The following is a 45,480-nucleotide window of genomic DNA, read 5'->3' on the forward strand; positions in this document are numbered from 1 at the left end:
GACTAGCCTGTGAAGCCAGAAAACTAATTATTTACAGTAAGTATCATTTTAGCTTCCGTAACGAACTTCGTCAAGCATCTCTCTTGTTCTTTTCACATCAATTTTATTTTACAGCTGTTCCGCAGGTTCCATCAACGCTAGCAATGTACGCATTTAACAGCTGTTCCGTAACTTTCCCAGGTTTTCCTGTCCCTATAATATGATCATTCACTTTTACAACCGGCACGATTTCGGTCAACGAACCTGAAACAAAACATTCATCAGCAGCAAATAACTCTTCTTCAGAAACAGCTTCTTCTTTTACTGGAATATTCAATTCTTTAGCTATTTGTAGAATTTTCATTTTTGTAATTCCTGGTAAAATCAAGTTTCCATCTGGATGTGTATAAAGTGTTCCGTCTTTCACTACCCAAAAGTTCGCTGCTGAAGCTTCTGTTACTTTTCCGTCACGTATAAGCACCGCATCATCAAAACCTTTACGGCGAGCTTCGTCTAACGACAATATATTACCCATTAAACTCAATGATTTGATATCGCAATGCAACCACCGTGTATCAGGAACAATCGCTACGCTTATTCCTGCTTCCATTTTCGCTATAGGTCGTTCATACGGCCTAATATTAGCCGTTAAAACGCCTGTAACTTTTTCTGGATCAGGTAAAGCATGATTTCTTGGCGAATCGATCCCCCGTGTTACTTGAAAATAAAGCTTTCCTTCTTTGATTCCTTCTATTTCAACTAATTTTTTTAAATTAGCAGCCAATTCTTCTTTTGTAAACGGCATGTGCATTCTGATTTTTTCAGCACCGTTCCATAAGCGATTCAAATGTTCTTCCATCATATACAAATAGCCATTATACACACGAATTACTTCATAGAGACCGTCCCCATATTGATAACCGCGATCTTCGATATCGATTTTTACTTCTTCACGTTCAACAATTTGATCATTCCATAAAATATGCATCATTAAGCCTCCATTTTCTTCAAACGATATGGAACATAAAACTTAGCAAACAACATAACTTCAACAATCAACGCAGCTACAACCATTAATCCTTCTTTAAGATCAGGTAACGCAATTAAAACAAAGATACTGAACAGAGCTGCTGCCACAAGTAATAAAACCGTCACAAGCTTACTTACTGCCTGTTTCTTTTGTCCATCCGGTACTGGATATAAATGGGTCATCACCATATAATCAAACTGCGTATAAATCGGAATCAACTGAAATCCAATCAAATAAACAAATAAAACGGATACGCCCATTGAGATCCAAAATTCTTTTAAGAAAAATAAAATGATGCCCCCAACTAAGACCAAACGAAGAAATAAACCACTATACTCAGAACCTCTTAAAAAGCTACGAGCGTAAAGATACAAATAGGTATTTTGATTTTCTTTTTTGATTTTACTTAATAAAGGATCAAGAATTTTTCTACGTTTCACACTACTGGAGATTTCTGGTACATCTGTAAATAGATGAATAAATTGATAAATACGATGCATCCGATTTTTTTCTTTTTGAACCATCAATTCCCAATCTAACGATACAGCCTGCTCTTTTTTCTTCAATACCACATAGAATAAAATCGCCTGTACAAGCGCTGCAAGTAACCCTACCCACGGTAAAACATATAAACTAAGACCAATCGCTACCAAACTAGTAATCAACCACAAAGTAAACCATAGAAGACGTTCACTTGAAGAGATTTGATATAATTCATATTTCTGTAAGCGCAGATGGCTTGCTTTTAAAATTCCAAGCATGACAATAAAATAGAAAAATGTTGAAAAGGCCCAGCCAGTCGAAACAACAACTAATGGCATCGACATACCGCCCATCAAGAATAGTGCCACTAACGGTAACCAAAAAGAATAACGAATGGCCCGGTTTAAATACACATTCATCTCAGGTTCTTTCGGTAGAATAAAAACTTTATCCGCCTCTTGCGCTAATGTAGCAATACGGCCAATTTGCAGCAAAGCTAGCCAAAAAACTAAAATAATCGGTCGACCCCAAACAAAATTGACTGGCAACGTCTTTAATACTTGGGAATAATAAAAACCTAGTCCTCCTAATAAAAAGACACAAACCAAAATAAAATGGTCATTAAATACATAGCGCATATACTTCATCATTTTTTTCAAATGGCGAGCTAAACGAATGCCAAAGAATCCAGACATATTAACCCACCTTTTCTTCTTTTGTTAGTGCGATATAAATATCATCTAAGGAAGATCCCGGTAAACTGAATTCTTCACGCAACTCTTCCATCGAGCCAACTGCCCGAACTTCCCCGTCATGCAAGACGACAAAACGATCACAATAACGCTCAGCCGTTGCTAAAATATGCGTCGACATCAAAATTGCCGCACCTTGATTACGCATTTCATCCATTAATTCTAATAACGCGTGAATTGCCAACGGGTCCAAACCTAAAAACGGTTCATCAATGATATATAAACTTGGTTCAATCAAGAAAGCACATAAAACCATGACTTTTTGTTTCATTCCTTTAGAAAAATTAGCAGGGAACCAATCTAATTTATTTTCTAAACGAAATGTTTTTAACAATGCATCGGCACGCTTGAAGGCTTCTTCTATAGGAATATCATAAGCCATTGCTGTAATTTCGATATGTTCTCTTAACGTCAACTCTTCATATAATGACGGCGTTTCAGGAATATAGCCAATTTTCTTGCGATAGCTTTCCGGTTGTTGTTTCAATGTCTCTCCGTCAATGGAGATTTTCCCTTTTTGTGGTGTTAATAAACCGATCACGTTTTTGATTGTGGTACTCTTTCCTGCACCATTCAACCCAATCAAGCCAACCATTTCACCAGATTTCACTTCAAAATTAATATCTTTTAAAACAGGAATATGACCATAACCACCTGTTAAGTGCTCAATTACTAAACTCATTAATGTACCTCCAACTAATTTTATCGTACATCTATTATACCACGAACTTTTTGAAGGTTTCATGAACTTTTCCTCCCAAATAAAATTCAAGGTATGGTAAAGTAAAAGAAACAGTATAAAGAAAGAAGGGATACCATGTCCGATTGTATTTTTTGTAAAATCATCAATCAGGAAATTCCAAGTTATAAAGTTTATGAAGATGACAAAGTTTATGCCTTTTTAGATATCACTCAAGTGACAAAAGGTCATACATTACTTGTTCCCAAAGAACATGTAACCGACATTTTTGAGTATGATTCCGTTTTAGCTGGCGAAGTTTTTGCACGTGTTCCTAAAGTTGCACGCGCTTTGGAAAAAGCTTTTCCTGAGATGCAGGGATTGAATATTATCAATAATAATAAAGAATTAGCTTATCAATCTGTCTTCCATTCTCATATTCATTTGATTCCTCGTTATGGAAAAACAGATGATTTCTCCATTCACTTTGGAAATAATCAAGAAGCTTATTCTCCTGAAAAAATGCAAGAAATTGCGAAAAAAATTGCGAAGCAGGTGGAACAATAATGGGAAAATTTTCTAAAGGGATTTTATTTGGCGCAGTCGTTGGAGCTGCAAGTGGTCTACTCTTTGCGCCAAGAAGCGGCAAAGCGACTCGTCAAAAATTTGTAGACGAATTAGATGAATGGTCTGATTTAAAAGAGGATTTCACTGAAAAGTTAGATCACTTCAAAGAATCCGCAGCGGCATTCCAAGCAACGGCAGATATGTACATTGAACCATTTATTGAAGGTCTCAATCAAGATCTTGAAGACTTTAAGTTTCAAGCGGAGCCTAGATTGGATCAAATCCAAGAACAAGTAGAGAAAATCCAAGCTGAATTACCTGAAATGCCCGAATCAGACTAGAAAAACTTTCAAGTATGCGATAATTTTATTTTTATCGCATACTTGATGATTTTTATTTAAACAATTGATGTGAAATTTTTCATTTTTTTATTAAAAATACTGATTCCACCTATAATTTAATATCTATAATTGGTAATTACAGCCAGTTAAATACATATTTAGACGAATTTTCTTAAAATATCCATACTTATAGATGAAATTGTGTCCTAAATTCGAAAATTTCTTGAAACTATGCTTTGCTTATTTCTTTTATGAAACATAATGTGGTATAGTTATAACCGTGAGAATTAATTTCTACATAATAAAAAATAAAACAAACTTAGGAGTGCTAAAAGAATGAAGAAAAAATTAATCTTAGCTGCCGCAGGCGTATTTAGTATTTTTGCATTAGCTGCTTGTTCAGGCGGTTCACAAGACATCGCAACAATGAAAGGCGGAACACTTACAGTTGACGATTTTTACAACCAAACTAAAACAAGTCAACAAAGTCAACAACTTGTTCAAACAATGATTATTTACAAAGTATTCGATCAAAAATATGGCAAAGACGTTTCAGACAAAGAGGTTCAAGCTAAATATGACGAATCGAAGAAAAGTATTGAAGACCAAGGTGGGAACTTTGCTGATCAATTAAAACAATCTGGCCTTACAGAGAAAAGTTATAAAAAACAAATTAAACAAGGTTTAGCAGTTCAAGCTGGAATCAAATCACACATCAAAATTAAGGATGCAGATTTAAAAACAGCTTGGGAATCATTCCATCCAGAGGTAGAAGCACAAATGATTCAAGTTGCTACTGAAGATGAAGCAAAAGAAATTAAAAAACAATTGACTGACGGCGGCGACTTTACAAAAATCGCTAAAGAAAAATCAACTGATACTGCAACAAAAGAAAACGGTGGCAAATTGAAATTTGACTCTCAAACAGAAACTGTTGCTGAGGCTGTTAAAACAGCTGCCTTTAAATTAAAAGATAGCGAAATTTCTGAACCTATCCAAGCAACTGATGCTACTGGTTACCAATCAACATTCACTATCGTAAAAATGGTAAAAAACAAGGACAAAGGCAACGACATGGCTCCTTACAAAAAAGAATTGAAAAAAATTGCTGAAACAAATAAACTACAAGATCAAGAATTCGTCCAAAAAGTAACATCTGAAGTTTTAACTGAAGCAAACGTAAAAATCAAAGATGACGCCTTCAAAGATGTATTAGCTGGCTTAGTTGAAACAAAAGATTCAGCTAAATCAAGTGATTCTTCTAAGAAAGAAGAAAAAGATTCTAAATCAAGTGACTCTAAAAAATCTAAAGATTCTTCAAGTAAAACAGAAGAATCATCAAGCAAGACTGAAGAGTCTTCTAAATAAGCACAACAAAAAAAGAGATGAATGTCATCTCTTTTTTTGTGCTATTTTTGGAAAACCAATTCAAATACTTCATAAACAATCAACATATCTTCAGAAAAAGTTAGTCCATACTCTTCTAACGCTTGCTCGAAAAATGGTTGATGAACACGCCGCCAATAACTTAAGGTACGGTCACCTTCTCCTTCAAGATAAGCATGAACATCTGAGATTTGAGAATAGGGAAGTATATCTACCACTTTCGTACAGATAATCGCCTGTGCTTGATCAGCTCCATCTAAAAGCACACTATAGCTTCCAACTTCCGGTATTTGCTCATCTTCTAAACCTAGTTTATATAAAAGATGTAGTGAAGAGGTCCCCGTCTTTTCTCTCTTAAGAACATGAGCTAATAGTTCATCTACCATCCTTGCTGAATTGCCAAACGCCCAAGCTTCATAATGATCGTGTGTAATTGAATATTCATTTTTAAATTGTGACCACAAATCTATCGCTGATTGATTCATTTTTTTCTCCTGATTTTTACTCAAATATCTTTCGGTACATAAAAACTTCGATTGTCTAAGCCAAAGATTCTATCCGTATACTGTCCTGGATCTGTTTGACGGACTGAACCTAACATCATTTGGATCGATGCATCGATATTATCGATTTGGTGCAATACTTCTGCTTCCATAATACGTGGTCGAACTGGTGAACCATATTCTAATAAGCCATGATGAGCTAAAACCATGTGGCGTAACACGATCACATCTTCATCATTTTCATCGATTTTTAAGGCAATACATGCTTTTGTGATTTCTTCATCCACAAGTACTAAATGACCAATCAAATTTCCTGCTAAGGTATATTCAGTAGTCATCGCGCCAGAAAGTTCTTTGACTTTGCCCAAATCATGTAAAATAATCCCAGAATATAACAGAGCAGCATTTAATTCGTTGTATTCCTTGCAAATCGCTTTACCTAAACGAAGCATAGAAACCGTATGATAAGCTAAACCATTTGCAAACGCATGATGATTCCGTTTCGCTGCTGGATAATCAAAAAATTCTTTTTGATATTGTGTTAATAAATAACGAACGATTCGTTGCCAATGAGCATTCGTGATTTCAAAAACCGTTTGATTGATTTCTTCAACCATATCTTCTCGTTTTAACGGTGCTCGTTCCATATATAAAGCAGGTTCACTAGGTTCATCCGGACGTGCAACACGCATATGGATGATTTTCACTTGAGGATTACCTTGATACACTTCTCTTTTCCCATTTAAAAGAATCACATTTCCAGCTGTAAAGCGGCTGATTTCTTCCTCTGAAGCATCCCAGTATTTCCCGTCGATCGTGCCTGATGTATCTTGGAAAGTAAAGGCGATAAACTTTTTGCCATTTTTTGCCATACGCACATCAGCATTCTTGATCAAAAGGTATAGTTCAAAGGTTTCATCTACGGTTAGTTCACGGATTTTTTTCATACTTATGCTCCTTCTAATTCTATAATCGGTTGTTTTAATTCTTTATAATAGCTTACCATTTCTTTGTCTGAAGAAAAACAAATGACTTGCTGATGTTCGGAAAATACAGCAAATAATTGCGCTAACTGCTCTTTTCTTTGACTATCGTAATGCAGCCAGCCATCATCGATCATGATTGGACATAAGCTGCGTTGTTCTTGTAAATAGAGAAAAGCAAAACGGACAGCCATGATCACTTGATCTCTTGTTCCAGTAGAAAGCTCATGCAACATAAACCGTTGCTGATCCTCACGAATCACAATTAACTGTTCTTCTTGTAATTGAATGGCACGATAGGCTTTTTTCGTCAAAAGCTGAAAATAATCTGTCGCTTTTTTCAATAAATTAGGCAATTGCTGCTCTGATAGCTCTGTTAAAAGATCCATCAACAACTGACCAGCCAATTGATGACCTGACCAATCTAGCGCAAGTTCCTCGATCTCAGCTTTTAACATAGCCTGCTCTTGATAAAGTTCATCTAAAGTTCCATCTGATAACATTTGCTGACATTGATAAAGAATTTTTTGTTCTTTTTTTTGTAACTGCTGAATATCATCTGCTATCTCTTTAGCTGCTTGTGATAATTCTAACTGTTTTTCTGGCAATTGATTTGGATCGCTAGACTCAGGATACAAACCAGTCAGCATCGTCTGCAACTCTTGTTTGCGTTTATGATTTGCGGTAGCTTCTTGATAGCCTTTAACCTTGTTTGGGATCTCATTTATAGAAGCTATTTGGAAACGTCTTAACATCGGTTGTGCTTGATCGATCACCTGCTGTTGTTTTTCTTTGACTTCACGAATTGTTTGGCGCGTATATGCATCTGCCTGATATTCTTGGGCAAAACGAACTTTTTCCATCTTATCGGCAAAGTTACTGATTACCCGGATTCGCTCTGCTAAAGAAGTTCCAGCAATCGGTAATCGTGCGGTATATCGCTCTGTCTGTTCAGCTAATGCAGCAACCTGTCTGTGATCTTCATGCAACTGATGCTCTAGTTCTTGATTGGTATTGATCAAAATCAAGTAACGTGTAATATCTGTGCGATGAGTCAGCCAAAACTCAACTTGATCCATTCGTCCTAAATGATTTTCTTTGACCTTTTGAGCAATGAAACCTGCCATTTCACTTTCTTCTGCTTTGATTTTTTTGATTTCAGCCTTTAAATTAAGTAATTGATCGTTCAAATAATCCAATTGAGATAACTTTTCCTGCCATTGCCGTTTTTCATTTTCATAGGTATCTTTTGGTTGATAAAAAAGCGGTAATACGCCAGCAATCAAGCTGCCTATACTTAAAAGCCATGTAACATAGCGGATCGGTGCTGGTAAAAAGAAACTAAGAAGCAAAATAATCACTGCAAATCCACAAAAAAGAGGATTGATCGATTTGTTCTTTTGTTGGTGATTTTTCCTGAACATCTCTTTATTGATTGTTTCAAAAGTGCTTAGATTCTCTTCACGAGTCGCAATTTCTTCTTCCAGTAGCTGTAAATCAGTCTGAGTGTTTTGTAACTTGACTGTTCGCCCAACGATCTCTGCTCTCATCTCATTGACAACGTCTTCTTCAAAAGATAATTGCGGCGGTTGCTCTGAGTTCCAACCCCATTGTTTTTCTAGCAAAAGCATTTCTTGCTGATTTTGCTGTAAAGATTGTGTCATCCAATCGATTTCAGAAAGCAATTTATCAATAGCATACCGCTGATTGAGTATTTGTTGAATATGCTCTTCTTCTTCTAAATAAAACTGATAGTCTTGTATTTGATCTGCTGTCTCACTTTGTGCAGCAATGTTTTGATTTAACCGAGTCAATTCTTCACTCAAAAAGCGATACTGTTGATAAATTGAAAGTAAGGTTTCTTGGTCTTGCCCACTTAATACCGTAATTGATTTTGTTTGATCGATTGCTTGTAACTCTTCATACAAAGGTAAATTCATCACTTGCTTTTCTACTAGAACTAATTGCTGCTTTATTTCTTGAGCCGTTTGATGCTTTTCTTCGATCAGACGTTTTGTAGTTGCTAATTCCGTCACTAACTGCTGATATGGATACTCCTGCTGTTCTTTTTCGTTAATGCGTTGTTGTAGACTTTGATAGGCATTCAGCTTTTGATTTAATGGTGGTTGACTGCCTTTGCCCTTGTAGATCATCTGAGCGGCCTTAAAATACTCTTCTCTGCTCAATAATAACTGCTGACTTCCAGAAAGTCCTAAAGAGAGCAAAGATGTCTGCAGTTCTTCTTCAGTTAATTTTTCTAGTTGACTAAGTTGTTCTTGTTGAAAGGTAAAGACAGACTGAAATAACTCTTTAGTCAGCGGATGGATCATCTTTTCCAACAGCGCCTCATCACCGATTTGGTCATTGAAATAAACTTTCGCTTGGCCTTTATTTTGCCCTTTGAAACGTTCAACTTGCACTTCTCCATAAATCGGATGCGTAAACCACAAACGTCCACCATAAGCTGCGCCATTTTTTGGTTGATAATCTTTTTTTCGCTTGCCTTTTGCAGGAAATCCAAAAAGCATGGCTTGGATAAACTGATAAATCGTTGATTTTCCAATCTCATTTGGTCCAAACAACAATTGGTTCTTTGGTAGAAACTCAATCTTTTGTTGCTGCCATTTACCAAATCCAACAAGTTCTATCGCAATGAGTTTCATGACTGATCCTCCTGAATAACAAAATCTTCCTTGATCTTTTGATCAGCGTGCTCCACACTGCGTTCACGCCACTCTTCATTTATCTTTACAACAGAAGAAAATAACGGATTTTGAACTAGTTCTTGCAGTGTGTTGGAAAAAATCTCTGGCTGTATATAATTTAGTTCTAATTGCTTTAATAACTCTGGCGTTGCAGCGATCACGACTTTTTTATCAAGATCTTCTGACACTACTTTAACTTGAAATAAAAAGAGGGATTGATTACTTTGCTGCAGTAACGTGGTTTGAAGATAATAAAGCAGCTCGCCATTTTCATAGGATATTCGAAATTCTTCCCCTAATTGTTCTGTATCTGTTAACTGAATTTCTTTTAAAATAACCTGTCTTTGGTCTTTTACGCCCTTCATGAGCAGTTCTGTAAGGAGACTCAATGCTTCTTGCAAACTTCCAGCTTGACGCAATGAATATTTCTCCACTTGCCATGCAATTTGGGCTACAGGCTCGAAACGAACTGTTGCATGTCCTGATTCTACTGAAACAATTGCTACCCCTTGGACTGTTCGTTCTTTTTTTGTGTGTCCTTGCGGCGTTCCTGGATAGACAATCAAGGGATCTGCACTTACTACTTGTGGCTGGTGGATATGGCCCAATGCCCAGTAATCATAGCCTTTTGTTTTCATCTCGCTAAATGAAAACGGCGCATAATTCTGTTGTCCATTATTAGTCGTATCTCCATGATAAATACCGATATGAAGATCCGCCGATTGATCTTTTAATGGAAATGTAGAAAGCTTATTCGTATTGATCCAGGGATGTTCATAGCTAAATCCTGAGACTGCTACTTTTTCTTGATTTTTCGTCATAAAATAATGTGTCTCCACTTGTTCTTTCTGAAAAAGAAACATATTTTTTGGAAAATCAAACCAGTACCGCTCAGCTGCATAATAATCATGATTACCAAATGTTATAAACACAGGAATCTTTGCCTGCTCTAAGCGTTTCATCTCGTCGATAAAATACGCCTGCGTTCGAATCGATGTCCGACTTTGGTGAAAAGTATCTCCGGCAAATATAACTACGTCTACCAGATTTTTTATTGCTATATCAACAATTGCTGTAATTACTTCTTGATTGGCTTGCTGTAGCTTTTCAGCAAGTTGTTTTGGAATGTTTTTTAGGCCTTCAAAAGACCGATCCAGATGTAAATCTGCCGTGTGCAATACTTTCATTAGATCCTCCTATCCGTCCTCATGCATTTCCTTAATCATATCATTTTATTAAGAATCGGTCAGTAAAAACATACGAAAATTTGTTCGTTTTTCATTTTTTTAGTGATATAAAAATACAGAGATAGAAATCCCACTCAAAGAGTGCACTCTAACCTCTGTATAATGCTTTATTTTATTGTAATATCAATTTGGACGATTTCACTTTGCGTTCCGATCCGCATCGGTGGTCCCCACGTTCCAACCCCTGAGGAAACAATTACTTGAGGGCTGTTTTTATCTTTACGATAATAACCATAATCTACAGTAAAATACGCTTTTGTCACTAAACTAAACGGAAAAATTTGTCCTTGATGTGTATGTCCAGAAAGAATCAATTCATTCGAATGCTTGTATTCATCAATATTTGAAGGTTGATGATCTAAAATAATTTTTGGAAGTTGGTTGCCTACTTTTTCAAATTGTTCTTGAATGCTTTTCCGATCACCAGCTTGTGAACCGATTGGACGACTGTCTTTTCTACCAACAACTAAAATTTCTTCACCAACAACGGTCATTTCATCTTCTAGTAAAGTAATATTCGATGATTCAACAAGTTCTTTCATTTGATCAAAGGTTTCACCAGCGTCATGATTTCCCCAACACATGTACGTTCCGTAAGTCGAAGAAAGTCGTCTAAATTGCTTTTTCATTCCCTCTGTATCTTGCAATGCTTTAAAATTCCCATCAAATAGATCACCAGAAATAAAAATAATAGCTGGATTCATTTGATTGATTTTCGTTACGATTTTTTCCAGTTTTTTCACATCATTAACATAACCTAGATGCACATCACTGATCAGTACAGCTTTTAACTTTTTCTGTCTGTCATTTCCAGGGCGATCAATCGTTACTTGATAATTCATCGTTTTGATTTGCTGCGCATGCCATGAACCATAGCAAACCAAAATAACAATCAAAACCGCAGCAGTGATCCAAACAACGAGCTCGTTGTTTGACTGAATAGTTGTAATTTTTCTGGTAACTTTGAGAATCAATTCAGTTAATCCAAAAATAACTAAGGAAACGAACCAAAAAGATAACCAATAACTACCCATTTTACCGACCACTCCACCAACATTCATATCAAACAATAAAAGCGTCGCAATCGATGTAATAGAAAACAAGCTGATAACTCCCCATAAAATAAATGGGTGGTTAAAAAAATAAAAGTGTTCTAGTATTAAGAGAAGTTTTCTGCCGATATAAATATTTCCTAACAAAAATAACAGCGCAATAATCAAAAACGCCAATTTTTTCATAGCGTTCCTCCACGTTTCTGACCAACTACTTGACCAAATTTTACGATTGTTTCAAAATTATTTTCAGTGTTCGCCCATATTTCTGGATCGATCTTCACTTGATTTTTTTGAAATAACAAGATAACCGTTGAGCCACCGAATTCAAACCAGCCTTTTTTCTCAAAACGCTGACAACTTCCTGAATTTTTTACATTCTTGATTTTACCTACCATCAAAGCTCCAACTTCGATTTGGGCGATTTTCCCAAAATGCTTCGTCTCAATGACTGTCACTTCTCTTGAATTTCTTGAAAATACGGGTTCTGTGTGCGTCGCTATTGGTTGGACCGTATGAAAAATACCAGCTATTTTCTGATGCCCGGTAATGTTCCCTTCATCTATAAAATAATAATGATGATAATCATCTGGTGTTAAACGAAAAATAACAGCACAGCCACCTTGCCATTCATTCGTAAGATCTGTACTATCCAATAACTCTATAAGATTATATTCAGAATGTTTCACTTTGAATGTACTCTGTTTATCTATCGAATATACAGTCACCTTGCCATCACAAGGAGCCGCTAAGTCCGTTTCTTCCTGTGGTACTGGGCGTTTTTCGGGCTTGATTTCTCGCATAAAAAAATGATTGAACGACGTATACTTTGTAGGTAGATAGTCTGCCATTTGTAACTCATTTTTTTTAATAAAGGTGTTGATCATTCCCTTTGAAAAAAAGCTATTCAAATAAGCACCGGCAACTTTTGTAAGCGGTGGTTGAATCATGATTTTTAAAAGAAAACGCCCCAGTGGATTTTTATATAAAAAACGTAATGAGTAACTATCATTTTCAATGATAGCACTTGTTTTGAAACGTTTGTCCATGTCTTTACCCCTTTTGATTTAACGAATAATAAAGGCTAAAACTGCGCCTAAAAAAGCACCAAAAATCAATTTTCGCGGATCGATTTTTTTGATTTTCACTTTTGAAATAAACAGGAATCCAATAATCAATAATGCTGCTGGATAAACGAGGGAAATTGCGATATGCAAACGTCCTGCAATAAAGAATAACAACGGTATCAACGCCGCACTGCTCGTAACTGGCAAGCCTTCATAATATTCTCTGCAACCGCTAGATTGTTCTTTTCTTTCCATTTCCGTCACATTATAATGCGCTAAACGGATTAATGCAGCTAAAATATAAAAAACAAATAATGGCAAATAAATTCCTTGTGTCAAACCTGATGCATAGCCTAAAACTGTTGGAAAAACGCCAAAACTGATCAAATCAGCTAGTGAATCGATCTGAATGCCGTAGTTCATCTCACTTTTAGTACGTTCTTTAAGATTTGCAACAAAACCATCAAACATATCACAAATACCAGAAAGAACTAAACAAAAAATAGCCTCAACAACGTGCTGTGTAAGTGCTAGATACATACCAACAATAGAAAAAATAGCATTTCCATAAGTCAGTATTACTGTGTAATCATAAATACCAATCATACTTTTTGTTCCCCAATCATGTTTTCATTTAGTATTACTATATCATTAAAATAGAGGGAATTGGGATATTTTTTAAGATTTCGGGTGTTTTTTTTATGAAAGAAAAGTCTTATTTATTTCTCTTTAAGAGAGTAAATGAATTACTCACTTCCTTTTATTCGTTACCTGTTCGATAGTTTTAAACACGCTATTGTTGCTAGATTTGGAAAAGGACTTTGATTACTTGAGCATAAAAAAAGACCTGAACAAAACTTTGTTTAGTCTCGTTCAAGTCTCTATAATCTAAAATACGCTTTATATCTGAGTGCTATCGTTCGTTGTTTTATTTCTTATTAATCGTTATATAAATCGCGGATTGGAGTCATAATAATGCGGTTTAAGTCATTCACGATCAAACTAAATGCTTGTTCTTTCTCCATCAATTGGTTGATCACTTGCGCTTTTTGAACTTCAGTTGCTAACGCTTGTGCTTTTTCTGCGTCTTCTTCTGAGAATTCTTCACCACGCATTTGTTTTTCTTGTAATCCTTGTTGGAACGCTTGGAATTCTTTGAATAATTTGTATGCTTCTTCGTCCGCTTTTACATCCTCATATGCTTGCTCTAATGCTTTAAATTCTGCTAATTCGCGGATTTCGCGTTCTACTTGATTGGCTGTATCATAAATATTACTCATTCAATCTCCCTCGTTTCTATAGATTCTTCTCTTTGATTGTACCATTCTTTGATTCGTTTTCAAACCGATTATTCTCCAGTCAAACCACCAAAGAAATCTTTTAGACCATTTTTGGTGTTGTCCCAACCGTCTTTAATTTTGCCTCCGATATCTTTAGCGCCTTCTTTAACTTGTTCGCCGATATCTTTGGCCCCTTCTTTAACTTGTCCACCGATGTCCTTCACGCTATCTTTCCAAGCATCATTCGTTTCAGAAGGTGTTTGACCTGCTGCCATCATTTCACCGCCCGTTGCATACGCATCAGCTACTGTAAATGGCGTTTGAGCCGTATTGGCCATGATTCCTTGAGCTTGACTGCTAAAAACGGTTGAGGCATGTGTAGCACTGCTTCCTTGTAAATAATGACTTTCACTTGTTTGTTCAAAACCAAGCCATGTTGCAATAACAACGTCTGGTGTATAGCCGACAACCCATTGGTCATTGGTCTTATCAGTATCAAAGTTCGTTTCAGTTGTTCCAGTTTTTCCAGCCATAACATAGCCGGCTGGATCTGCGTTAACCCCTGTACCTGAGCTGAAAACACCTAAAAGCATGCTAGTCATTTGATCAGCTACATCTTTGGTAATGATTTGTTTGCTCTTAGCATTTGTATTGTCTTCAATCACAGCACCCGTTGAATCAACGATTTTGTTGATCAAATGTGCTTCTGATTGAGAACCTCCTGTAGCAAACGGGCTATAGGCATTGGCCATAGTCAACGGTGACACCCCTGTTTTCAAGCCACCTAAAGCCAAACCATAATACTTATCTTCTTTTGCTAAAGGAATCCCGAATTTTTGCGTTTTCTCAAAGCCTTTGTCCAACCCAATTTTATGCAATGTCCAAACTGCTGGTAAGTTCAAACTTTCGCCTAGTGCCTGATACATTGGTACTTCACCTGCATTTGTGCGGCTGTAGTTTTCGGCTGGATAATAATCTTGTGGCTTATCTTCTAAAATACTGCTTGCTTTCATCCCAGATTCTAAAGCAGGCGTATAAACCGAAATTGGTTTTAATGATGATCCTGGTGAACGTTTCGTTTGTGTGGCAAAGTTAAAGCCGCGATAAACGTGTTCCCCTCGCCCTCCAACAACACCTTGCACACCACCTGTTTTTGGATCAAGTGCAACGGAGCCACTTTGAACCATTGCCCCATCTTCGGCATTTGGCGGGAATAAAGCATCATTGGCGTAGGTTTGCTCCATCGATTTTTGATAGTTCTGATCTAATGCTGTATAGATTTTATAACCTTTATTCAGTAAATCTTCTTCTTTTAAGCCATATTTATTGACCGCTTCATCGATGACCGCATCAAAGTAGTATGGATATCTGTAATCTGAATTTTGGTCAGAGTAATTATCGGCCAACATGCTCCCCATATCTACACCCGCTTGCGCATCGGCTTCTCCTTGAGATAATTTGCCATTGTCTACCATCAACTGCAAAACTGTATTACGGCGATTCACTGCATTTTCAACATAGTCTATCGGGTTATAAATACCTGGGCCTTTCAACATTCCAACTAAAGTTGCTGCTTGCCCGACTGAAAGTTCACTTGCACTAACAGCAAAATATTTATGTGATGCGTCTTCGATTCCCCAAACTCCGTTACCAAAATATGAATTATTGAGATACATTTCTAGAATCTGTTGTTTGTCATATTTTTTCTCGATCTCGATCGCTAAAAATAACTCTCTTGCTTTTCGAGTCATGGTTTGCTCTTGTGTCAGATACGCGTTTTTGGCTAGTTGCTGAGTGATCGTACTACCGCCACCACCGCCGCCAATTTTTCCAAAACTCAATTTTCCGACAACAGCACGAAGTAAACCTTTGATGTCATAACCATGATGCGTCTCAAAGTTTCGATCCTCCGTTGAGATCAAGGCATCTTTCACATAAGGAGAAATTTGATCAATAGTGACAACTGTTCCTTTTTGCCCAAACAGCTTTCCTGCTTCATCTCCATTTTTATCATAAATAACAGTGGATTCTTCCAGCCCTTTTTTCAGAGCGCCGACATTCGCTGATTTAGCTAATGTGAATAGATAAATACTAGTTACTAAAACAACAACTAGACCTAAAAGTAAAATTATTTTGTTGATTTGATATTTTTTCCAAATTCGCTTTCTCCAATGATGAAACCGAATAAGATATGGTTTGATCCAAGTCCAAAAGCTTTTAAATCCAGCTTTTATTTTTCCCATAATTGTTTTAAAGTCCATAGTACTCCCTCTTTATATAAAAGTTTCTAAGCTATTTTAACACAGTTACCTACTACTATTCATACGGCTTTAGCATGAATAGTACACATAAATTATGTTTTGCCTATTTTATCATGCTTTTCTTTTGTTTTTATGTAGAAAAGCTTAAGAATCTGTCAAGAAATCGCTGGTTTCATCTATAACAACAACTATTTAAAGTATAAATTCTTACTTTCATTGAAAAAAAGTGCTATTTTAACATAAATTTGATCATAAAAAATTCATATCTTGCCTTTATTATATAAGTATACCAACAAACAACCCTAACAAAACACTTTTTCATTTTTTAACTCCTTTTCCCACTCTTCCCCAAAGAGTGGGTCTCTTTTTTATTCTGAGAAAATTTTCAAGTACGGCTACATGATATGAAACTTCTACCTAGATCTCAAGTCCAAACATTTCTAACTTTTATTATAGATTTCTTTATGCTACACTTCTTTTGAAATGTAACCGTTTTACAAAAAATAGCAGAGGAGAATTTTTATGTCTAAAAAGCTAACATTTTTACTTATTCCGATTTTCTTTTTACTAAGTTTTAGTTTACTGCCTAGTCAATCAGATGCTACGCAAACAAATTCGAAAGATCCAATCATGATGGCTTATTATCGCACTTGGCGAGATGTTACCATGCCTCATGATGCAAATTCAACACTGCCTGATCAAAACGTTACTGCCATGACAGATATTCCTGAAGGTGTAGATATTGTTTCTGTTTTTCATTATGTCAATCCAGGAACCAATCAACAGAAGTTTTGGGATACGTTGAAAAACACTTATGTTCCGACATTGCATGCTAGAGGAACTCGCGTGATTCGGACGATTGATATCAGAGAGGTTTGGAATGTCCCACATGTAGGCACTACTCCAACAACTGCTGAATATGAAAAATACGCGCAACAATTAATTGACACTTATCTAACACCATGGAATTTAGACGGGCTGGATATTGACATGGAATCTAGTTTGACTGCTAAGCAAGAAGAAATGGCTGTTGGTACGTTCAAAGCATTATCTAAAAAATTAGGTCCTAATTCTAATACTGGAAAATTGTTGATTTATGATACAAATGCAGATAACCATTCCTTATTCAAAAAAGTCGCTACTTACGTTGACTATCTATTTATCCAGGCTTACGGTCGCTCAGCTAGTTCCTTAGATACTACATGGAATACGTACAAAACTTCAGTTACTCCGCAACAGTTTCTCCCTGGCATCTCTTTCCCAGAAGAACTGGATCATAATCGTTGGAATGATACTGTAGAACCTTATGAAACAAGCCGTGCTTATGCTTATGCAAAATGGAATCCAAAAGACGGACAAAAAGGCGGTATGTTTGTCTATGCGATCGATCGGGATGGCAAACAATTTGGTAATGATACAATCACAAAAACAGACTTTAATTGGACAAAACGCTTGATCAATACGATGAAAGAGAATTAGTAATTGGACGTTTGTGTAAAACTTAAATACTTCTTTAGAAAAAATTTACAATTTTGGATAATTTAATACACAAAAAATTCACATTTAGTTTGTATTATATATGTATACCAACAAACAACCCTAACAAAACACTTTTTCATTTTTAACTCCTTTCCCGTCCTTCCCCAAAGGACGGGTATTTTGTTGTGTATCACTGTGATTGTCTACGCCAGAACAGATGATGAACACTACTTGGCGACTGCTGAGAGAGAAGTCTCCTTACTTGTGAATCACCAATCACCTACGACTAAAAAACATTGGATAACGCTAAAAAAACAAAGTGAGGAAACTTTCCTTACTTCTAAATTTCTATGAATTGCGAAAAAATTCAACTAGACAATAGACAGTACAAATTAACTATTAGGAACGTGGTTTCCCTCTGCTAGCCCCTCTAAAAAACGTAACTTCATCCTTACATCCAACTTAATTCTACCCAACCACTTGAACTTATCCTTCCTTTTGTTAAACTAAGAGAGAACATTATTGAAAAGGTGGAAAACAAATGGAATTATCCATCCAGTTACCTAAAAATTTTAAAAAGCAAACTGTTCGAGAATTACTTGAACAAGAATGGCTTGTTCCTCGCAAAGTACGACACTTTTTACGCACTCGAAAAAATGTTTCAATCAATGGAGAGCCAGCTTTATTCCATTTTTTTGTAAAAAGTGGCGATGTTATTACTTTACAGTTTGAACCAGAAGATTATCCAACACCTACAATTCTTTTAGGGAACGAGTCTAACGTTAATGTATTATTTGAAGATGAACATGTGATTATTTTAAATAAACCGATTGGGATGAAAACTCACCCTAATCAACCAGATGAAAATGATACCCTACTTAACCATTTAGCCGCTTACTTAGCGCCTAAAAACCAAATACCATATGTTGTTCATCGGTTAGATAAAGAAACAAGTGGTGCAATTTTATTTGCTAAAAATCCTTTTGTGTTGCCGATTTTAGGACGCTTACTGGAAAGTAAACAAATCTATCGGCGCTATCAAGCGGTTGTTTCAGGGCATCTAAAAGAGTCTTTGATCATTCGGAAAAAAATTGGGCGTGATCGACATGACCGCCGAAAACGTGTGGTTGATGAGCGTCGTGGAGATATGGCTGTGACTCATGTTGACGTTGACTCTTATGTGAAAAAATCAAATCAAACAACCGTTTACTGTGTGTTGGAAACGGGTCGGACACATCAGATTCGCGTCCATTTAAAAAGCATTGGACATCCAATCATTGGTGATCCTTTGTATCATCCAAAGCCTATCGGGCGCTTGATGCTTCATGCTTATGAGCTACATCTGACGCATCCATTTACTAGAGAATCGATTGTGGCAATTGCTGAACCTGGTTTATGGTAAGTTAAAGAAGCTAGGAGAGAACGTTTTGTTCTTTCCTAGCTTTTATTATTCACTCAATACTTCATTTAATTTCGTCAAATCCAACTGTTTATATCCTTCAAAGAAACCTGCTAATTCTTCTAAAACCTTTTGATTCATTCCAGTTTGATCATTCTCTACTTGCAACACTAACAATGGTTCATGCAAACTCATGCGTAGTAAAAACCAGCCACTGCCATAGTCATCAGAAACATTTACTCGAATTCCTTCATGATTTTCAGGATCGATTTTCATCCCTCGTTGACTTGTAACAAAACCACTTAAATCTCGAATCACTTGTTCACCATAATCACGAACGTGACTGTCTAAAATTTCAAACCGTAATTCTTGAGTTTCTGCTGGTTGTTTTAATGAACTAATCAATTCACCCAATGTAGAGCCTTCTTTTTTTAATTTAGGCAGCAGCATCAGGATTTTAGCAATAACGTAGGCACCATCATCTAAATAATAGTTTTCTTTAAAAGCTGCGTGTCCGCTTGTTTCGATTGCTAATTGTGTATCGATTCCTTCATCGTTGAGTTCGATCATTTTATTGATTACATTGCGGTAACCAGAAATATAACGCACTTGTTTGCCGCCAATGGATTCGATAAACGCTTTCAAATGGCTTGAAGTTGGTGAGTTTGTCACAATATTGCTGCCTGAATATTCAGCTAAAACGATCGTCGCTAAGACAGCGATCAAGTTATTTCGGTTGATGACTTCACCTGATGCATCCACCACTGCTGAGCGGTCCACATCTGTATCAAAAATCACCCCTAAATCAGCTTTGTTTTTTAACACAGCTTGTTGAATGCTGTTCATCGCTTCTTTATTATCTGGATTTGGAATATGATTAGGGAACATGCCGTCAGGTTCTAAGAATTGTGAACCTGTGATATCCGCGCCAAGTTTCGCTAGGACTTTTTCCGCAAAGAAACCGCCGGCTCCATTCCCAGCATCTACTATAATATGAAAACCAGATAAAGGTTTTGCTTCTGTTGTTTTCATGCCTTTACGAATTTTCTCCGTTAAATCAGCGGAATAATCATCTAAAATCGAGGTTTTGGTTACTGAACCTTTTGCTACAAGTGTAGGTTCGTCTGCGTGTTCTAAAATATAGGTAATATCCGCTTTTTCTGCTCCGCCAGATTTCGTGAATAACTTCAATCCATTAAAATAATAAGGCAAATGACTCGCTGTAATCATAATCGCTGCATCACAATCATATTGCGGAAATTGCGTGGTCATAAACATGGCTGGCGTTGTGGCCAAACCAAAATCTAACACTTCAACATTTTGCTCAACGAAACTGTCGATTAATGCTTGTTTCAAGCTATCTGCTGAAATACGACTATCATGACCGATACCGATTGTTAATTTTACCGATTGATGTTTTTCAGCTAAGTTTTTCTCATCACGAAGCCAATGAACCATTCCTACTGCAATTTTCCCGACTTGCGCTGGTGTTAAGTTCGCTGTTTTTTCCTCATGCTCTACTGCTATTCCTCTTATGTCCGACCCGTTTTGTAACGCTTTCAATTCCATGTAACCAAATCTCCCTTCATTTTTTGATTGGTTTTGTTTTAATCTATCATCGCTTCAAAACGTTCAACAACAGCTATTGCGTCATCTTCTGAACGAGCAATAATAATGATTGTATCCACTCCTGCGACAGTTCCTGCAATTTCTTCATAGCTGACTTCATCTAAAAAATTTGTTACCACATCTGCTGCGCCCATATCTGTATGGACGATTACCATAAATTGAACACGTTCCATGCGAATCACTGAGTCTTTCACGGATTCTTTTAGTTTTTCCTCACTGCTGGATGCTTGTTGTTGAGAGAATAAAGCATACTTCACTCGACCATCTGAGCCGTGGGTTTTCACGATGCTCATCTCACGAACATCTCTTGAAACAGTGGCTTGGGTTGCTTTGACACCAGATTGTTCAAGAAGTGCAATCAGGTCGTCTTGGGTTTCTATTTCATTTTCTGTGATCAGTTGCTTGATCAACCGTTGTCGGTCTGCTTTTTTCATGGTTACACTTCCTGTTTTGGTTATTTTCTTTTATTATAGCGAAAGTTTGGGAAATTTGCATTTCTTTTTGGTAAAAATTACTTTATTATGAGAAAAGTAAAAAAAGTATGAACGTCACTGCTCAGAAGGCTTACGTGTTGTTCATACTCTTTTTTGGCTATTCCCTATATCTAATGAGTCTGTTCAAGGTCTAAATCTATAACTAAAGAAGCATACTTCAACAACTGTTTATCATGCGTAACTAATACAACTGCTTTCCCTTTTTCTGTTACTAAATAGTGAAAATACTCGATTATAAAGGCAGCATTTTCCTCATCTAAATTCCCTGTTGGTTCATCAGCAAAAATAATCTCAAACGGCTTCAGTAATGAACGAATCAGAGCTATTCTTTGCTGTTCTCCTCCACTTAATAGAAATACTTTTTTCGTTAAAATAGATTCTGGCAATGAAAATTTTTCTAAAAGAATCGTCAGATCATTTTTTTTAAAGGATTTATTGTATTTAATAGCCAGTTTAAGATTTTCTAAAACCGTCATATTTTCTAGTAACCCATAGTTTTGAAACATATAGCTGATTACATTTTTTCTAATTCTTTGGCAGTTTTTTGTCGTATTTTCAAATTGTTCATAGTTTAAACTTCCTTTATAGCCCTTCTCCAATAAGCTCAAATTATTAATGAGCGTCGTTTTTCCTGTACCACTCTTACCAGTTATTAAAACAAAATCTCCTGCTTTTACTGATAAGTCAAAATTGGTGACAATTTTCTTCTTATTGATTTCAATCGATAAATTATTTGCTTCAAATATCATAAAAATCTCCTTTCAAAGTAATAGACTTACTATTCAAATAGATGCATCCATAAATGAAGCTGTTCAATAATATAATGATGACAAGCGGTATTACTACAACCGAAGTTTGAGAATGTAAAGCATTAAAGAGAACTAAAGTAATCAACTCTATGAGTATTGGAATCAACACAATATCTGTCATTTGATTAAATACTGAATACCCCAATATTTCTTTTACCAATCGTTTTTTTGCATTCAACTTGAATAAGATATACATAATTTGAACATTCAACGTGATAATCAAAATAATCAAGATACTATATTGGATACTTAGGTTAAAGACATTCGCTTCATTTCTTGCCGTTTCTTCTCCTCGTTCTTTAAAAACTGATAACGTAAAATTCAAAATACCATTGAGACCTGAGTCTTTCACATCTTGTTTAATCAGGTCAAAAGGCTCTTTTTTCGATGTACTATCAAAATCAATGAACAGACCGCCATTCATCGTCAAAATATTCCCCCAAAAGAGTCCATCCATTAATTTGGGGTTTACGACTACAGCTATAGGATCTTCAATTTTATTTTCGTCCGCTTGGGTTCCATAAAATGAGTTATAAGTGAAATACTTTTGTTGATTTTCAACATACAGTACTTGAATTTTTACTTTGTCTAATGAAATCAATCCATTTGGAGGATCTTCCGTTAGCCTGAACTTCAGATCTGATAAATAGTTTTGCTTGATTTCGGCTTCATATTTTTGGTATTTTTGAGGCACTAACAATGACCGTGTATTAGCATCTGCATTCATTTGTTCCATTTCAGATGGGTTAATAAATTTTATGGGGTTAACCTTTAAATAATTTGTGTCAATGGTGATATCCGCCCCTCCTGGCGAAGTAATATATTCCTCTTGATCAGGTATTCTATCTTGTCCAATGATCATGGGTTTTCCTTTTGAGTCATTTAAAACAGTATAGTTATATGGAGCTATTATAAATGTTTTATGTTTTTTTGAAATCTTTTCATAAAATAATTGAGCATTTTTCAAATAGGTTGTTTCTTCTAATGGGTCCCCTCTATCTAGTTGATTTGTTATATTTGTCTTATATAGATTTTCAGTTTTTGCCCACAATTGCGTTGATTGCTTTATCTTATTATAATGTTTGAACTCCTGCTTTATTTCTTGTGATTTCCCAAGAAATAGAAATAATGTGATACACAACGCTCCTCCAAGGATTATTGTTAATAATTTACTTGGCGCAGCTCCCTTTATATTATTCTTTACATTTGTAAACTGATACAAAAATACTACGATCGAACTATAAACTATTAACGATAACAAGTAAATACATAAGCAAAGTAATAATGACCATACTAGGTTGAGAGTTATATCCCTAGATAAAATAACATATAGAGTTAAAGCTAGTAGCAGTCCGTATACTATAGAAAAAGTTGACTTAATGGATTGGAATACAATTTGTCGAATAGAATAGCCCAAGATTTTTTTCAAAGAAATCATTTTCCTTTGTGAAAATGCTAATGAAATGATAGAAACAAAGAAAAATACAATCAAATACAACGTAATCAGATTTTGGTAGATATTGACTGTAAATGTATCTGACATAACTGGGTTAGCTATCTTGATAGTTCCGTATTTTTTGAATACATCAATAAGCTTTTTATGGCTTCCTTTCCCTTGAATGTAGAAAACATTTCCTAGTCCAATATTTTTCACGTATTCAAATGAATAAAGTTTGATTTTTAAGTAATCACTAGGTAAATTGATACTCCCTATATTTTTTCGATTTCCATCAGAATAGTTCGCCACATAAGAATCTTCTGAATTAGTAGGAAATACGCCCGATCTCAAGTGAAAGAATGGATTTATCTTCGGATTGGTTGAGAGAATGCTTAATGTATTTTTCGCAGTAAAATTGTACTGTGAAATTGTCACATCATCTTTAAGAGAAGTCTCGTAAAGATCATGAACAAGCTGTTTATAATTGGTTCCGGGCTCATAAACAATATGCAGTTCCTTCGTATTATCATAAAGTGCCTTTTTTATATCTAATCCTTTTAGTAGGCTATTAGCAGAAAATAGCAATAACAGAAAAATGATCGTTGATAAACAAAAATTTATTTTTTTAATCATATATATGCAACCTTTCTAGAAGAATAACTGGTACAAACTTAGCTTACTATCATTTAGTCATTTTTATAAAGAACTTATCAAGCTACATGACGAAAAAAAGCCTGTACGCTTAAGTTTCCATCATGGAAACTCACGGTTCCATGCCTATATACCGCCTTTTCAGCACTTCATTTTTTACAGCATTAATAAACCATTATTAATTTTAAATGTGAATTGTGTTAAAATACAATTGTGCATATTTATATTTACATAGGGAGGAATTATGGATTCTTTAGGTTACAAACTAAAAACATTAAGAACGAAGAATAACTACACACAAGAAGATTTGGCGAAACAGCTATTTGTGACAAGACAAACTATTTCAAAATGGGAAAATGGGAAAACGATCCCAGACGTTCAAACGTTAAATAAAATTTGTGATTTCTATAATATCCATTTATCGTTTTTGTTATCTGAAGAAAGTTCTGAAAAAAAAGAAAGCTCTCACAATGAAAAGCTTATAAAGTACTTAGCTCTTTGCATAAATATTGTTATCGTAATGATTCTTCTGTTTAATTTGATACAAAGCTCTTTTTTTCTAAATACACATAGCGTTTTTACATGGTTTATTCTATTTTTGTTAGGAGTTATTCTATTAGCAAATATGATCATACTCTTCATTTCAACGAGTTATAAAATATATGTATTTAATGTTGTAGTTCCAGTGCTACTTCTGGTTATTATCCACACTATTATACGAAAATGAACAAAAAAGCCTCAAGATTTATAATAAAAAATCTTGAAGCTTTTTACTTTATTTTGATTATACTTAGGCTTTTTAGACTAGTTTTTTTGCGTTTCAATTCCTCACTCGTTTTTTAAATAATCGCCAAGATCTTGTTCCTCACCTGTAGAAACATTCTTGATTTTCCATGTTTTTCCAATTTCATTTGGGGTTGAACGTGTTCTTGAAATTGGTTGTTCCTCATCTTCTAGTAGCAAAGCACCATACTGATAGCCTTCTAGAATGTATGCTCCTCTTTCTTCACTATACGTAGCAAAAAACAAGTATACCTCACCTGCTTGAAGTTCAATGTCACCATCTTCTCTCACTTCCACCTAATCCTCACTCTGAGTAATAGGCGGACGTCCTGATTCAGCTCTCAAACGATTGTGTTTGTCCACTTCTTCTTTTTCAGCATTTTTAAAACGGTCTTTTTCCTTGATAATACCGCCTGATCTGATAAATGATACTTCTTTATCTGTTGTTCCTTCGATATTTTTCAATACTTCTAGCTTTCCGTAAGTGTCAGGTAAAATGCTGTTGCTGTCGGTTTCAGAAAGATTAGCATCTACATCCGCTTTATCTATAGAGATTACTCGTGCTAAGAAAATAGTGTTTGTATTTTCTTGAAGACTTTTTGGGTTGGTATTATCGTACATTAGAAAAGACTCTACTGTTGATGATTGTATGTTGGAACGATCCACTTCATCGAGATAAGAGTAGTAGTTTGCTTTTTTGACTTCTGGTGATGTTTCTTCTTTGGGTTTAGGTGTTGCATTTGAATTGCTTTTTTCTGTTGGTTGCTCTTTGACTTCGGCATTTTTGGAAGACGTATTGCTGCAACCAGTTAAAAGAATGCTAGAGCAAAGAACTGCTATTATAGTTAGGTTTTTCATTTTTCATCACTATCCATATATGCATCTTCTTCGTTCTTTAATACATTATTCATTTTATCAGCCAATTATGAATTTTTTCGGCAAACTTATACTCTTCTTCCTTCACACTGACATATACATGGGAATTTTCATTTCTTATACCTGATAATTTCACCATCCACTTTGTTTTATCTTCTTTTTTTCCACTTCTTCCCTTTTCTTCTGGTAATGTATATTTATTTGAGAATAGATCTTGCCAATTATTAAGTGCGATATCTCTAAAATGAATGAAATTTAGACACGTCCAAGGATCTACCGCTTTTTCTTGAGGTTGCCCATAATTTTTATCTGAAGCTAATTTATTTGCTTGATCATAAACAGTTTTAGGCAACTTATTAAACCAATCATCACCATATTTCTCTTGTAATTTCTCTTTAAAATCTTCACGCATATAAAGTTCTATCTCCCTTATATAGGAGTACGTAATTTCATTAAATCGCTTATCATTATCTTTCCAAAATGAGATCATTTCAGCTGGAGAAAACTCCGGAAACTCTCTGTGAAGCTCTTTTTGTAACGTTCTCCAATATAGCTTCTTCCCATTACCTCCATATGTTTTTTTGATTTTAGTTCGCTCATCAAAGGATACATTTTTATAGAAGGAGATAATCACATCAAGATATATTTTCATCTTTTCTAATAATTCTTCAATTGAGATTTTTTTTATATCAATATTATCTTGTTCAGTTATGAAATTAACAATATCATTCATTACTTTTATTAAACTATAAATACCAGGGTTTGTTACTAAAAAATTTCTAGACTTTTCCGTTTCATTCCACTCGCCTTGTAATTTTTGTTCAATATAATAAAAATTTTCCTTTAAAAACTTCATAACAATAACTTCTGTTTCTTCGTTAGTGCCAGTATCCAGTGTTCCTTGCACCAATAAATCATTACTTTTTTTAGAATACATATCAAAAAAGTCACTTTGATCTAGCGCTTGCTGAATAGTATCTAAAGTGATGTTACATCTTTCAGTCGTTGGATTTTCTCCAACAATGATCCTTTGTAGTAACGGAGAGTCTAAATCTTCTGCTAGATTTTGGGCAATTTGAGATTTTAGAGCAATTTGTCTTTCAAAAAAATATTTTGATGCTCCTAGTATATCAGCATTTAGAGTTGTTCTTAAATTTTTAGGAACAGCTTTTTGATTTTCATTTATCTCCATAAATAGTTTTACTTGCTGATATTTTTCTAAATTTATAAAAGCAACAACAGGGATTGAATTTGTTTGTGCATATTTTGAATTCGCATAACCATAAAGTCTATGTTGCCCGTCAATAATATAGGCTGACCTATATACTTTAGGTAGATGAAGAACCCCGATTCTCGAAAGAGCATTTTCTACCTGTCGTTCTGAATAATCAAAATTTATTTTTTTCGCTTCAATATTTATTATAAGAGAATTGGGAAAGAATCCACCATTTTCTACAAAAGACTGTATAGAAGTTAGTCTATTTTTCTTAATAATCCTTTGATAGGTTGGCATCATTCCCTTATTTGCATTATTTCTATGTAATACATAACCTACCTTTAAAAGTTTTTCTGGTTCAATTGAAAAAGAGTAATATTTATACCCTCCCATTTCGCCTTCAATAGCTGGTATTCTATTATCCATTTCAGGTATTTTTTGTCCGGAAAATAAATATCCTAATAATTGAAAACGTGATACACTTCCTAAATGATTGGCCAAATCCTCGTAATACTTCACGTTTTCTTCATTAAAATGAATTATTTTACCATCCATAAGCGATGCAGATCTGTCAGTCAATAAATAATTTTTTGTTATAAGTATTATTGAATGTTTTCTTTTCTTACCATCAGGGAAATTTCTTGCATATTTGATGCAGTTTTCTCTATTGTTAACAATGCTTTCAATATCAGTCAACAGATCGTCTCTTACTTGAATCTGATCTGAAAAACGACAAAATGCAAATATAACAGTTTCATCATCGATAGCTACAATATCCACCTGAGAGGAACCAATTTCAACTTGATTCGAATTCATTTTTTCAAACCCTAAATTACTGAACAAATTCCAACAAGTATTTACAAATAGTTCTTTTTCAGATTTATTTTTCTTTATTCTGACAACCGATTTATATTCTTTTTCAACTTCCCACCCACTCTTTAAATATTCATCCAGATCGTTATGTTTTACACTCAAATAATCATACTCTTTAGTTACAAGTTTTTTCTTTGAAGCAAGCTCTTTGCCATCAATAATAACATCATAATTTTCATTCATTAGATTATCCCCCTGTAATATTAGTAAAAACGAATTCTTTTATTTTTCCTCTTTTCGCATTCTTTCCTCCAATTAAATTTGCTCGAGATAAGTCATATCGAATGTCCCCGTCTTTTTCGAAAATTTCAATTATTTTTTCATGAGCTGCATTAGTTAAAACATAATATGCTCCGATCTCTTTTATATAATCTATGAATTCACTTAATCTATGTTGATCATATAAAGAAAAAAGATGTTGATTATATTTAATGAAACCATTCTCATTATGCGAAACTGTGTACGGCGGATCTAAAATGACTAGATCTCCTTCTCGTATTCTCTCTTTGCTATCATAAAAGTCACCATAAGTGATACTCACATTCTTTAATCTCTCACTTACTAAATACAAATTATCTTCTTCAATGTTATAATTTTCTCTAAAACCAAAAGGAACGTTATATTTCCCCTTATTATTCACACGATAAATTCCGTTAAAAGAAGTTTTATTCAAGTAAATAAATCTCGCCGCTCTCAATACAGGATCGGAAATTTCCTTATTTCTCATGTCATAATAGAATTCTTCATTATTTTTATACATTTTTAATTGATTGATTATTTCATTCGGTTCCTTTTGAATGAACGTATAGGCATTAATCAAATCCTCATTTAAATCTGATAAATATACTTCATTATCGGGATTTATTGAAAAAAATAGCGAGCCGCCACCTAAAAAAGGCTCATAGTAATTATTGTACTCTTTATCTTTCAAAATATCTTGTAAATGTTTGACTAACCATTTTTTGCCTCCAGCCCATCTCAAAAAAGGCTTAGGATTCTTGCTTGATTCTAAATAAGTCATAACTCTTCCCATCCAATCAATAACTTCATCTCTTATTCAAAATATTAATTAATAAAAAAATTACCATTAAATAGTATATTATTGACTTAATCATTTAATATCTATTTAAAACTAAAAAGAAATCCAATAACTATAAACTTTTATCTATGCTAATTCTTTCGTTAACTATTCAATACATCCATTATAACAAATAAACAAAAAGTTGTATATTGCAATCAAATGAATCGATCAAACATACTCTTAATAATTTTTTTCACACAAACTTACATTCCCCCATTGACTCTCCACCCCACTTAAATTAAAATAGAATGGGATAGAACGAAAAAAAATCTAGCCAAACGAACTTCGTTCAGCTAGACAAAATAAAAAGGCACTCTGCAGGAAGATTGGTCGTCCTCCCACAGAGCCTTATACAATCAGACGACACTGAATGTACAAGTTGCCCTAGTCAATTTTCATTGACTGTTTTTATTTTACTCAATATTTCATGAAATTACTAGTGTTTTTTCTGATGTTCTGAGTTTAACGACAAAAACAGGTCAATGCTTCTTAATTGTACTTAGCGCGGTATTGGCAGGTGTCCAATACCGTTTTTTTTCGTTCTATTTTACGGTTGCGCAACTCTTTTTTTAGATTTGAACAATCGTTTTCGAGGAAGTTACCGCAAATCTTACTTCTCTCACCATGCGTTACTGCTGTAATGATCTGTTGATTTTGTGCTAACTTTTGACGGAGCAAGCCTTTTTTATGACAGATCATTGGAGCCATGATAGTAACGAGGAAACAGCCGACACCTCAAAATAGTAAGCGGTCACTTACTATTTTGAAGCCAAAAAAAATCAGCACGAACTGATTAATCAAGTTGCCCAGGTCAATAATGCGTATAGTAAGAAAGAATGCTATCTACTAGAATACGTAGCATTCGATCAAATAAACATTCTTCACGGCTGACTGTTTGCTCGTTACTATTTTGTAAAATATTTAATACACTATCGATACAATCTTTGATATACTATAACTAGTTGAATAACGGCTGAAGCTCTGAAAAAGGAGTTGATGCCATAAAGATATGTCTTTATCGCTTTTGTCCTGCTTTAATGCATTGGAAAAGCGGTCCTTGAAAGATTTGTTAAAAGATATCGCTTCGAAAATAGTCGTCACGCTTGTGGCTTACTATATTGTCGAAGGGATTAAACTTTTTATCACTTCTATTTTTGAGTAAAAAAAGACCACTATCTGACCCGCTAAAGTAAGATAGTGGCAATTCTTCTTATCGAGCTTTAGTCAATATTCAACTAAAGAGTCAGTGTTATCAGCACTGGCTTTTTTGTAATCGTGATTGAACTCGATTACCTTCTTGTTTATTATACCTTATAAAGCATACAAAAAACAACTTATGATAGTCAGAACAGATACAACAAGGAAGATAACGATTCATTTCCCTCGTTGTATCTGTTCATTTATCAATTACTATTTTTCCAACATCTTATGCTCCGCTAAATAATCATGCGCAACCGTCGCGGGATCTTTTTGTTCCACATTCACTTGATAATTCATCTCACTCATCTCTTCTTCCGTGATCTTACCAACCAAAGGCTGCAATAGTTCTTTTAACTCCGGATATTTCTCAAGCGTCTCAGCTTTCAGCAATGGCGCACCTTGATAGGGTGGAAATAGTTGTTTATTATCTTTTAAAATCACTAAATCGTATTGCTTCAACTCACTATCAGTCGAATACGCATCTACCACATTAACATCGCCATTATTGATTGCTTGGTAACGCAATGACGGTTCCATCGACTTCACATCTAAATTCAAGTTATACAATTTTTGCAATCCTTTATACCCATCTTCACGATCGATAAACTCAAGTGTAAAACCAGCTTTTAACTGACTTTCAACTTTTTTCAGATCTTCAATTGTTTTCAACCCATTCTCTTCTGCAAATGATCGTTTGACTGCTACTGCATACGTATTTTGATAACGCATTGGTTCAAGGTAATCCATATTTTCTTGTTTCTTGATTTGATCTCGTGCGTATTCGTACACTTCTCTTGGATCATTGGATGTGTTTTTGTTGTCCTTCAAAAATGTTTCAAGAACGGTTCCAGTAAATTCAGGATAAACATCGATTTCTCCAGATTTCAAAGCATTAAATAAGAAACTGGTTTTCCCAAAGTTTGATTTTAGATTTACGTGGATATCACTATTCGCTTCGATCAATTCTTTATACATGTTGATCAGAATATCCGGTTCTGCACCTAATTTTCCTGCAACCGTGATTTCTTTTTGTTCTGCTTCTTGATGAGTATAGACAAATGAACCCACTAATAAAGCAAGTAAGACCATAAATGCTGCTACGATGCGTTTCACTGTGGCTTTTTCCAACAAATGAATCCCAAAGTTAAACAAGACCGCCAAGACAGCAGAAGAAATTGCGCCGATCAAGATCAGGTAGACATTATTTCGGTCGATTCCTAGTAAGATGAATGTTCCGAGACCTCCTGCACCGATCAGTGCCGCAAGCGTTGCCGTTCCGATGATCATAACTGTCGCCGTACGAATTCCTGAAATGATATATGGTAAGGCTAATTGCAGTTCAAATTTGATTAGTTTTTCTCGTTTATTCATCCCAAAGGCTTCCGCCGCTTCTTCTAAGGAAGGATCGATTTCTGTCAGACCTGTATAGGTATTTTGCAAAATCGGAAATAGGGCATAAATCACTAACGCAACGATTGCTGGTGGACTTCCGATACCGATAACTGGAATCAATAGACCAAGTAGTGCTAATGAAGGAATTGTTTGAAAAATCCCAGTGATTTGCAGAACAAATTCAGCGACTTTTTTGTAATTCGTCAGTAGAATTGCTAACGGAATTGCGATAAGAATCGCAATCAATAATGACAATAACGATAGTTGGATATGCTCAACGACCGCTTGAATAAAGTCTTCTTTACGAGCAACGAATGTTTCGATCAGTTTTCCCATATTATTGATCACCTTTTTCTATCTTCGTCTCTAAGAAGCGTAAAATCGTTCGATCTGTGATTTCACCGATAGGTCCTTTCTCATCAACTAGTACAACCGTTTTTCCATCTACCAGTAAGCGAATCACCGTTGGTAGATCTGTACTTAGATTCACGGTTGTTTCACTATTTACTTGTCCATCTTCTATAAACCCAGATGCTAATAAGTCTTCCGCACAATAATTTTCCAAGTTGGCGTGTTCATTTTGGAAAAACTGTGCCACAAATTCATTAGCTGGGTGGCTTTTGATTGCTTCTGGTGTATCTGTTTGAACGATTTTCCCCTCTTTCATCACACAAATTCGATCGCCTAAAAGTAAGGCTTCATTCATATCATGGGTGACGAAAACAACGGTGCTAGCTAATTCTTTATGCAGTTCTTTGATTAATAGTTGCAATTGACCTTTAGAAATCGGATCTAGCGCACTAAACGGTTCATCCATTAAAATGATGTCAGGTTTAGCTGCAATCGCACGTAAAATTCCAATACGTTGTTGCTCCCCACCAGATAGTTCAGCTGGTTTTCGGTGAAGATAGTCTTCAGGTGATAAGCTAACTTTTCTTAGCAACTCTTCCGTTCTTTCACGTCGTTGGGCTTTGTTCCAATGTTTCATTTCGGGGATCAATTCGATATTTTCAGCAACTGTCAGATTTGGAAAAAGGGCGATTTGTTGGAGAACATAGCCGATCGTTAAGCGTAATTCTTTTAGATTATAATCAATTAGTCTGCGATCATTAAAATAAATATCACCATCCGTTGGTTCGATTAACCGATTGATCATTTTTAAAGTGGTAGTTTTACCGCTTCCACTTGGACCTACCAGTACAAAGAATTCACCATCTTCAATTGAGATATCGAAATCTTCTAATACTAACTGATCATTGTATCTTTTGGACACATTTTGAAAATTAATCATCTATTCACCTCATTTTTCTTGTATGCGTACACTATTTATCTTTAGATAATCTTTCACTATTTTTAAGTATGTTTATAAGTATACTTGAAAATATCCGATGTTTCTAACGACTTGTTTCTATTGTACAGAAAAAAACCTGACAACTGTCTGTCAGGTTTTGATTATTGTTCTAAAAATAGTTCATCAAATTGTTTAATTTGGTACATTCTGCAACGTCCAAGTCAATTTCCCTTGATATGCACCTTTATACGCACCACTTGGAACAGTCAGTTGAACACCTTTTTTCCTAGTAAGTCCTTCTTCGGTTGTTGCTTCTTCTGTAAAGGATTCGAATATGTTTATAAATCGGCCTTTGCCTTTACCTTGGGCTGCACTAAAGACAGATCCTGTTGCGCCTTCTTTAGTCACGGTCACCGAATGTCCAATTGCGTCTTTGGTTTCTACTCCGCCAGACTTTACTTTTTCAGTTGGAATATACAATTCCCAGCCTTTTAGTTCTTTCCCCTCAGTTGTTTGCAAGGGTGTTGTCATGGCTACTTTCACATTCCACCCCTTGGCAGTTCCAGACATATCTGCCACTTCAATTCCTGAACTATAGCCTTTTGTACCTTCCCATGGTTCAAGCGTTACTTTATCTAATTTGGATGCCCGCGTTGTCCCGATCGGCGCATTTGGGAATTTAAAGTCAGAAACGGCCCGAATCGTAAATTCATCTGTCTGCGGTTCTTTGTCTGAGATTAGTTCTTCTGTTGGGCCCATAAATTGATAAACGACAGCCTTTCCCTCGTTCATTATGATTACTTCTGGTTTCGGTTTTTTTAATAGATTGTATTCTTGTTTTTTTAATGTCTGAATCGCGCTTGTAATCTGCTCTTCCTTCGTTAAATCAACCGATTCATTTGGTTCTTTGAACATTGTCAACGTTTTATGAACCGCCCGACCATTTTCATCTTGGAATAGAACGCTTAAAGGCATGAGCTCACTCACATTAATTGTAGGTGCAGCTTCAAATAATGTATCATGAAAAGTCAATTTTTGGCTAGGGTTACTATTCCCTGTATCATTGTTCGTTATCGGTGGATTCACTATTCCTGCTTTTAGTGCTGACCCTTCATGGTCTCTAGCAAAGAGTTGAATTTCATCCCCTTTTTTTAACGTCATAGCTTCCAGAGACAGCTCAAAGTTCCCCATTTCATCAACAACTACACTAGATGTATCCAGAGGTTGTCCGTTTAATGTAGCCGTAATTTCTACCGTTCTATCTTCCACATGCCCTTTGATACTTGTGGCTTGATTGTTAATCGCATTACTTTCGACCGTAACAGGCTTTGGAGGTATGATTTGGAATGGTTCGACTGTTTTTGTCAAAATTTGATTATCAAATCCTGGCGTTAATTCCCCACTTGTTAAGTTTACTTTTGTAATGGTAACTTTATCTCCAACTTCAAAATATTTCCCTGTATCAATTTCAAAAAGTCCTCCTTGAGGTTTCTCTCCATAAATACTAATACCAGGTTTCGCTTTACTATCCCCTACTGATTTCACTTTTTCATAAATTTCTTTTTCTCCGCTTGCTCTCTGTACTTCTACAGTAGCTTCTACTTCATTATCCCATGCTGGTCGTGTTCGATTCAGTCCTACTGGTACACTCAATCGACCATGAATTTTTTTGTCCGCAGTCGTTGGCACCCGAAGGACATCTGCCACAGCCCAGCGAGCGTTATTACTACTTAATCGAGTATAGTTCGTTAATCCTTGTGTGCCAATTGTATTGGTATTGAAATCACCTGGTCTATTCGTCGTACCAAGCGTGTCAAAGTTAGAGCCTTTGAACGCATAATTTAAATCAATAAAATTTAAGTCCGGATCTTGCTCTACGCCAGTTCCTTTCTTCCATAAAGATAAGTCACTCTTAGTAGCCGTTAATGTTGAGCTACTATTCACTGTGAAAATATTCCCACCATTTCCTCGAGTATTCGTAAAGTCCATGAATAATGGTTTATCAAATACAACATCTAATCGATCCGATGTTCTAAAAATTCCTGTATTTGTCGTAGCGGTCTTCCCTCTAGCTTCAAAGTAACCACCATTTGAAGCAGTAATCAAGCCTGGTTGATCATGCATATCAATTGCTGGACCTGAATTAGCAGCAATTCTTACTTCTGAACCTTGTCCAGTTACATTAAATTCATTTCTATCTCCTGTTATATCAGAGGCCTTTATATAGTGAACCCCTTGATTTCCTACCGCGTCTCCACCATCATTAGGAGTGCCGTTTCCAGGATTATTTATCGTGAACTTCCCATTATTTTTTACATTCACTTGGTTTCCATGACCAAACAATCTAACCCCAGCAGCGCTTCCACCGCTTTTTTCAATGTTCATTTCCGCATTATCAATATTAAATAGATAATGACCATTTTGCCTGCTTTCATATCCACTTCTCATAAATCTTAAGGTTGCATTTGCATTGTTAACATAGCCATCGGTAGGCCCTGACTTAAGGTTTATCTTGGCACCAGAAGATAAATTAAATACGCCATAGCTTGACTGCATAACCATTGCACTTGATAAATTCGATATCAAATTTACTACTGCCTGATCCTCTACCGTAATAGTTGCATCTTTAGATAGGCTGTCTACATCAGGATTTCCTAAGTAAATCGTACCCGCTCCATCTACAAATCTTTGACGATTGCTTTCAGATACAAACAATGTTCCCACTCCAGAAACAGTTAACTGCGGCTGATTCCCAAGCAAGCGGATACTATCTGTATCGCCAACTTTACTGTTCATTTTTGATCCGCCAGTGACTGATAATTTAGCACCCGTTCCATCCAGTTGAATGGTTGGAGAGGTTAATCCATTCAACTTCACAGAGCTATTCTTTTCTATCATCATATTTGGTGCATTTCCAACCATATGAATTCCACCAGCTGCCATACTCCAAGTTTGTGAGGTGCTTTCCTGATTAAATTCACTTTCAGATACAGTAAACTGGGTATTACTTCCTTTCATCCACAAAGAACTTATTCCTGAATTTTTTAAAGTAGTCTTACTCCCTGTTGTCACATTCACCGTTGGAAGAGTGCCTTCTAAATAAACATTTGATCCAGCATCCCCTCCATTACGTTGCATATTCAACTCACTAGAACTGGTTACATTAATTGCCGTTTTATGTGTAGATAAAGTACCCTTTCCATACATGTTGATACTTGATCCTGCTGTTTTGGTATTATGTTGAACATTGATTCTACTATTCTGCGAAACATTAATTTGAGGTGACACTGCAGTAACATCTATTACTTTTTCTCCAGCCCCTTCAAAATCTATTTGACTTCCTCCAGTCGCCTTAATTGTTGTATCCTTTCCGTTTCCTACAACAACATTAGACCCAAGTTTTGTTTTCACATTCAGCTTTGACTTATTCGTAGCACTAACGGCTGTACCGTATACTTCTCCAGGAAGATTGATCCCCATACGACTACCTGTTCCAGAAATAGATATTTCACCAGCTCCAGTCACATATAAACCACTGGAATAGGTGGGATTAGTATCAAAGTCTACAACAGGCACAGAAGTTGACGCATCTGATGCTAAAGCATTGACTTCTAGAGAGGATTGAGTATTTACATCGATATATCTCAGTCCTGTTAGAGGTGATTTAGGTGTATCACTTTGTTTTGTATTAATAATCATCTTTGAATTTTCTGTGATGTTCAAATCATATGGCATTGCGTAAGTATCTGTAACTTTTTTTATTATTGTAATGTCAGGCTGCTCTATATAAACTTCTGCACCACCTTTAAGTGTCATACTCGTCTGTGCAAATAAATAAGGTTTAGCTCTGGTAGACTTAAATTCATTCTTTCCACCAGTAAAAACAACATGTGAAGAACCTAAATTCGTGATGCTCCCCTTATTATTTGCTGCCTCACTTACATTTTCCATTTCCATATAACTTTTAGCAAGAGAAGAAGGATAAGCAGCATACTCAAACATTGCCCCTTCAAGACTATAACCTACTCTCATATTTTCCAATCTAAAGGTATGCTTCCCATATCTTACCTCCCAAGTGTGGCCTGTCATTTGTAAAGTAAAACCATTTCCTCTAATGACCAGATCTCTACGTATCTCTTTAGGTTTAACAGTGAAACCCATGGTTATATTATTTAGCATTTCGATTTGTGACACCTTATCATTGTTTACAGCATCTCTCATTTCCTCTCCGGTAGAAACTTTCCTAGTTTCACCTTCAAGTGTTGCTCTACTTGTTCCTGTACTTCTATGTATTTGTGTCTGCTGCTCAGGTTCATCTTCAGCTTTGATACTTGTATTATTCAAATGAAAATAACCTATCGTCGCTATTCCTACAAGGAAGACACTTAAAATTCGAAAAAATTTTTTCATTAATTTTGCACATCCTTCTTTCTTTTAACTATTTAGTGGGGAGATAGAAAAAATCCAACATTCTCTCATACGACTTTTTAGAAACGTTTCTTATTTTTAACCATCTCAACTTCTATAAGTCAAGATATCATTATTCATGATACCTTGATTTCTAAATATAAAAAACAACAAGTAAGCGGTTTCAAGAGACATATAGATGCGTGACCTTTATCATTTTTATGAGGTTATCGCTTTAACAGTTTTTCGCCCAAAGTTCAAAAAAATGACCATCGGCTGAAGATTTTCGTTCTTTAAACCAAAAATAAGGTAGAATATCACTAGTTTCGTTAGCGATATTCTACCTTATTTTTAATGTAATCAATTTTACTTATAAAGATTAATTGAAAAATAGTTCAGACAATCTTTGATGTTTACTATTTAGCCAAACGATAAATCGCATCCGCGTAAATTGCTGTTGCACGGAATAAATCATCCAATGCCATAAATTCATTTGCTTGATGCATTGTATCTGTATAGCCTGGGAACATTGCGCCGTAAGCCACACCACGTTTTAGTAAACGTCCGTAAGTTCCGCCGCCGATGATTTGTTCATGACCTTTTTGACCAGTATGATCTTCGTAAACTTGTAATAATGTTTCAACCAATGGATCATCCGCTGGAACATAATGTGGTTCTTGGTTGCGTCCACCTTGAACGATTTCTGCACCGATAGCGCCTGCTGTTGCTTTTACGCCAGCTTCTAAATCTGCTGCTGTTGTTCCTTTAGGGTAACGGAAATTCAAGCTCATAAAGTTGCCTTCTTCAGCATCTTTGTTGAAGACGAATAAGCCAGCATTCATTGTTAATTTACCCATTTTAGCATCTTCGAAGGCTACGCCTAATTTTTCACCATAAAAATCTTCGTGAACAAGTGTTGCTGCAACTTGGATAAATTCTTTGGCTGCACCGGCAAATCCATAGCTGTTTAAGAATAAAGCTAAGAATGTTGCTGCATTGATCCCAGATTGTGGGCTAGCACCATGTGCGCCTTTACCAATAACTTTGATCGTAACTGTTGTGCCATTTGCTTCTAACTCACCAGAAATTGGTTCTTCATCGACAAAAACGTTAAATGCGCCTTGCATTTTTTCAGCAGCTTCGGCAGTTGGAACAGTGATCACAGCAGTCGCTGTACCTGGAACCATATTTTCACGTAGGCCTGCATTGAAGCTCTCTAAAACATATTCGCCTTCGCTTGATCCGCCAAAACGCGCGTATAAAGATACGTTCCCTTTTTCACCATTGATGATTGGAAATTCTGCATCTGGAGAGAAACCAAAATCAGGTGTTTCTTCATGTTTGAAGTAATAATCCATGTCTCCCCAGCCGCTTTCTTCGTCACTACCAACGACAAAACGAACTTTTTTAGACAATGGTAACTCTAAGTCTTTGATGATTCGTAATGCATAATAAGCCGCCATACTTGGGCCTTTATCATCGCTTGAGCCACGGGCAAAGATTTTACCGTCTTTGATGACAGGTTCATACGGATCTGTATCCCAGCCATCACCAGCAGGTACAACGTCCATATGTCCGAAAATCCCTAATGTTTCATCTCCTTCACCGTATTCGATGTGTCCAGCATAGTTATCAACGTTTTTCACAACGAAACCATCGCGCTCGCCATACGCTAACATATGTTTTAAGCCCGCTACAGGTCCTGGTCCAAATGGTGCCTCTGGTGTTACTTTAGAGTCATCACGCTCACTGTTGATGCGTAATAAATTTTGTAAATCTTCTAATAGCGCATCTTTACGTGCATCTACTTCTTTTTGCCAATCAATTGTCATTTTTTAGTCACTCCAATTCATTATTCTACCTTCCCATCATACCACTAACTGGCTTAAAAGAAAAAGGCGGGAACAGTTTTTTCCGTAATATTTTGCTCTTCATTCGAAACAGATTTATACTAAGGATAAATCATTAAAGGAGGAGACCTCGATGAAAGAATTATCACAAGAAAATTTAACTGCTGTGATTCAATCTCGTCCACAAATTTCTCATAAAGGAACCTTTGGACGAGCTGTATTGATTGGCGGAAATGAAACATACGGTGGCGCAATCATCATGAGTGCAGAAGCTTGTGTTAAAGCGGGTTGCGGCTTAACATCTGTTATTACCGCAGAGAAAAATCATACAGCGTTGCATGCTCGTTTACCTGAGGCGATGGTGCTTGATTGGACAGACACACAAGAATTCAGTGATTTAATCGATACAGCGGATGTGATTTTGGTCGGACCAGGTTTAGGTTTAGATACTCATAGTCAGCAAGTTTTAGAAATAGTTTTGCGAAAACAAAAACCTGAACAATGGTTCGTAATTGACGGATCTGCCATTACGTTATTTGCTCAAAATCATTATGCTTTGAACTATCCAAAACAAGTGGTGTTCACACCTCATCAAATGGAGTGGGAACGACTAAGTGGACTTACAATCGCTAACCAAACAATTGAAAATAATCAATCCGCACAAAAGCAAATAAATACAAGTATCGTCTTAAAAAGCCATCAAACAGAAATTTATACTGCCTCTTCACAATACAGAAACCCACTAGGAACTCCCGCTATGGCGACTGGCGGAATGGGCGATACACTTGCTGGAATGATTACGGGCTTTCTGGCTCAGTTTCAAAATAAAGAAGCAGCTCTTTGCGCTGCTGTTTATCTCCACAGCTTGATTGGAGAAGAATTAGGAAAAGAAAATTACGTCGTCTTACCAACTGAAATCAGTAAGAATTTACCCCATTACTTGAAGCGATTTGAGCGTTTAAATAATAAAACAGAGGAAAAATGACGTTCACTTTTCCTCTGCTTTATTTTCTAGAAACCCTGTTTGTAAAATATCCATATAAAGTTCTGCCCGCTCTGCTAAAAACTGCATTTGTTTGACCTCTGTTACTTCTGGATGAGCGTTTAAAAACTGCAAACTCTCCATAGAAATTTGATTAAATACCCCTAAGACTAATTGAACCACATCTTGCTGGGCAATTTCTTTTCTGATTGGTAGCTGCTCAATAATACCTGTCAAAAGTTGCTGCGCAATCGCCATATTTTCATCCACATATTGTGATAATTTTGCTTGGATTTCTTTAGGTAAATTCTGTTTTTGTGCATATGCTGTAATCAGTAAATGAAGATGATCCGGATAGGCTTTTTCTAATTTCATTTTAAGTCGAGTTGATGTAACCACGACTTCTACTAAGTCCGTATACTGCTTTGTAAATAATTCTTTAGACTGCGCACTTAAAAAATCAATCACATCACTGATTGTGCGTTCATACAACATTTGCTTTTTTCCAAAATAATGAAAAATCAAGCCTTTAGAAACGCCAGCCTCGCTCGCTATTTCATCTGTATTAGCTTTTTGATAGCCGTATTTCGAAAAATGCTTTAAAGCCGCTGTTAAAATCCGATCATATTTTTGTTGATCGATCTTGACTTCTTTCACTAGACTTTCAAATCCTTCCGTTGGTAAACCATGTATGTTCCACCTAAGAAAAACACAATCAAAACACTCAATAAACCGACATTTGCCACAGATAACCCTTTATCCAATAAATTACTTGGAATCCCCATATGTGTCGGAGAAATAGTCTTCGCCCAACTAAATGAATCATTCAAATCAGCAAAAATCCCAATCAAATAAAAGCCAAAAACAATGCCTAAAGAAACACTGGTACTTTGCTTACTTGATTTTAAAAACGTTGAAACAAAAAAGCCAAGGGCTAAGAAAAACAACAAAATCAAACTTTCTTGGGTAAAAATCTTACTGATTTCTTTCGTGATTGTCGTAACCGAATCCGTTGATTGACGATATAACAATGTCGATCCTACAGAAACCCCAAATGAAAGTAGCCAAAAAGTAATTAAAATCAAGAAATTCGCTAGAAATTTACTCGTCACGATCCCAATACGCGTTACTGGTTGAGCATATAAAAACTCAATCGTCCCATCTGTTTCTTCTTTGATCAACGCCTGACTTCCCAGCATCATAGCATAAATAGAAGCCGCTAAAAACATATATTGAAAATAATAAGCAAAGAAGCCCGCTGCAACTAAAAAACTTGATTGCCCATTCACACTGATGTTGAAGGTTTTTAATAACGCTGGCGACAATCCACTCAATTTAGCATCTAGAAGGTCTTTCATTGCTGAACTATGCATTTGAGGATAGACTGCACTAAATCCAAAAATAATCACAGCGAATAAAATAGTCCAAATAATCAGTCCTTTGATGAGTCCTTTACTTTCGATTTTAGCAGTGATCATTTTCCATCGCCTCCTTCATACAAAGCCATAAATTGATCTTCCAGTTCAGGATTAGTAACTGTAAAATCTTGAATTGAAGCATCCCCTAGCAAAGGTAAAACTTTATGTAAATCTCCCTCATAAAATAAGCGGGTTTCATTTCCCTGATGTTTTAAAATAGCCGCACCCATTTTTTCAAACAACGATAGCGGGATTTGATCTCCAACTAATGTGATTACTTTGCCTAATGATTTTTCTTTGGTAATATCTTGAACGGTGATAATCTTCCCTTCACGAATAAAAGCTGCCCGATGTGCATGCTGTTGGACTTCGTTTAAATCATGACTAGATAAAAAAATCGTCATCCCTTTTTTATTATACTTCTCCAACTCTTCAAATAAACGATGCTGCATCAGCGGGTCCAATCCGTTGGTGGGTTCATCTAATATCAACAATTCTGGATTAGGTAAAATTCCAGCGGTAATTGCTATTTTCTTTTTATTTCCCAGTGACAACTCTGACATTTTTTTCTTGGCATCAATAGCGAATAACTCTATAAAATAATCGATTTGTTGTTTGCTATTTTTTAGTTGATGAAACTCAGCTACATATTTAAGAACTTCCAATGTAGTCATGTTAGGATAAAAGCGGACATCACTTGATACATAACCTGTTCTTTTGCGAATTTCTTTCGCATCTTTGATACTATCTAAACCAAGTAAGGTAGCCGTTCCTTGATCTGGGTAAATGAAATTCAACATGGCTTTGATCGTTGTTGATTTCCCAGCGCCATTCGGTCCGATAAAACCATATATTTCGCCCTTTTCTACAGATAAATCTACTTGATCAATAGCAGGTTGTTTTTTATACAGTTTGGTTAACCCTTTAAGTTCAATGGCTTTCATTTTATTATTCCTCCTCATTGACTAATTAGTCAATAGAAGTATATACCTGTATTGACTAGCTAGTCAAAGAAAACACAAATAGACGTTGTTTTAACTCGTCGCAACAACATCTATTTGTACTTTTTAACATTCACAACTGATTATAAAATAGGTAAACATTCTTTTATTTATGCATTTTTAGCCCGTCAAGTTCTGCCTCAGTTAGAGCGCGATATTCCCCTAAAGCCAAGTCTTCATCCAGCCATAAATGACCCATTCGCAACCGTTTCAGATAGGTAACTTTTTTATCTACTGCTTCAAACATACGCTTTACTTGATGGAATTTTCCTTCTTGGATAATTAGGCATATCTCTGAAGTTTCATTTACTTCATCTACTGACTTGATCACTAGCTTACTTGGTTTGACCTGCTCTTTATTTGTTAAAGCAAAACCAGCAGCAAAATGAAGAATGTCTTCTTCTGTTACGATTCCTTGAACTTTAGCAAAGTATTCTTTGTCTACATGTTTTTTAGGAGACAATAATTGATGTGCAAGCTGCCCATCATTGGTCAATAATAGTAATCCCTCTGTATCCTTATCCAGACGACCAACTGGAAATAGATCTTCACGATAATCTTCATCTCGCAATAAATCTACTACTGTTTGATCCCATTTATCTTCGGTTGCGGAAATCACACCCTGGGGTTTGTGCAGCATATAATAATAATATTTTTGATAAGTTAGTTCTTCTCCAGCAAACTTAATAATATCTTGTGTTTCGTTGACCTGTGTTTTGCCATCTTTGACAACACGATCATTTACAGTTACTAAGTTTTTTTTCAATAGCTGTTTGGCTTCTTTTCGACTGCCAATTCCAGTTTCTGCAAGAAATTTATCTAAACGCATATGATTGATCCTCCTATTTTAAAAACTGAAAAATCGCTTTTAGCCTTGATATTAGGCATCACTGACACAGTGAGTTAGCTTATTTTCCTTAAGAAAATAGCGGAACATTGCGTCCCGCTATTTGATTCGTTCTATTTTATTTTCAACTTACGGCGAATTTTACCTACGCTTGCTCCTAGTAATTTATCCGCTAAGCGCAATTTTAATGTGATATAACCATAAACTGCTCCGCCAAATGCCGCTACGATCAAAATGATCACGAAGGATTGGAATTTGCGAGTTGGGTCTAAGAAAAGGTACAAGAATTGTCGCATCACGATTGCTGCGACCATCATGACTAACGTAATCAAGAAAATCAATAAGCTACGTCGTAACGTCAAACCAAAGTTAAAGTGACTGACTTTCTTGATTTTCCTCATGATCAACACACAAGATAAAGAAAATCCAATCATTGTCGCAACTAATGGACCATATACTTCAAACATACGAATACTTGGGTATTGAACAATTAATTTTAGTATTAAACCTAATGCGAAGTATTTGATTGCTGCTTCATTTTCATACATTCCCATCAACATCGTTGACGATAACATATACAGCCCCATAAATAGCCCGGCAAAACAAGCTTGGATCAAGACTGACACACCTAATGCATCGGGCGCGTAAAACATAGTATATAGTGGTTTTGCTAAAACGATCATTCCGAATGTCGCAGGTAGCATCACAAACATAAACAATTGTAAATTGTTACTGATCAATTTAGATAAATCTCGGTATTTTTTTAACGTAATCGCTTCTGTGATCAATGGCAATCCAGTAGCTGAAATAGACGTTGCCAAAGCAATCACAACCATCGTCAATTTGTCTGGATTCGCATTAAAAATCGCAAAAAGAGTACGTAGCTGACTACCAGAATAGGTTGTAAATGTATTCATAAAATTAGAAAATGTGAATTGATCCACTAATTTAAAGACCGTCACACCTGAACCGACAATGATAAATGGAATAGCTTCTTTTAATGTCTCTGTCAATAAATCACGAGTTGATGCTTCATGTTGATTAGCGCTGTGTGCTTCAAGATAGTCAAACATTGGTTTTTGTTTACGAATGTAGAAAAGCAACACAACTAAACTAGCTAACATTCCGATAAACGCCGCAAGTGTCGATTGCGTTACTGCATCAACGTAATCTCCATCGATAACTTTCATAATGATGAAAGCCGTCAGTAACATATAAAAAACACGGGCTACTTGTTCAACAATTTGGGATAACGCATAGGGCATCATGTCTTGATTCCCTTGGAAATACCCTCGCACAACACTCATACACGGGAAAATCAAAACAGCTAAGCTTAACGAACGCATCGTCGGAATCAATTCTTCCCCGCCGCCTGACCATTTGGCTAGAAGTGGTGAGGCAAGATACATGACGATTGCAAAGATAGCCCCTAGAATGGCCATTAATTGAAGTGCCTTATAAAATAATTGCCTACTAATCTTATATTCATTCAGTGAATTGTAATAAGAAGTTTGTTTAGCAATAGCTGCAGGAATCCCTGCTGTTGATATCAATAAAAAAAGAGCATAGACAGTATATCCCATTGAAGATAAACTATTTGCTTCATTAGCGTGCTCACCCATCCATGCATACCATGGGATGATATAGACTGCACCCAACAAACGAGAAATTATATTACTAGCTGTCATCCAAGCAGACCCTTTAACCATTTTCTCTTGGTTAGTCAAGATCGGTTGATCAGCAGGATTTGGTTGATTTATCATTTAACTCCTCCAACTTTCTTTGAACATGCTTCCTTTATTTTAATTGTTAAATCAAGTATATGCAACGACTTTCTTGAATAAATTAACTTATTTATATTTTCCTCACAAATTTTGTAGAAAAACGATGGTTTCCATTTTTTTATTATCTAAACATCAGATAAAAACTACATTCCTAATTATTTTGTTTTTGTTTATATTAAAAGAAGAAAGCACTAAATATCAATCACAATTCATATTTATTTTTATATTAAAGGGAAATATATTTATTATATGTTTGTTATTTTAA

35 protein-coding genes and 1 pseudogene are annotated in these 45,480 nt (G+C 35.7%); 7 read left to right on the forward strand and 29 right to left on the reverse strand.

Annotated features, from left to right (window positions below):
* Nucleotides 1-103: 103 nt before the first annotated feature.
* From dat to JZO69_RS15500, 3 genes are read right to left on the reverse strand one after another with little or no spacing between them, the layout of a single operon-like run.
* On the reverse strand, nt 104-967 hold the full coding sequence (gene dat / locus JZO69_RS15490) for a D-amino-acid transaminase (RefSeq protein ID WP_207113726.1): 864 nt from the start codon (nt 965-967) through the stop codon (nt 104-106).
* Nucleotides 968-969: 2 nt separating this feature from the next.
* Complete coding sequence (locus JZO69_RS15495) at nt 970-2,187, reverse strand: ABC transporter permease (RefSeq protein WP_207113727.1); 1,218 nt, start codon at nt 2,185-2,187, stop codon at nt 970-972.
* Between the two features lies 1 nt (nt 2,188).
* Entirely contained in the window at nt 2,189-2,926 is a 738-nt protein-coding gene (locus JZO69_RS15500; RefSeq protein ID WP_207113728.1) for an ABC transporter ATP-binding protein, read from the reverse strand.
* 120 nt (nt 2,927-3,046) lie between these two features.
* Here JZO69_RS15500 and JZO69_RS15505 point away from each other — a divergent pair.
* From JZO69_RS15505 to JZO69_RS15515, 3 genes and pseudogenes are all read left to right on the forward strand, one after another.
* Nucleotides 3,047-3,490 (forward strand): annotated as a pseudogene (locus JZO69_RS15505) (HIT family protein); the annotation flags it as partial.
* A complete protein-coding gene (locus JZO69_RS15510; protein ID WP_242586900.1) occupies nt 3,490-3,831 on the forward strand; it encodes a YtxH domain-containing protein in 342 nt (113 codons plus the stop codon). The pseudogene JZO69_RS15505 and the gene JZO69_RS15510, both read left to right, overlap by 1 nt.
* A 336-nt stretch (nt 3,832-4,167) precedes the next feature.
* The gene (locus JZO69_RS15515; protein ID WP_207113730.1) at nt 4,168-5,199 is read left to right on the forward strand and encodes a peptidylprolyl isomerase; all 1,032 of its coding nucleotides are present in this window, start codon (nt 4,168-4,170) and stop codon (nt 5,197-5,199) included.
* A gap of 41 nt (nt 5,200-5,240) precedes the next feature.
* Here JZO69_RS15515 and JZO69_RS15520 read toward each other — a convergent pair whose 3' ends face one another.
* From JZO69_RS15520 to JZO69_RS15560, 9 genes are all read right to left on the reverse strand, one after another.
* Nucleotides 5,241-5,702 carry an ASCH domain-containing protein gene (locus JZO69_RS15520; protein WP_207113731.1) on the reverse strand — a complete coding sequence of 154 codons (462 nt, stop codon included), beginning with the start codon at nt 5,700-5,702 and terminating at the stop codon, nt 5,241-5,243.
* A 20-nt stretch (nt 5,703-5,722) separates the two neighbouring features.
* Complete coding sequence (locus JZO69_RS15525) at nt 5,723-6,667, reverse strand: 3'-5' exoribonuclease YhaM family protein (protein ID WP_207113732.1); 945 nt, start codon at nt 6,665-6,667, stop codon at nt 5,723-5,725.
* A 2-nt stretch (nt 6,668-6,669) separates the two neighbouring features.
* Entirely contained in the window at nt 6,670-9,366 is a 2,697-nt protein-coding gene (locus JZO69_RS15530) for an ATP-binding protein (RefSeq protein WP_207113733.1), read from the reverse strand.
* Complete coding sequence (locus tag JZO69_RS15535) at nt 9,363-10,595, reverse strand: metallophosphoesterase family protein (RefSeq protein ID WP_207113734.1); 1,233 nt, start codon at nt 10,593-10,595, stop codon at nt 9,363-9,365. Before JZO69_RS15535 ends, JZO69_RS15530 begins: the two co-directional genes overlap by 4 nt.
* A gap of 167 nt (nt 10,596-10,762) precedes the next feature.
* The gene (locus JZO69_RS15540; RefSeq protein ID WP_207113735.1) at nt 10,763-11,893 is read right to left on the reverse strand and encodes a metallophosphoesterase; all 1,131 of its coding nucleotides are present in this window, start codon (nt 11,891-11,893) and stop codon (nt 10,763-10,765) included.
* Complete coding sequence (locus tag JZO69_RS15545) at nt 11,890-12,756, reverse strand: phosphatidylserine decarboxylase (RefSeq protein WP_207113736.1); 867 nt, start codon at nt 12,754-12,756, stop codon at nt 11,890-11,892. Before JZO69_RS15545 ends, JZO69_RS15540 begins: the two co-directional genes overlap by 4 nt.
* An 18-nt stretch (nt 12,757-12,774) precedes the next feature.
* Nucleotides 12,775-13,380 (reverse strand): CDP-alcohol phosphatidyltransferase family protein, encoded by a 606-nt coding sequence (locus JZO69_RS15550; RefSeq protein ID WP_207113737.1) that lies wholly within the window; start codon nt 13,378-13,380, stop codon nt 12,775-12,777.
* 332 nt (nt 13,381-13,712) lie between these two features.
* The gene (locus tag JZO69_RS15555) at nt 13,713-14,054 is read right to left on the reverse strand and encodes a YlbF/YmcA family competence regulator (RefSeq protein ID WP_207113738.1); all 342 of its coding nucleotides are present in this window, start codon (nt 14,052-14,054) and stop codon (nt 13,713-13,715) included.
* A 68-nt stretch (nt 14,055-14,122) separates the two neighbouring features.
* Nucleotides 14,123-16,315: a PBP1A family penicillin-binding protein gene (locus JZO69_RS15560; protein ID WP_207113739.1), complete on the reverse strand. Its 2,193-nt coding sequence runs from the start codon at nt 16,313-16,315 to the stop codon at nt 14,123-14,125.
* A gap of 522 nt (nt 16,316-16,837) precedes the next feature.
* Here JZO69_RS15560 and JZO69_RS15565 point away from each other — a divergent pair.
* Together JZO69_RS15565 and JZO69_RS15570 are read left to right on the forward strand one after the other, a co-directional pair.
* Nucleotides 16,838-17,794 carry an endo-beta-N-acetylglucosaminidase gene (locus JZO69_RS15565; protein WP_207113740.1) on the forward strand — a complete coding sequence of 319 codons (957 nt, stop codon included), beginning with the start codon at nt 16,838-16,840 and terminating at the stop codon, nt 17,792-17,794.
* A gap of 541 nt (nt 17,795-18,335) precedes the next feature.
* Entirely contained in the window at nt 18,336-19,196 is an 861-nt protein-coding gene (locus tag JZO69_RS15570; protein WP_207113741.1) for an RluA family pseudouridine synthase, read from the forward strand.
* 45 nt (nt 19,197-19,241) lie between these two features.
* Here the strand turns inward: JZO69_RS15570 and JZO69_RS15575 are convergent, their stop codons facing one another.
* From JZO69_RS15575 to JZO69_RS15590, 4 genes are all read right to left on the reverse strand, one after another.
* Nucleotides 19,242-20,762, reverse strand: coding sequence for a phosphohexomutase domain-containing protein (locus JZO69_RS15575; protein WP_207113742.1), 1,521 nt, complete (start codon nt 20,760-20,762; stop codon nt 19,242-19,244).
* Nucleotides 20,763-20,800: 38 nt separating this feature from the next.
* Nucleotides 20,801-21,256, reverse strand: a complete 456-nt coding sequence (gene argR, locus JZO69_RS15580; RefSeq protein ID WP_207113743.1) for an arginine repressor — start codon at nt 21,254-21,256, stop codon at nt 20,801-20,803.
* 170 nt (nt 21,257-21,426) lie between these two features.
* Entirely contained in the window at nt 21,427-22,065 is a 639-nt protein-coding gene (locus JZO69_RS15585; protein WP_207113744.1) for an ATP-binding cassette domain-containing protein, read from the reverse strand.
* Complete coding sequence (locus tag JZO69_RS15590; protein WP_207113745.1) at nt 22,055-24,196, reverse strand: hypothetical protein; 2,142 nt, start codon at nt 24,194-24,196, stop codon at nt 22,055-22,057. The genes JZO69_RS15585 and JZO69_RS15590 overlap by 11 nt, the downstream gene beginning before the upstream one ends.
* 262 nt (nt 24,197-24,458) lie before the next feature.
* Here JZO69_RS15590 and JZO69_RS15595 point away from each other — a divergent pair, with 262 nt between their 5' ends.
* Nucleotides 24,459-24,941 (forward strand): helix-turn-helix domain-containing protein, encoded by a 483-nt coding sequence (locus JZO69_RS15595; protein WP_207113746.1) that lies wholly within the window; start codon nt 24,459-24,461, stop codon nt 24,939-24,941.
* Between the two features lie 101 nt (nt 24,942-25,042).
* Here the strand turns inward: JZO69_RS15595 and JZO69_RS16700 are convergent, their stop codons facing one another.
* The 8 genes from JZO69_RS16700 to pepV form a co-directional block, all read right to left on the reverse strand.
* The gene (locus JZO69_RS16700) at nt 25,043-25,294 is read right to left on the reverse strand and encodes a hypothetical protein (protein ID WP_242586902.1); all 252 of its coding nucleotides are present in this window, start codon (nt 25,292-25,294) and stop codon (nt 25,043-25,045) included.
* Nucleotides 25,295-25,855 (reverse strand): hypothetical protein, encoded by a 561-nt coding sequence (locus JZO69_RS16705; protein WP_242586904.1) that lies wholly within the window; start codon nt 25,853-25,855, stop codon nt 25,295-25,297.
* A gap of 49 nt (nt 25,856-25,904) precedes the next feature.
* Nucleotides 25,905-28,145 (reverse strand): DGQHR domain-containing protein, encoded by a 2,241-nt coding sequence (locus JZO69_RS15605; RefSeq protein WP_207113747.1) that lies wholly within the window; start codon nt 28,143-28,145, stop codon nt 25,905-25,907.
* Nucleotides 28,146-28,149: 4 nt separating this feature from the next.
* Nucleotides 28,150-28,983: a DNA adenine methylase gene (locus JZO69_RS15610; protein WP_207113748.1), complete on the reverse strand. Its 834-nt coding sequence runs from the start codon at nt 28,981-28,983 to the stop codon at nt 28,150-28,152.
* Between the two features lie 1,470 nt (nt 28,984-30,453).
* Nucleotides 30,454-31,971, reverse strand: coding sequence for an ABC transporter permease/substrate-binding protein (locus tag JZO69_RS15615; RefSeq protein ID WP_207113749.1), 1,518 nt, complete (start codon nt 31,969-31,971; stop codon nt 30,454-30,456).
* Nucleotide 31,972: 1 nt separating this feature from the next.
* Nucleotides 31,973-32,926 (reverse strand): ABC transporter ATP-binding protein, encoded by a 954-nt coding sequence (locus tag JZO69_RS15620; RefSeq protein ID WP_207113750.1) that lies wholly within the window; start codon nt 32,924-32,926, stop codon nt 31,973-31,975.
* A 192-nt stretch (nt 32,927-33,118) separates the two neighbouring features.
* Nucleotides 33,119-37,336 (reverse strand): WxL domain-containing protein, encoded by a 4,218-nt coding sequence (locus JZO69_RS15625; protein ID WP_207113751.1) that lies wholly within the window; start codon nt 37,334-37,336, stop codon nt 33,119-33,121.
* Nucleotides 37,337-37,749: 413 nt separating this feature from the next.
* A complete protein-coding gene (gene pepV, locus JZO69_RS15630) occupies nt 37,750-39,165 on the reverse strand; it encodes a dipeptidase PepV (protein ID WP_207113752.1) in 1,416 nt (471 codons plus the stop codon).
* A 151-nt stretch (nt 39,166-39,316) separates the two neighbouring features.
* On the opposite strand from pepV, the gene JZO69_RS15635 reads away from it, so the two are divergent.
* Complete coding sequence (locus JZO69_RS15635; protein WP_207113753.1) at nt 39,317-40,168, forward strand: NAD(P)H-hydrate dehydratase; 852 nt, start codon at nt 39,317-39,319, stop codon at nt 40,166-40,168.
* A 3-nt stretch (nt 40,169-40,171) separates the two neighbouring features.
* On the opposite strand, the gene JZO69_RS15640 is transcribed toward JZO69_RS15635, so the two are convergent.
* The 5 genes from JZO69_RS15640 to JZO69_RS15660 all read right to left on the reverse strand — a co-directional run bounded on the left by JZO69_RS15640 (nt 40,172) and on the right by JZO69_RS15660 (nt 45,194).
* Complete coding sequence (locus JZO69_RS15640; protein ID WP_207113754.1) at nt 40,172-40,822, reverse strand: TetR family transcriptional regulator; 651 nt, start codon at nt 40,820-40,822, stop codon at nt 40,172-40,174.
* Nucleotides 40,822-41,643 (reverse strand): DUF2705 family protein, encoded by an 822-nt coding sequence (locus tag JZO69_RS15645; protein WP_207113755.1) that lies wholly within the window; start codon nt 41,641-41,643, stop codon nt 40,822-40,824. Before JZO69_RS15645 ends, JZO69_RS15640 begins: the two co-directional genes overlap by 1 nt.
* Nucleotides 41,640-42,527, reverse strand: coding sequence for an ABC transporter ATP-binding protein (locus JZO69_RS15650; RefSeq protein WP_207113756.1), 888 nt, complete (start codon nt 42,525-42,527; stop codon nt 41,640-41,642). Before JZO69_RS15650 ends, JZO69_RS15645 begins: the two co-directional genes overlap by 4 nt.
* A gap of 163 nt (nt 42,528-42,690) precedes the next feature.
* The gene (locus tag JZO69_RS15655) at nt 42,691-43,413 is read right to left on the reverse strand and encodes a pseudouridine synthase (RefSeq protein WP_207113757.1); all 723 of its coding nucleotides are present in this window, start codon (nt 43,411-43,413) and stop codon (nt 42,691-42,693) included.
* A 131-nt stretch (nt 43,414-43,544) separates the two neighbouring features.
* Entirely contained in the window at nt 43,545-45,194 is a 1,650-nt protein-coding gene (locus tag JZO69_RS15660; protein ID WP_207113758.1) for a putative polysaccharide biosynthesis protein, read from the reverse strand.
* Nucleotides 45,195-45,480 lie beyond the last annotated feature (286 nt).

It is taken from the genome of Candidatus Enterococcus ikei (assembly GCF_017316105.1).
Taxonomy (GTDB): domain Bacteria; phylum Bacillota; class Bacilli; order Lactobacillales; family Enterococcaceae; genus Enterococcus_L; species Enterococcus_L ikei.

Coding starts and splice junctions, on each gene's coding strand:
- JZO69_RS15555 (WP_207113738.1), bottom strand. CDS start 14,054: ATGAGTAATATTTATGATACAGCCAATCAAGTAGAACGCGAAATCCGC.
- JZO69_RS16705 (WP_242586904.1), bottom strand. CDS start 25,855: ATGAAAAACCTAACTATAATAGCAGTTCTTTGCTCTAGCATTCTTTTA.
- JZO69_RS15560 (WP_207113739.1), bottom strand. CDS start 16,315: ATGGACTTTAAAACAATTATGGGAAAAATAAAAGCTGGATTTAAAAGC.
- JZO69_RS15590 (WP_207113745.1), bottom strand. CDS start 24,196: ATGATTAAAAAAATAAATTTTTGTTTATCAACGATCATTTTTCTGTTA.
- JZO69_RS15535 (WP_207113734.1), bottom strand. CDS start 10,595: ATGAAAGTATTGCACACGGCAGATTTACATCTGGATCGGTCTTTTGAA.
- JZO69_RS15620 (WP_207113750.1), bottom strand. CDS start 32,926: ATGATTAATTTTCAAAATGTGTCCAAAAGATACAATGATCAGTTAGTA.
- JZO69_RS15520 (WP_207113731.1), bottom strand. CDS start 5,702: ATGAATCAATCAGCGATAGATTTGTGGTCACAATTTAAAAATGAATAT.
- JZO69_RS15530 (WP_207113733.1), bottom strand. CDS start 9,366: ATGAAACTCATTGCGATAGAACTTGTTGGATTTGGTAAATGGCAGCAA.
- JZO69_RS15655 (WP_207113757.1), bottom strand. CDS start 43,413: ATGCGTTTAGATAAATTTCTTGCAGAAACTGGAATTGGCAGTCGAAAA.
- JZO69_RS15595 (WP_207113746.1), top strand. CDS start 24,459: ATGGATTCTTTAGGTTACAAACTAAAAACATTAAGAACGAAGAATAAC.
- JZO69_RS15635 (WP_207113753.1), top strand. CDS start 39,317: ATGAAAGAATTATCACAAGAAAATTTAACTGCTGTGATTCAATCTCGT.
- JZO69_RS15515 (WP_207113730.1), top strand. CDS start 4,168: ATGAAGAAAAAATTAATCTTAGCTGCCGCAGGCGTATTTAGTATTTTT.
- JZO69_RS15575 (WP_207113742.1), bottom strand. CDS start 20,762: ATGGAATTGAAAGCGTTACAAAACGGGTCGGACATAAGAGGAATAGCA.
- JZO69_RS15510 (WP_242586900.1), top strand. CDS start 3,490: ATGGGAAAATTTTCTAAAGGGATTTTATTTGGCGCAGTCGTTGGAGCT.
- JZO69_RS15570 (WP_207113741.1), top strand. CDS start 18,336: ATGGAATTATCCATCCAGTTACCTAAAAATTTTAAAAAGCAAACTGTT.
- dat (WP_207113726.1), bottom strand. CDS start 967: ATGCATATTTTATGGAATGATCAAATTGTTGAACGTGAAGAAGTAAAA.
- JZO69_RS15610 (WP_207113748.1), bottom strand. CDS start 28,983: ATGACTTATTTAGAATCAAGCAAGAATCCTAAGCCTTTTTTGAGATGG.
- JZO69_RS15500 (WP_207113728.1), bottom strand. CDS start 2,926: ATGAGTTTAGTAATTGAGCACTTAACAGGTGGTTATGGTCATATTCCT.
- JZO69_RS15625 (WP_207113751.1), bottom strand. CDS start 37,336: ATGAAAAAATTTTTTCGAATTTTAAGTGTCTTCCTTGTAGGAATAGCG.
- JZO69_RS15605 (WP_207113747.1), bottom strand. CDS start 28,145: ATGAATGAAAATTATGATGTTATTATTGATGGCAAAGAGCTTGCTTCA.
- JZO69_RS15545 (WP_207113736.1), bottom strand. CDS start 12,756: ATGGACAAACGTTTCAAAACAAGTGCTATCATTGAAAATGATAGTTAC.
- JZO69_RS15525 (WP_207113732.1), bottom strand. CDS start 6,667: ATGAAAAAAATCCGTGAACTAACCGTAGATGAAACCTTTGAACTATAC.
- JZO69_RS15540 (WP_207113735.1), bottom strand. CDS start 11,893: ATGAAAAAATTGGCGTTTTTGATTATTGCGCTGTTATTTTTGTTAGGA.
- JZO69_RS15565 (WP_207113740.1), top strand. CDS start 16,838: ATGTCTAAAAAGCTAACATTTTTACTTATTCCGATTTTCTTTTTACTA.
- pepV (WP_207113752.1), bottom strand. CDS start 39,165: ATGACAATTGATTGGCAAAAAGAAGTAGATGCACGTAAAGATGCGCTA.
- JZO69_RS15650 (WP_207113756.1), bottom strand. CDS start 42,527: ATGAAAGCCATTGAACTTAAAGGGTTAACCAAACTGTATAAAAAACAA.
- argR (WP_207113743.1), bottom strand. CDS start 21,256: ATGAAAAAAGCAGACCGACAACGGTTGATCAAGCAACTGATCACAGAA.
- JZO69_RS15585 (WP_207113744.1), bottom strand. CDS start 22,065: ATGATATTTGAAGCAAATAATTTATCGATTGAAATCAATAAGAAGAAA.
- JZO69_RS15495 (WP_207113727.1), bottom strand. CDS start 2,187: ATGTCTGGATTCTTTGGCATTCGTTTAGCTCGCCATTTGAAAAAAATG.
- JZO69_RS15550 (WP_207113737.1), bottom strand. CDS start 13,380: ATGATTGGTATTTATGATTACACAGTAATACTGACTTATGGAAATGCT.
- JZO69_RS15660 (WP_207113758.1), bottom strand. CDS start 45,194: ATGATAAATCAACCAAATCCTGCTGATCAACCGATCTTGACTAACCAA.
- JZO69_RS15645 (WP_207113755.1), bottom strand. CDS start 41,643: ATGATCACTGCTAAAATCGAAAGTAAAGGACTCATCAAAGGACTGATT.
- JZO69_RS15615 (WP_207113749.1), bottom strand. CDS start 31,971: ATGGGAAAACTGATCGAAACATTCGTTGCTCGTAAAGAAGACTTTATT.